This window comes from Candidatus Edwardsbacteria bacterium RifOxyA12_full_54_48 (assembly GCA_001777915.1).
Lineage (GTDB): Bacteria > Edwardsbacteria > AC1 > AC1 > EtOH8 > UBA2226.
On the sequence record MFFN01000002.1, the window covers coordinates 230,685 to 288,355 of the forward strand.

A 57,671-nucleotide genomic window follows, 5' to 3' on the forward strand; every position below is an offset into this window, starting at 1 on the left:
ATCGTATCTCATTTCAGGGTTTTTCGGATATCATCCAGCACCTGCCTGGCCTCCGGGACCATTTCGAAAAATTCATTCAGCCTGCCGCAGGCGTATTCCGGACAGTGGGCGCAGCTCTCCAGTTTTCTGGCCCGGCCGCACTCCCGGATCTTGCAGACGCGGCAATGTCCGAATAAAAGAGTCCCTTCGGAGGTGCACCCGTCGCAGAAGATGTCTTCGGGCTTGATGTCGGCGCCGTAGATCTGGGACCAGGTGGCGGCGGTCTTCTGCCGCAGTTCGGGATCGTCGGCGTGCCGGGCGATGTAGGCCGGACAGGCCGCGCAGTCCAGTCCGCAGAAAGAGATTTTCTTGTTCATATTTTAACTCGTTTATTTTTGCGTGTCACCCTGAGCCCGGCATCGTGCCCGACAAGCCGAATGGGTGGCACTGACATCCCTCAACCCATGTTACCTGGAAGTTCCATCGGGATGACATTGATCTGTCACCCTGAGCATAGCCGCATGCCTAACAAACCGAACGGGTGGCACTGTCATCCTACGCCCAGTCGCACTTTCAAGATTTCCCAGGAGGACAAAATAACAATGTCACCCTGAGCCCGGCATCGTGCCCTACAAGCCGAACGGGTGGCACTGTCATCCCTCAACCTGTGTCGCCTCGTAGTCCCCTCGGGATGACATTGATTTGTCGCCCTGAGCATAGCCGCATGCCTAACAAACCGAACAGGTAACGATATTTTCATCCATTATGATAAGAAATATGATCTTTTATGGATTCCTGCTTCCGCAGGAATGACCCGAAAGGCTAATTAAAAGGATAAACCCTTTGTGCTCTTTGTGCCTTTTGTGGTTAAACTGCATCCTCCTGGATTCCCGCCTGCGCAGGAATGACACAGCAGGCAAATAAAAGTAAAAAAAGTCTCTGTGTTTTCCGTGTCCTCTGCGGTAGTTGAGAAATCATTTCTTAACTGGGCGCACCAGTTTCCCCACCGCGTTGGCCAGGATATTCCCCTGCCGGTCGGTTATCTCCGATCCGGCCTCCACCATCCGGCCCTTGTCGCTGATCACCCGGCCGGCCAGGATCACCGGCTCCCCTATCTTCACCGGCTTCTTGAACCTGACGGTCAGCTCGGCGGTGACCGCCCCGGAGGCCCCGCCTCCGCCCTGGGAGCCGCCGGCGGCATGGGCCAGAGCCTCGTCCAATAGCGTTGAGACTATTCCGCCGTGCAGTATCCCCTGCCAGCCCTGGAATTTTGCCGGCGGCAGGAACTCCGCCCGACACTGCCCGGCCTGGGGATAGGTGAAATTAATTTGCAATCCGTCGGGGTTTTTGCTCCCGCAGGCAAAGCAAAAGTGGTCATCGTTAAGTTTCATGTTATATAATCACTTTTTCAGTTCGCAAGCGACGCCATATAAAATAAATTCATCAAATTTATACCTAAAACTAAAAGAGCTATCCGATAACATCTCAAATACTGTGTCACTTTTATCAAAAAAACTTTTCATATAAGGTTTTTGACCTTTGAACGTAAAATAAACTTTATTGCTATCTCTAGTCCAAACGCCTGGGAATGTGTATTGTTTATCAGTATCATTTGTTTCAGGTTGCCCGAGTAGTTTCATATAAAGGCTAAATTTATTATTGGGATTTACATTCAATTTAATTAACGCAACTCCATTATCGGTGCCACTATATTCTAATATTTTACTAAAGTCAGGGTCTGCCATGCCTATTGTTTTTGAAGCAATAATATCCTTGGTTGAAATATTATATGCTTTAACACTGCCAGACTTTTCCTTCGGCTTGGCACATGAAACAATAATCACAGAAAATATGATTGCGGTTAAATAATACTTTAAGTTTCATGCATCCCCCGGGGGATATCGAACTTCAGCGGTTCGGGGATGAACACCTCGTGAATGCACTTCAAGGCGTAATCGTCGGTCATACCGGCGATGTAATCGCCCACGATCACCGGGGCAGGGGTCTTCTCCTTCCGGTAGATCTGGCTGTACTTGTCCAAATGTCTTCCGAATCGGCGGAACAGCGGGACCGGGTCGTGGTCGTAGCGCTCGTGATCCTCCCCGCATCTATCATAGACGCTGGTCAGCTCCTCGAACAGGGTCCGCAGTATCTTCTCGCTGAACAGCCCGTATTCCTCCAAGGGCGGCGAGGTGTAGATATTCTTCATGTTGAAATCGTACAGGGCCTTCATCAGCTGGTGGTTCTCCTCGGACAGCGAGATGCGTCCGGTGCGCTGGGTCTGGGTGATGATGTCCTTGACCAGGGTGTCGATGATCTCGCCGTTCTTGCGCCCCAGTTTCTGCTTGATGCCGGACGGCACCTGGTCCTCGTCCACCAGCCCGGCCCGGATGGCGTCCTCCAGGTCGCGGCCCAGGTAGGAGACCTTGTCGGCCATCCGGACTATGGCCCCCTCGTATGACGCCGGATAGATCCCCAGTTTCTTGATGCCCTCCAGTTCCACCTTGTCCCAGCGGGGGGAGATCTCCTTTTCGTACTTCTCGCCGCAGTGGCAGATGATCCCGTCCCGCACCCCGTAGGTAAGGTTGAGCCCGGCCCCGTCGTTGGCCAGCTGGTCCACCACCCGCAGGGCGTACAGCTCGTGGTGGAATCCTCCCTGGTCCTTGAGGAGGTCCTGCAGCACCTCCTCCCCCCGGTGCCCGAACGGGGCGTGCCCCAGGTCGTGCCCGAAGGCGATGGCCTGGGCCAGATCCACGTCCAGGCCGAAGGCCCGGCAGATGGCCGAGGCGATGGTGGCCACGTGCAGGGTGTGCTCCATCCGGGTGCAGACATGGTCGTTGTCCGGGGAGAAGAACACCTGGGTCTTGTGTTTCAGCCGCCGGAAGGGCATGGAATGGATGATGGCGGTCTGGTCCCGGAAATACGGGCCCCGGATGTCCTCCTCGCGGGGGCGGACCCTTTCGGTGTAGATCTCGGGTTTAAGCGGGTTCTTCAATGTTTCCATGATGCTCCTGTATCCTTTACTGACGTCAACAGAATAGAGTTTAAAGCTCAAGGCTTAAAGTTGAAAGAATGAAAACAATCGTTCATAAATGGTAATACTTGGCGATGCGATAGTGCGGCAATTGTATGGTTGCCGGGCAGTTCTGTTCTTGCCCCCTCTAATTAAGAGGGAATACAGGGGTGCGTGGAATCCCCGGGACACCCCTCCTTCGTAAGCATCATATTGGTCAACCTCAGGACAAGTTCTGTCTCTCCCCTTTTTAGAGGAGATGGATTCCTGCTTCCGCAGGAATGACAAGGTAGTCAGATAAAAGTAAAAACACTTTGTGTTCTTTGTGTCTTTTGTGGTTCAGTGGTCTTGTCATCCTGAGTACACTTAGAGGCCTTCCAGTTTGTTGGATGACAATGGTCACCCATTCAACCTGTCGGGCGGGAAGCAATCTCAGGGTGACAAATAAGCCAGATTGTTTCGTTTGTATAATCTTCGAGACCACCACGCAATGACTGTGTCAGTCCAAAGTCTAAAGAATAAAAGCCTTTGTGTTTTGGTGTCTTGGTGGTTCAAGACCTGGATTCCTGTCTTCACAGGAATGACACGCTATCCCAGTATTTAGTAAAAGCCTTAGTGTCTTGGTGGTTCAAGACGGTCCCTAGCCCGAGACCGAGTACACCTCCTCGTAGGTGGTCACCCCCTCGATCATCTTGCGCAAGGCCACCTGCTTGAGGTCCATCATGCCGTCGGCGGCGATGGCCCTGTTCAATTTGTTGATGGTGACCGTCCGGGTCAGGGCTGCTTTAACGTTCTCGGTCATCTCCATCACCTCGAAGATGCCGGTGCGCCCCTTGTAGCCGGTGTTGCGGCACTCGCTGCAGCCCTCGCCGTAATACAGCTTGGATACCTTCTCCTCCAGCAGTTTGTTCTCGGGATCGTCCGGGCCCACTTCCCGGATGGCGCGGCAGTGGGGGCAGATCTTGCGCACCAGCCTCTGGGCCACTATCCCCACCACGGTGGAGGCGATCAGGTAGTACGGGATGCCGATGTCCATCAGCCGGATGATGGCCGAGGGCGAATCGTTGGTGTGCAGGGTGGTTAGCACCAGGTGCCCGGTGAGGGCCGACTGGATGGCATGGTCGGCGGTCTCCTTGTCCCGGATCTCGCCCACCATGATGATGTCGGGATCCTGGCGCAGGATATAGGGCAGGATGTTGGCGAACGACACCCCGGCGGTGTGCTGGACCCCTATCTGGTTGAAGTCCTCGATCACCATCTCGATGGGGTCCTCCACCGTGATGATGTTGACGTCCGGCGAGGACAGCGATTTGAGCGAGGAGTACAGGGTGGTGGTCTTGCCGCTCCCGGTGGGCCCGGTCACCAGGATGATGCCGTTGGGCCGGTGGATGAAAGCGTTGTATAATTGATATTCCCGGGGGTAGAATCCCAGCTGGTCCAGGTCCTGCATCAGCACCTCGGGGTCGAAGATCCGGATCACCACCTTCTCGCCGAAGGCCACCGGGATGGTGGAGACCCTCAGCTCCATCTCCTTGCCGCCGTAGCTGGTCTTGATCCGGCCGTCCTGGGGCCGCCGCTTCTCGGCGATGTTCATCCGGGACATGATCTTTATCCGGGACAGGATCGGGGCGTGCAGGGCCCGGGGGATGGTGTAGATGTAGTGCATCACCCCGTCGATCCGCAGGCGGACGTAGGATTTCTCCCGCTTGGGCTCGATGTGGATATCGCTGGCCCGCTGGTCGAAGGCGTAATGCATCAGGTATTCCACCGCGCTGGTGATATGCTGGTCGTTGGCCTCGATCTCGTCCTGGCCCCGCAGCTTGATGTACTGCTCCAGGTTTCCCAGCTCGGTGGAGGTTATCCGCTCGGACTCGGCCGCCTGGACCGAGGCCCTAAAGCCGTAGAACTCCCGGATGATCTTCAGCACGTCGGTCTTGGAGGCCAGCACCAGGCTGACCTTGATGTTCTTGGCGATCCGCAGGCTCTCGATGTGGTCCAGGTTATAGGGATCCACCACCGCCAGGGTCACCAGGGTATTGTTCTCCTCTATGGGCACCACCAGGTGCCGCATGGCATAGGGCTTGGAGATGTGCGAGGTGACCACGTCCAGTTTGAGCTTCAAGGGATCGATCTTTTTATACTCCATGCCTGATTCCTCGGCCACCGCCCGGGTGATGTCGTCCTCGGACAGCAGGCGCCCGCTGCCGTCGGGTATCAGCAGGTTGAACGAGGAGATGATCTCGGCCGGGGTGATGATGTTGGCGGCCTGGTACTGCCTCCGGCTGGCGTTGGTCTCCTGGTATTTCTGGAGCTTGGCCCGCTGGGCGTTGCCCTTGATCTGGACGTCCTTGAACTGGTCCTGGGTGATCTTCCCTTTTTTAAGGAGCACCTCCAACACGTATTCCACGGTGAGATGGGTGGGTTTTTTCATATGATTGAATTATTTGAGTTGCAGTGAGATGGATGAAATATTATCGCAGATAGAGGGGGAAAATGCAAGGGGAGAATAAAATTCCCCCTCCGCATCGGAGGGGGGCAGGCCTGCCCGCTCGTGCCAAAGGCAGACCCGCTCGTGCCATAGGCAGACCAGCCTATATGGATTTACCTGCGGTGGCGGGCTATATGGGTTACATGCTAATGGCGGGGGGGCGGTCAAACAGCCGGGCATACAGGTAGGGGAGGGTTTGAAACCCTCCCCTACGATATTGGGCCAGGCACGGAACATGGATTCCTGCTCCCCGCCTTCGCGAGGACAAGCTTCGCAGGAATGACACGGTAGTCCGGCATGAAGTAAAACCCTTGGTGTCTTTGTGTCTTGGTGGTTAAATAAAAATCCCTCTCCAAATTACTTTAGAAAGGGATTGAACCAAGGCGAATTTATGTCGTCCGGTAATTGGTGTATTGCAGGGCCAGCCCCAGGTCGTCCTCCCGGAACAGGGCGATCACCTTCTGCAGGTCGTCCTTGTCCTTTCCGGAGACCCGCACCTGCTGGTCCTGGATCTGGGCCTGGACCTTGATGCTGCTGGCCTTGATGCGCTTGACCATCTCCTTGGCCTTGTCCATGGGAATGCCCTGCACCAGGTTCAGCTCCTGGCGGATCATGCCCTTGGCGGCGGTATCCACCGGGCCCAGCTCCAGGCATTTTACCGACAGCCCGCGCTTGACCATCTTGCCGTAAAGAATATCCAGCATGCTCTTGCGCTTGAACTCGTCGCTGGCCAGCAGGGTGATCTTCTCGGGGCCCAGGTCGATCTGGCAGTTGGCGCCCTTGAAATCGAACCGCCCGATCATCTCCTTCTGGGCCATCACCACGGCGTTCTTCATCTCCTGGGCGTCGATCTTGGATACGATATCGAATGAACTCTGGCTCATGATTAGTTATCAGTTATTGGTTATTAGTTGTTGGTTGTGGGATATACCGTGAATTATAAACTGTAAACTGTAAACTGTTAACTGTCCGCTATACCCTATTCGCTATACGCTGGTATTTATCAATTGGCGTCGATCAGCTTGGCATTCTTGGGCACCACAAACTGAAAACGGTCGTCCTTGATGCCGGAATTGGTCTTGATCTTTGTAAAGATGTACTCGCTGGAATTGTCGTCAAGGTCCACCACGTCTATCCCGGTGATCTCGTAGGTCTTCTTGTCCACGATCACCTTGACCTCCTTGAACAGCTCCTTGAACTCCGGAATCTCCAGCCAGCATTGGTGATTGCCGTTGGTCTTGCAGCTGTTCTTGACCTTTCCGGTCAGCAATTTGTCCAGGGGGTTCAGCAGCACCAGAAAATCCCTGGTCTCCTCGATATTGGTCCGGATCACCTGCTTGTCCTTTTCCAGGTACAGCCAGAGGCTCCTGCCGTCGCAGACGATCTGCTGGGCCTCCGGCTTCTTGATGTCCATTCGCAGTTTATTGGGGCGCTTCATCTCCACCCTCCCCTCGAAGCGGTGGCAGGTGCCGGTGGCCGAAGAGCAGGAGATCAATTCCAGGTCGGCCTTGAAATCGGTGACGTTCTTGTACCTGGCCCTGACCTGCGCCATGATCGCCTCCGCCTCCTGGGCAAAGGACGTCCCGGAGATCAGCAGCACTAAGGCGGCCCCGAGGACAGCCATTCTTTTCATCAGTCAGCCTCCTGGTCTTTGATTAATACTTCACGGGCCTTGCTTCCATCGAAGGGGCCCACCACGCTTGCGGCCTCCAGCTGATCTATCAGCCTGGCCGCCCGGGAATAGCCCACCTTAAGCCGGCGCTGCAGCAATGATACCGATCCCTGCTGGTGCCTGATCACCAGGGCTTTGGCCTCCTCGAAAAGCTCGTCCTGGCCGTCCTCCCCGGCCGAACCCTCGGGAGGCAGGGCCACCTCCATGCTGTATTCGGCATTATTGTTCTCGGTCTGGCTCTCCGGGGCCGATTGGTCCTGGCCCTCGGTGACCCCGTACCATTGCTTGATGAAGCTGACCACTTTTTCGGTCTCGGCGGTGGAGATGAACGGCCCGTGCAGCCTCTGGGGCTCGGCCTTGCCCGGCGGCATGTAAAGCATATCTCCCCTGCCCAGCAGGGTCTCGGCCCCGTTGGCGTCCAGCACCGTGCGGGAGTCGGTCTTGGAGGCCACCTGGAAAGCGATCCGGGCCGGGAAATTGGCCTTGATAACCCCGGTAATGACATCCACCGATGGCCGCTGGGTGGCCAGGATCAGATGAATGCCCACCGCCCGCGACATCTGGGCCAGCTTGGCGATCCGGCTCTCTATTTCCGAGGCTTCGCGGGAAAGCATCAGATCAGCCAGTTCATCTATAACTATAAGCAGGTAGGACATCTTTTTGTCGGACTTGCGGTTATAATCGCTGATATTTCGGCATCCCTCCTTGGCCAGCACCCGGTAACGGGAATCCATCTCGCTTACCGCCAGGCGGAACACCTGCACCACCTCTTGGGAATCGGTCACCACCCCCTCGATGGTCCGGGATATCGGCTTGTCGCCGGTATTCTCCACCTTGTACTGGAATTGCAGATGGGGTATGCCGCGATAGATGGACAGTTCGATCCGCTTGGGATCGATCATGATGAAGTGCAGGTCCTCCGGGGTGCACAGGTACAGCAGGCTGGTGATAATGGTGTTAAGGCAGACGCTCTTGCCCGACCCGGTGGAACCGGCGATCAGTAAATGAGGCATCTCCGACAGGTCGGCCGAAAAGGATTCTCCGGTGATGGTCTTGCCCAAGGCCATGGTCAGCGGCCCCTCCTGGGTTTTGAAATTGCCGGACAAAAAGAGGTCCTTCAGCATCACTATCTTGCGGTGCATATTGGGTATCTCGATACCCACCACCCCCTTGCCGGGGATGGGGGCCAGGATGCGGATCCGGTGGGCCTGCATGGCCAGGGCCAGGTCGTCGGACAGGTTGGATATCTGGTTGACCTTGACCCCGGGGGCCGGTTTCAACTCGTAGCGGGTGACCACCGGGCCGGTGTAGCGGTCGGTGATCTCGCCCTCGATGCCGAATTCCTTGAGTTTCTCCAGCAGGATCTCGGTCTTGTCCTCCTCCTCGGTCTCGGTCTGGTCCCGGTTCTCCTCCAACAGCGCCAGCAGACGGGCCTGGTAATCGTTGCCCAGCTTGGTGAGCCGGGGTTTGGATTCGGGCTTGGGCCTGGGCTGGGCCTTGGGCTGGGCCGGCCTTACCGGCTGGTCCGGTTCTTCGTCAGACATTTCCGGCTCATCCACCTTTGGCGCCGGTTTCTTTTTAAAGGTCAATTCCTTGGGGGCCTCCTGGGCCTTTTTAAGCCCGTCCTTGACCGGCTTGACCGCGATGTTCAGCCAGTGCTGAAAATTAACCTCGGTGCCCACCAGCAACAGGATCAGGAAAAGGCCGGATATTATCAGCCAGCCTCCCACCGGACCGAAGGTATTGCGGGTCAGATCGGACAAGAAGGTGCCCGCCACCCCCCCCCCGGCTAAATAACCGGTATAGTAGGAAACATGCAGCAGCCCCAGGGTAGCCAGGCACAACAGGGTGAAGGTCAGCAACAGCAGGCTGTTGATTATGGAGCGGCCCAGGGGCTTGTGTCTCAGCCAGATCCACCCCCAGATCAGCAGCAGCGCGGTCAGCAGGAAGCCAGCGTAGCCCAGCAGATGAACTGCGCCATAGGCCAGCATATCACCCAGCGGCCCGCCCCAGTTGGCGCGAGCCCAATCCTGGTGCCATTGGTGGCTGTCGCTCCCGGAAAAAGAAACCAGGCCCACCAGCAGGAACAGGCCCAGGATCATCACCGACAGCCCGAAGATCTCCCGGCTGCGGCTTATTTTAGCCTCTTTTTTTGTCTTGCTATCCGCTTTCATCAAGTGCTTTTCATTATGATTTCATTATCCGGCCGTCCTTGAATACCGGCACGGTTCTGGATATATCCAGCTGGGAGGCATATTTCAGATCCTCCAGGTAGCCCAGGGAGACCAGATACTCGCCGTGCTGGCTCTGCTTGAAGGCCTTCAGCAGGGATTTCCCCTCCTTTTTATAAAGGGAGACGGCCATCCTGGCGCCGTCGGTTAGGATGGCCGCCGGGTTTGCTTCCCAGACCAGCCCGGCCAGCAGCCCAGCGCACAGCATATCCTCCAGGGAGAAGCGCCCCAGTTTTCCCGAGCAGATCAGCAGGATGTCGCTGCCGCCGGAGGTCAGAAATCCGGCCACCGCCCCGGCGTTCAGAAAACCGGCGATGGAAAGCACCGTCGCCGGCTTGGCCCGGGAGATGACCGAGGTGCCGTTGGTGGTGGACATCAGCAGGGTCTTGTTCTTGACCACCGGCTCGGTGAACTCCAGGGGGGAGTTCCCCAGGTCGAAGCCGTTGATCTTGTTGCCATCGCGCTCCCCACACAGGATCACGTTCTCCCGGCCCAGGGTCTCGGCCAGCCGGGTGGCCTCCTCCACGCTGGGGCAGGGAATGATGTCCCGGCATCCGGCATCCAGGGCCGTCACCATGGTGGTGGTGGCCCGGAGCACATCGATCACCGTGGCCGAGCGTCCCGACAGGTTAATATCGTTCAGCTCGGAGGGGGTTAAAATTACGTCTATCTGCACTGTTTTTTATTTCTTGGTGGTTGTCGGATCGAAGGTTTCCCAGCCCCGGGAATCGGTGGACTCTATGCCCCGCAGGCGGAGCTTGAATTCGTCGGGGTTGGTGACGCTCTGGATGGCGGTCTCATAGGTGATCAGGCCGTCCCGGTAATGCTTCATGATCGACTGGTCGAAGGACTGCATGCCGTATTGGGAACTTCCCTCCTGGATCAGCTGGGGGATATCCATGGTCTTGATGGGGTCCAGCAAATAATCCCTGATGGTCTGGTTGTTGATCATCACCTCCACGGCCGGGACCCGCCCCTTGCCGTCGGCCCGGGGCAGCAGCCGGAGAGAGATCACCCCCACCAGGGTGGCCGAAAGCAACACCCTGACATGCTCGTGCTGGTGCGGCGGGAAGAAAGAGATGATGCGGTTGATGGTCTCCGGGGCGTTAAGGGTGTGCAGGGTGCTGAACACCATGTGTCCGGTGTCGGCCGCCTGCAACGCGGTGGCCAGGGTGGTCTTGTCCCGGATCTCCCCGATCAATATCACATCCGGATCCTGCCGCAGCACATGCTTCAGGGCGGCGGCGAAGGTCTTGGTATCGGTGCCTATCTCCCGCTGGCTGATCAGGGATTTCTTGTCCCGGAAGATGAACTCGATGGGGTCCTCCACCGTGATGATGTTGCGGTTCTCGGTCTCGTTGATGAACTCCAGCATCGAGGCCAGGGTGGTGGACTTGCCCGAGCCGGTGGTCCCGGTCACCAGCAGCAGCCCCCGGTTGCTGAGGGCCAGCTCCTTGGTTATCGGCGGCAGCATCAGCTCGTCGACCTTTTTGATGTTGAAGGGAATGGCCCGCATGGCCAGGGCCACCGAGCCCCGCTGCATGTATACATTCACCCGGAAGCGCCCCAGGCCGGCCACCCCCATCGAGAAATCCAGCTCCTTCTCGTCGGCGAACAGCTGCTGCTGGTCCTTGGGCATAAGCTGCAGGGCCACCTGGCGCAGCTCCTCCGGAGACAGGGGGGGCTCCTCCAGGGGGCGCAGGAACCCGTCGATCCTCAGCACCGGCGGCAGGCCGGCCTTGAGATGCAGGTCCGAGGCGTTCTCCTTGACCATCCGCTCCAGGGTTCTTTTAAGATCCATCTTCTATCACACTCTTTCCAAATATTTTCCGGTCCGGGTGTCAATTTTAAGCACATTTCCCTCATTGATGAACAGCGGGACCTGCGCCACCAGGCCCGATTCCAGGGTGGCCGGTTTGGTGACCGATGAGGCGGTGTCGCCCTTGAAGCCGGGATCGGTCTGGACCACCTTCAATTCCACCGACATGGGCACCTCCACCCCGATGACCTCCTCCTTGTTCATCAGCACCTGGACCTCCATGTTCTCCTTGAAGTAAAGCTTGATGTCATGGACCATCTCCTCGGGCAGCTCCATCTGCTCGTAGGACTGGGAATCCATGAAATTATAGGTCGAGCCGTCGTTGTACAGGTACTGCATCTTGCGGCGCTCCAGCCGGACCTCGGTTATCGATTCCCCGGAGCGGTAGGTGCGTTCGATCACCGCGCCGGTCTTGACGTTCTTCAATTTTGTCCGGACAAAAGCTCCGCCCTTTCCGGGCTTGACGTGCTGGAACTCCACCAGGTAGAACAAAACCCCGTCTATATTCAGCGCCATGCCGGTTCTGAAGTCTGCTGTGGATGCCAAAACATGCCTCCTTGATTATCTGCGTTCTATGCTTTGATGGTTATGATTTTTTTGGTCGATCTGCTCAATATCCGGCAGCCCCCCTTGGCCACCACCACCAGGTCCTCGATCCGGACCCCGCCCCAGCCCGGCAGGTAGATGCCCGGCTCTACGGTGACTATGGAGTTCTCGGGCAGGAGGTTCTCGGCTTTCATGCCCACCCCGGGAGCCTCGTGAACCTCCAGTCCCACGCCGTGGCCCAGGCCGTGGCCGTAGTATTTCCCGTAGCCGGCATCATTGATGATTTTGCGGGCGGCCGCATCGGCCTCCCGCCCCCTGGCTCCGGCCCTGACCGCCTTCAGCCCGGCGGACTGAGCTTGGGTGACGATATCGTATATTTTAAGGTGCTTTTCGGTGGGGCGCCCCAGGCACACCGTTCGGGTCATGTCGGAGTGATAGCCCCGGTAGATGGCCCCGAAATCCAGCACGATGAAATCGCCTTTTCGCACCTTGCGGTCGCTGGGCTGGGCATGGGGCAGTGCCCCGTTGGGGCCCGAGCCCACAATGCTGTCGAAAGAGGGGTTGGCGGCCCCCAGCAGCTTGAGGGTGTGGTCCAGCTGGGAGGCGATGGCTTTTTCGGTCAGGCCGGGCTTGATGAACTTCACTATCCCGGCAAAGGCCTGATCGGCTATCTGGGCGGCCCTGGCGATCTTCTGGATCTCAGCGCTGGTCTTCACCTGGCGCAGGCTTTCGGCCATCCCGCTGGCCGCGATGAATTTCTTCCCGGGCGCCAGCTTCTGCAGCTGCAGGAACTGGGCATAGCTCAGATTCTGATCCTCGATGCCGACCTTTTTGGACCTTACAAAGGCCGGCAGACGGATGAGCTCCTCCAGCAGACTGCCGGCTATGATGGTGGTCCTGGCATTTTTGACCTCCTTGGCCGACTGCTCCTTGTATCTGAAGTCGGTCAGAAAATCCGCCCCCTGGGAATTCACCAGCAGCATCCCGGAACTGCCGGAATACCCCGCCAGGTACCTGATGTTAAGCAGGTTGGTGAACAGCATGGCATCCAATTTCTTCAAACGCAGGGCTTTTTTAATGCTATCGATACGGTTGTTGGCCATTGAGCGCAACTCCTAAATATTTCATCAGCGGCGGCGGGCCGCCCGGGGCATTTTAAAATTTGCCGAGACGGGGATATCGCTACTTTTGGATCTGGGACAGCCAGGACTGAAAACTGCTTACGGTGTCATCGGCGTCGCCGGCCTTCTCCGCAGGTTTGGCTTCGGGCGCAGGCTTGGCCGTCTCGGCGGCTGGCGCTTCCTCCTCCGGCTTGGCCGGGGCTGCCCCGGCATCGTTGAACAGGGCCCCGAAATCCATGTCCGGAGCATCCCCGGTCGGTTCCGGAGCTTTCTCCTGAGCCGCCGGAGAGGCGGCCGGTTCGGGCTTTGTCTCCTGGGCGGGAGCCGGCGCTGATGTTTCGGGGATGACCGGCGGGGCCGCAGGTTCTTGCTTTTTATCCGATGAACCGAACAGCTGGGCAAAGGGATCTTCGGCCGGGGCGGCTTCGGGCCTTGGCTTATGTTCTTCGGCCGGCGCAGGCAGTTCAACTTCGGTCGCCGCCGGAGCAGGCTTCTCCGGGGTCTTTCCCGCCGCTTCAATTGGCGCCTCCATGGCCGGGGCATCTTCCGGATAGGCCTTCTCCAAAAGCTCGTCCATCCGGTTCTTGTATTCCTCATTATCCGGCTGGGCGGAGACCAGTTCCTTGTAGATATCTATGGCCTTCTCCAGGAAGCCCTGCTGAACATAGATCTCGGCCAGGGTGCTGGTGGGTCCCTGGGGTTCGGCTTCTGTGGCCTCCGGCTGGGGCTCCTCCGCCGGTCCAGCGGCAGCGGACGGAACTTCTGCTTCAGCCGGCGGGGTTTGGGTCGTTTCCGCCTTGGCCTCTTCCGTAACCGGGGTCGGCTGGTCGGCAATTTCAACTTCCGCAGCCGGCTCCTCGGCCAACACTGACGGCAAAGCGATCTCCTGTGGATCCCTCTCGGCGGCCTTCTCTGCTTCAGCCTGCAGCACCTCGGGCATGGACGGCATCTCCGGGGCAGGGGCTTGGGGCGCCGGCTCAGCCGGGGTAATTATCGGCTGGGCCATGGCGGCTTCAGCTGGCGCGGTTTCGACAATCTCGGCCGCCGGCGGGGTGGCTGACTCCGGCTGGGCCGGCGCAGCCTCAGCCTGCGGCTCGGTCTGCATCAAGCTTTTAAGCTTGGCGGTCTTTTCCGACAACTCGGCATCGGCCGGCTCCAGGTCCAGGACCATCTGGTAATATTTCAGGGCCTCGGGATACATGTTCTGTTTTTCGTAGGTCTCCCCCAGCAGTTTATAGCCCACCAGGTTCTGCATATCGTTCTTGATGGTCAGCTCGAACTCCTCCCGGGCCAGGGCGTACATTCCCTTGGCCAGATAGCAGCGGCCCAGTATCAGGTGGGCGATGGCGTAATTGGGGTGGTTCTCCAGGCCCCTTTTGGCCGTATCTATCGCTTCATCCAGAAGATCCGATTTACGATAGGCATCGGCCAGCTGGGCAAAGACCCTCGATTTGGGGTCAGCCTGCAGTTTTTCGCTGAGCTGTTCGATCTCCGGAGAAAGTTTTATGTTTTCCTGGGCCATATCCTTAACTCCATTAAATTTGCGAATTGATAGGTGGCGTCAACTGGAAGGTATAAAATCTAAGTTATAGTGATATTATATGCTTACCGGCCTGGTTTGTCAACATTTTTCGCCCTATATTGCCGGCCGAAGATCAGCCGGATATGGCTTTGATTGACCTGCCGAAGGGCGCCCGGATGACACCCTTTTCGGTGATGATGGCGCTGACCAGTTTGCCGGGGGTGACATCGAAGGACGGGTTGAAAACAGCCATCTTTCCCGGTGCGGCGCGGCATTGACCGAACCTTCTGACCTCATCCGGGTTTCTCTGCTCGATGGGCATCCGGCTGCCGTCCTTTAACGACCGGTCGAAGGTCGAAAGGGGCGCGGCCACATAGAAGGGAACGCCGTGATAACGGGCGTTGATCGCCAAGCTGTAGGTGCCGATCTTGTTGGCGAAATCCCCGTTGGCGCATATCCGGTCGGCCCCCACTATGGCGCAGTCGATCTTACCGGCCGCCATCAGAGAGGCCGCCATGTTGTCGCAGATCAGAACGGCCGGGATCTTCTGCCGGGCCAGCTCCCAGGCCGTCAGCCGGGCTCCCTGCAGCAGGGGCCGGGTCTCATCGACGTAGACCGATCTTACCCTGCCCATATTGTAGGCGGTGGAGATGATGCCCAGGGCGGTGCCGATGCCCCCGGTGGCCAGGGCCCCGGTGTTGCAGTGGGTGATGATCGTCGAGTTTTTTTTAATCAGCTCCGCCCCGTGTCTGCCGATCAAGCCGCAGGTCGCGGCATCGTCATGGTGGATATCCAGTGCAGCCTGCAGCATCTTCTTCTTAAGCGCTTCGGCCTTGACGCCGGACTTGATCAGTGAATTGAACCGGGCCTCCATCCGGCCCAAAGCCCAGAAAAGATTGACCGCAGTGGGCCGGGTCCTCTGTATCCTCAAATAGCTCTTCCGGAAATCGGCCGAGATATTCCCTGCCCCGGAACGCCAGATGCCCAGCACCAGACCATAGGCCCCGGCAATGCCGATCAATGGAGCGCCCCGGACCGCCAGCCCTTCGATGGCCGCCGCCAGATCCTCCACCTTTTGGCAGACCAGGTATTCGGTCCTCTGCGGAAGCCACCGTTGGTCCAGTAATTTTATCGTGCCGTTCCGCCAGGCGATGACTTTTTGCATCTCAAATTTTCCATTCTCTGTATCATGGCATTCAGTTTGACCAGGGGCAGCCCCATCACATTGAAGTAGCAGCCGTCTATCCTCTCCACCAGCAGCGACCCCAGGCCCTGGATCCCGTAGGCCCCGGCCTTGTCCATCGGTTCGCCGGTGGCAGCGTATCTTTTTATCTCCGGAAGGGACAGCTGGCGGAACTTTACCCTGGTCATCTCATGGCCGGTGAGCTCGATCTGGCTGAGGGGATCGTACAGACAGAGGCCGGTATATACCTGGTGCCACCGGCCGGACAATATTTTGATCATCCGCCGGGCATCTTTTTCATCGACCGGTTTTCCCAGAACATGGTGGCGGTAGGCCACCACCGTATCCGCCGCCAGTATCAGGCGGGAGCCGAATGATGCCCGCCATTTCTTTCCCAGAGACCGGGCCTTTTGTCCGGCCAGGTATTCCGATATCTTTTGGGGGTCCGATAAAACGCAGTTCTCCTCGTCCACCTCGGCCGGTTTGATGATGATATCCGCCCCCAGCCCCTCCAGCAATGCTTTGCGGCGGGGCGAGGCCGAGGCCAGCAGCAAAGGCGGCCAGTTTATGAAGTTTGATATCTTGGCCAAACCGCCCTGGCGCTCACTTTATATTCGAACTGTTTATCAGGCGAATTCCGGTAAAGATGGTAACCGCAGCAGGCGATCATGGCGGCATTGTCGGTGCAAAGCTCGGGATCGGGAATGATCATCTCCTGCCCCTCCTGCCTGCCGAACCAAACCATTTTTTCACGGAGGGCCTGGTTGGAGGCCACTCCGCCCACTACCGCCATGGTATGGCAGTTCGTCAGGAGGGCCGCCCTTCGCAGCTTTTCCACCAGCACCTCGAACACCGCCTCCTGAAAGCCGGCGCAGATGGAGGAGAGTTCCTCATCAGAAACACCACCCTTCTCCCGGCTCTGCAGATGATTGAGCACCGCTGTCTTGAGGCCGGAGAAGGAGAAATCCAGGCTGTCCTGCCCCAGCAGGGCCCGGGGAAATTTCACCGGCTTGGTCTTATTGGCCGCCGCCAGCCGTTCGATCAGCGGTCCGCCGGGATAGCCCAGCCCCATCATCTTGGCGGACTTGTCAAAGGCCTCGCCGGCGGCGTCATCCAGGGTCTGGCCCAGCAGCGATATCTTGTGATCGCGGTCCATGAAAAACAGCGAGGTGTGTCCGCCGGAGACCGCCAGCGCCAGCAGCGGCAGCTTCAGGTCCGGCCGGCTCAAAAAAGCGGAATAGATATGGCCGGCCACGTGATTCACCGGAACCAATGGTTTCCCCAGGCTCAGGGCCAGTCCCTGGGCGTAGCTATATCCCACCAGCAGGGCCCCGGCCAGGCCGGGCTTGTTGGTCACCGCTATCAGGTCGAGCCGGCCGTGGTCAGCCCCGGCTTTGGTCAAAGCTTCCTCCGCCACCTGGGACACCCGGTTCAGATGGTCCCGGGCCGCCAGCTCCGGCACCACCCCGCCGTATTGCTGGTGGATCAGCTGGGAATAGATCACATTGCTTAACACGATCTCCCCGTCCTGCACCAGGCTGGCCGAGGTCTCATCGCAGGAACTCTCGATCCCCAGCACCATCATCGGATGTTGACCTCGAAATCCCGGGGACTGGCGGCGATCAGCACCAGCTTGTCCGGCAGCTCGATGGTGGCCTGCAGCTGGTGCTTGCCCGGCGGAAGGTCCTTCAGGTCAAGCACAATTTTCAGGTCGGATTGTTTTGCGACTTCCAGAACGTTCCGGGGGCCGGACACCACCAGATCTATGGTGCCGGGGGCGAAGCTGACCAGGTAATCTCTGCTCCGGTTGATCACCGATAGCGGTATGTTTTTGAACACCCGCTCCCCGCTCTTCTCAAACCGAAGGAACACATCGATGGATCCGGGGCTGACTGCGAACAGGCAGGAATCCGGCAGCATCAAAGCCGAGCGCACCAATGTCCCCACCGAGAAGCCATCGACTCTTATGGGGGCCGAATAAACGGCATCCAGCATCTCCAGCTGCCGGGCCGGTCCCTTTAACAGAGCCGAAGCCGGTTCATACCGGATGCTGTCGGAGAGCACCAATCCGTCCGCCGGGTCGCCCACCAGGTCGAGCAGGATGTTTACTGCTTTCTCGGTTTGGCGATCCAGATTGATCTCCATTTCTTGGTCCAGGAACTGGACCGCCCGGGCCTTAAGCCGGAAAGGCAGGACCAGGTGATCCGGGGTGAGTTTGACCTTGAATTTTTTGATCTGGCGGTTCTCGGCATCGATCACCACCGCCGGATTTTTGAACTGAAAAGCGACCAGGTCCTTACCCCTGGCTTCGATATCGCAGATCACCGGGGGCAGGCACCGGGCCAGGGAATACCCCGGGGGGATATTTCTGACCTCCACCGGGCAATGGAAGGTAAGTTTATAATATCTTTCGGTGGAGGCGTACAGCCACAGGGTGACAGCCAGCACCAGGGATACTATCCTGATATCCAGGTTTCTGAATATTTTATGTTTATTTCCGGTGATCTTCATTTATTTTGCAAAACCCTTCTCCACCAGATCGCAGATGGCGTGCTCGGCCATCAGCATGGATTCCTGGATCCGGAATGTTTTATCTCCCGCAGCCTTTATGCATACCCGGCAATATTTCCCCAATGCACCGGAATCCGGTCCGGTCAGCCCGATAACGGCCAGCCCCGTTTTCTTAGCGGCTTTGGCCGCTTCGATAACATTGGGCGACCGGCCGCTGGTGGTGATGGCCAGCAGCACGTCCCCTTTTTTGCCCAATGCCTCCACCTGTCGGGAGAAGACGGTGTCGAATCCGTGGTCGTTGGCCTCCGAGGTGATGATGGAGCTGTCGGCGGTCAGGGCCATGGCCGGCAGGGCCTTTCTCTCCCTTAGAAAGCGGACCACCAACTCGGCCGCAATATGCTGGCTGTCGGCGGCGCTGCCCCCGTTCCCGCAGATCAAAAGTTTTCCGCCTTTTTTAAATGCCCCGGCGATTATATCGGCCGCTTTTATTATATCGCCCGCTGAGTTTTCCGCCGTATCGATGAGGGCCTGGGCGCTTTTCAGCATTTCCCGCCGCAATTGAGCCGAGGTGATATTCATATTTTTCATGTATCCTTAAGTATTATTTGATATCCCCGGTTTCCTTGAGATAGTCCCTTAAACCTTCCTCCCAGGGCCTCAATGTTTCCCCGAAGGTCCTTTCCCAGCAAAAATTCCGCAACACAGAATACGAAGGCCGGGTGGTCGGGGTGGGATATTCAGAGGAAGCAATTGGCGACACCGCGGACTTGATCCCGGACATTTCCACCGCCTTCCTGGCAAAATCGTACCAGCTGCAGGCTCCCGAGTTTGACAGGTGGTAGGTGCCGTATTTGTCGCTGGCGATCAGGCGGGCAAGGGCCCGGCACAGGTCCCGGGCATAGGTGGGCGATCCCACCTGGTCATTGACCACCTTTATCGTTCCGGCCTCTTTTGCCTTAGCCAGGATGGTGCTGATGAAATTGCGGCCCTGCTTACCATACAGCCAGGAGGTGCGGACGATGTAGAATTTTTTCAACAGCTCCCTGACGGAATTCTCGCCGTCCAGTTTGGATCTTCCGTAATGCCCCAACGGGCTGGGCTGGTCCCATTCGCAATAGGGTTCGCCTTTTTTGCCGTCGAACACGAAGTCGGTGCTGATGTACAGCATTGGGATATCAAGCTGCCGGGCTGCCAACGCTACATTTCTGGTGCCCCGCCCGTTGACGGCATAGGCGGCATCGGGGTCCTTTTCGCAGCCGTCCACGTTGGTCATGGCGGCGCAGTGCAGAATGATTTCGGGGTCGTACCCGACAAGCCTTTCGATCGCATCCGCGCTGACCAGATCAACCTCCTGGACATCGATGCCGGTCACCTGGTGGCCGCCAGCCAGCTCGCGGCACAGGTCGGCGCCCAGCATCCCTTTGGCCCCGGTGACTAAAATCTTCATTTTTTATTCTTGGCCTTTTGTCCTATGAACTGGTTGACCACCCACAGGTCCTCGATGGACGATCCGGCGTCGCCCCACCAGCCCTTGATGATCTCGTAGGTCATCTGGCCTTTTTTGATGAAGGCGTTGTTGACATCGGTGATCTCCAGCTCGCCCCGGCCCGACGGCTTCAGGGTCTTCAGGATGTCCCACACCTGGGGATCATACATGTAGATGCCGATCACGGCGTAATTGCTCTTGGGGTTCCTGGGTTTCTCCACGATGTTCTTCACCAGCCGGCCCTTGACCTCGGCCACTCCGTATTCCCTGGGGTTGGCCACCGTCTTCAGGAATATCTTGGCACCGGATTCCTGCTTCTGAAAATCGCCCACCGCCTTTTTGATGGATCCGTCCAGGATGTTGTCCCCCAGCATCACCACCACCTTGTCATGGCCCACGAAATGGCGGCACAGCCCCAAAGCCTCGGCGATCCCGCCCTCGCGCTTCTGGTAGGTGTAGTTGATGTGCTTGAGGCCGAACTCCTCGCCGTTCCCCAGCAGGCGCAGGAAATCCCCGGCCGCATTTCCCCCGGTCACCAGCATGATGTCGTTGATCCCGGCCTGCACCAGGGTCTGGATGGGATAATAGATCATGGGACGGTCGTACACCGGCAGCAGGTGCTTATTGGTGATGCTGGTCAGCGGGCGCAGGCGGGTTCCCAACCCGCCGGCCAAAATTACGCCTTTCATATAAATGACCTTTCTATTTTAAATATTCTTTACCACAGAATCACTGAATTTTAGAAAACTAATAAACCATCCTTTTGACTTGCAGAACAGTTTGCGCAAAATTCAACAATAACCCCACTTTGATCCTGGTAGCTTTAAGATAAGAAAGCAATTGCGCCTTATGACATGAATCAAAGGTCGTTACAGCCTTTAGCTCAATAATTACGGCGTTCTCAACGACAACATCCAGTCTATGTACTCCAATTATCTCACCGTCATAACATATTTCTACTTCTTTCCGGCTTTCGGTCTTTAACCCTTGTTTCTTCAATTCCAAAAATAAAGCATTGTGATATATTGATTCCAAAGACCCTGGTCCCAATTTTTTATGAACCTCTATCCCACAAGCTATTATCTCACTTGTAAGCTCTTTAAATTCTAATTCGATTTCAGTGTTTTTCGGTATTTAGTGTTTCCGTGGTTGGTCCTTGTAATGAATGGCTCTGGCAAAACTGCCAATGATATCTTTCTGCATTTTCCCTTCCAGCACGTTCCCTATGACCACTGCCGTGGCCCCGGCCCGGGCCTTTGATCCGGCGGTCTCGGGATCTTTTATACCCCCGCCCACCACCACCGGCAGGCCGGCATACCTGGCCACTCCGCTGATCATCTTCTCCGATACCGGCGACAGGGCGCCGCTGCCGGCGTCCATGTAGATGAGCTTCATGCCCAGAAACTTTGCCGCCAGGGCATGGGCCATGGCGATGTCCGGCTTGTCGTGCGGGATGGGAATGGAATGGCTCATATAGTTGGCCGAGGTCAGACGGCCGGATTCAATCAGCATGTAGCCGGTGGGGACCACCTCCAGCCCGGAGCGTTTGACCATCGGCGCGGCCTTGACCTGCTCCTCGATCAGCAGATTGGCGTTGCGCCCGCTGATAAGGGACAGATACAGCAGGGCATCGGCCTCTTTGGTCACCTGGTAGGCGCTGCCGGGGAAGATCACTATCGGCCGTTTGAAATTCCTTTTCAAGGCCCTGGCAACCAGGCTGATCTGATCAGACAGCAGCAGGCTGGTGCCCAGGAATACGGCGTCCACCCCTTCCTTCTGGAGGACCGCCCCCAGTTTGGCGGCCTGGGCCGGCTTGACCTTGTCGGGATCCACCAGCACCACAAAAGCCGAGCCCTTGGCCTTGGCGGCCTTTAAAAGATATTCGTAGAACATGAAATTTCCCGCATATTTATAATTTTAAGTGTATTAACCGCCCTTCAAATCCCCTCCTTGATCTAAGGAGGGGACTAAGGGGTGGTCAGCGCTCCGGTGGGGCACACTGTAACGCATTTTCCGCAGGAGATGCATTTATTCTGATCGATCTCCAGTCCCCAACCGTGCAGGATAATGGCCAGCGCCGGGCAGACCCCGGAACAAAGGCCGCAATTCCCGCAGAGGCTGTTTTGTATCTTTATCATTTTCACTCTATTAGTTTCTGACGTCATCCTGAATGACGATTCCCAGGCTATGTGAAGATGATCTGCTCGATCTTCCCCATATATTCCTTCAGTTTGCCGTCGTCCCTGCCGCCCACCTGGGCCAGCTGGGGCCGTCCGCCGCCCTTGCCACCGGTGGCCGCGGCGATCTGCTTGGCGATGTCCCCGGCCAGGAACTTTTTGGTTTTGACCAGCTCGTCGCCCACCGCGATGGTGAATCCGAACTTGCCTTGGTCGGTACTGGCCAGGATGATGACCCCGCCCGGCAGTTTGATCCGCAGCTTGTCGGCCATCTCCCGCATGTCTTCCTGGGAAAGACCATCCAGCAATTTGACCAGCAATTGAACCTCTTGAACCTTTTTAACCTCTTGAACCAAGGCTTCTATCATTCCGCCCTGTTGAAGTTTCGCCGCATCTTTCTTTGCCTTCTCCAGTGCTTTCAGCTCCTCCATCTGGGCATTGAGCTTTTTGACGATGTCCTCGCGGTTGGCCTTAAGACGGTCCTGGATCTCGGACACCAACAGCTGGTCCTGTTTGGCTAGGCGGTAGGCGGCCTCGCCGGTCACGGCCTCGATCCGCCGCACCCCGGAGGCGATGGCCTCCTCCCTGACTATCTTAAACAGCCCCAGTTCGCCGCTGTGCTTGACGTGGGTGCCGCCGCACAGTTCCTTGGAGAAATCGCCACAGGAGATCACCCGGACCTCCTCTCCGTATTTCTCCCCGAACAGGGCCATGGCCCCGGTCTTCTGGGCCTCGGCCAGTTTCATGTGCTGGTCGGTCACTGGAATGTTGTCCATTATCTTGCGGTTGACCAGGTGTTCCACCTCGTCCAGCTGCATCGGGTCCAGGGCGGCAAAATTAGTGAAGTCGAAGCGCAGGTGCTCCGGGCTGACCATCGAGCCCTGCTGCTGGACGTGCTTACCCACCACCTGCTGCAGGGCCGCCTGCAGAAGATGGGTGGCGGTGTGATGCCGGGCGGTGCTAAGCCTGGCTGCCTGGTCAACCGCCGCATCGACCGTATCGCCCTGTTTGATCTTGCCCGAGACCACCGCTACATGATGCACCGTGGAGCCGTTGAAGGCCTTGGTGGTTCTCAGGACCTTCAATCTGGATTTTTTGTTTTCGATGACGCCCACATCGCCGGTCTGCCCGCCGCCCTCGGCATAGAAGGGGGTATTCTCCAGGGTGATGTCCACCTGTTCTCCCTTTTCAGCGGACTCCAGTTTGAGTTCCTTGCGATAGATGCCGCTGATCTTGGTCTTTCTCTGAAGGCTATCATATCCCACAAAGATGCAGGAGGGGTAATCCAAGCTCTTCTGAACCGAGAAGGACACCTCGCCCCGGGCCGTCCGGGCCCGCTCCTTCTGCTGTTCCAGGGCTATATTGAAACCGTCCAGATCAAGGGTCAGGCCTTGTTCCGTTGCGATCTCCTGGGCCATATCAATGGGAAAGCCGAAGGTGTCGTAGAGCTTGAACAGTACCTCGCCGGGGATGGCTTTTTTATTGGGCGGGGTGATGGCCGCGGCCGATTCCAGCAGTTTGGTAAGCCCCAGCGCCACGGTGGAGACGAAATTTTCCTCCTCGTTTTTGATGACCATGGCAATGTGCTCGGTCCGTGGTTTAAGGTCGGGATAGGCCTGGCCCATGATCTCTATTACCCCCGGCACCAGATGGTGCAGGAAAGGCTCCGTCAGTCCCAGCAGGCGCCCGTGCCGGGCCGCCCGCCGCAGGATCCGCCGGATGACGTAGCCCCGCCCCTCGTTGGACGGCAGCACTCCGTCCCCGATGGTGAAGGTCAGGGCCCGGATGTGGTCTGCGACCACCCGGAATGAAACATCGGTCTTTTCCTGGCCGTAGGTTATCCCGGATATCTTCTCCACCGCCTTGATGACCGGATAAAAAAGGTCGGTGTCATAGTTGGAATCTTTTTTCTGCAGCACCCGGACGATGCGCTCGAAGCCCATTCCGGTGTCCACGTGCTTGCTGGGCAGTTCGGTCAGCTTTCCATCCGGCCCCCGGTCGTACTGGATGAACACCAGGTTCCAGATCTCCACGAACCGCCCGCAGCCGTCCACGTTGACCCCGCAGACATGGCCGTCCTTCCCGGCCTTGGTACAGGTGCCTTCCCCCATGTCCATGTGGATCTCGGAGCAGGGGCCGCAGGGGCCGGTCTCGCCCATCTCCCAGAAATTGTCCTTCTCGCCGTGGCGGCTTATATGCGAAGGGTCGATATCGGTCAGATCCTTCCAGAAACCAAAAGCCTCTTCGTCGTTGACATAGACCGTGGCATAAAGCTTGTCCTGGGGCAGTTTCCAGACAGCGGTCAGCAGTTCCCAGGCCCAGGCGATGGCCTCCTTCTTGTAATAGTCGCCGAAGGACCAGTTGCCCAGCATCTCGAAGAAGGTGTGATGGGTGTGATCCCGTCCCACCTCCTCCAGGTCGTTGTGCTTGCCGGAGACCCTTAAAACCTTCTGGCTGTTGGCCGCCCGCTTGTAGCCCCGGTCCTCCAGCCCCAGAAATATCTTCTTGAACTGGTTCATCCCGGCGTTGGTGAACAGCAGGGTGGGATCGTCCTGGGGCACCACCGAATCCGACGGCACGATGGTGTGGCCTTTGGATCTGAAGAAATCCAGGAACGATTGGCGTATTTGGTTTGATGATTGCATGATGTTAAGGCTTGATATTTATTTGTTAACCTAATGGTTACCGTATAAGATTAAGCCACTAGTATCACCTTTAGAATGTTGAATTAAAAATGTGATAGATAGGCTATCACGCCGCAATACAAACTGTTTATTTACTTTAAATTCAACAATAAAAGGTAGCTTTGTGCTATAGGGTTGTCCGTTTTTATACCTTTGATTAATTATCTCGTCTTCATAAAATGAATATTTTAAACCAGTATTTATACTATCGTTTTTAAATCTCATTGTCCTTTCATTCACTTCCTTTTCCCCATTACGACCAGGCAAATAGATCATGGGTTTTAAAGTATCTGGTAAGTAAAATTTTATATTTACATGGGATGCTTCTGAAAGGCCTGTATTTATTATATTGAAAGATAATTTCACATTACCAAATGAATCTGTATTTGTGTTTTGTTCTTCAAGAAACAAAGAAGGTTTCTTTAATACTTCTGCTTCAATATTTTTTATGACTTGGGTAGTTTTATCTGAGGACATTAAGCTTTTATATGCTAACCAACAAGACCCTAAAGCTGCTACAGCGGTAATAATTATAAAAGTAAACTCCACTTTCGATTTTAGTGTCGGTTTTGTTTTTAAAATATTATCTGGTTTCTTTTTGGTTATTTTAAAAGTTTTTCTCATACTTTTTCTATTTGCTATTATATTTTCGGCAGCAAAAACAATATGGTAAAAAAGTGACAGATGCTCCCGGCCAGCACGAACAGGTGCCAGATGGCATGATGATATTTCAATTTGTGCCACAGGTAGAAAACCGTCCCCAGCGTGTAAAACAGCCCTCCCACCCCCAGGAACACCAGGCTGGCGGTGTTGAGGTGCGCCAGCAGGGGTTTGGCCACGATCACCACGATCCACCCCATCGCCAGGTACAGCGCCGTGGACAGCACCGCAAAGCGGTTCGCCCAAAAAGCCTTGCCCACTATGCCCGCTGCGGCGATGCCCCACACCACGCCGAACACCAACCAGCCCAGCCGGCCGTGCAGGGTGATCAGCGCGATCGGGGTGTAGGTCCCGGCTATCAGCAGGAAGATGGACGAGTGGTCGAAGACCCGGAACAGCCGCTTGGCCCTGCCGGCGTAAAAGCTGTGATACAGAGTGGAAGACAAATACAGCAGCACCAGGGTGGCGCCGTAAATACTGAAACTGACTATGTGCCAGGCGTTCCCGGACAGGCTGGCCATCACCACCAGCACCGCCAGGGCCGCCAGGGCCAGGCCCAGCCCCACCCCGTGCAGGATGGCGTTGGTGATCTCCTCGCCCGGAGTGTAGCGTTCGACAGAATCAGCGTCGGCGTCCCGCGCTGTAGTCATTAGCTTTAGCCAGCGCCGGAAGGTAGTTTGGATCATTCTGAAATATTTTCCTTCAGCAGTTCCTTCAGCACTTTCGAGACTATCGAGGTTTCGTACCCCCTCCGGGCCAGAAACCCCACCAAGCGGCGCTTGGCGGCAGCGACGTCAAGCTTCCGGTAAAGTTTCAGTTTTCTCCGGGCCAGATCCAGCGCTGCTGGGAACTCATCAGAATTACTTTTATACTCCCTGATGGCCTGGTCCACTATCTCCCGGTCTATCCCCTTGGCAAAAAGCTCCTGCCGCAAACGGACCACGCCGGTGGGCCGAAAGTGCTGTCGGTTCTCGATCCAGTCCCGGGCGAACTTCTCATCGTCCAACAGCCCCAGCGACAGCAAGTCGTCTATCACCAGATCGATATCCCCCGGGGAGACGCCTTTTACCTTAAGCTTGTCCCTGACATCCTTGACCGAGCGTCCGCGCATCTCCAACAGCCGCAGGGCATAGTTCCTGGCTTTATTTATATCCATAGTTTGTTCCCGAAGGCCTTACCTCCCCTGGTCCCCTCCTTGATCAAGGAGGGGATTTTGGGGTGGTCTATCTCAGATAATGTATAATCTATTTCCGCCCCCGCTTCCTGGGCTCTTCCTTCTCCTCTTTCTCCGGTTCCTTATCTTCTGTCTTCTGCCCGGCCGGCGGATTGAGCTTGGCCTTTAGTTCGATCTCTATCTTCTCCAGCAGGTCGGGATTCTGTTTGAGCATGGTCTTGATGTTGTCCCGGCCCTGGCCCAGCCGCTCGCCCTGGTAGGAGAACCAAGCCCCGGCCTTCTCGATGACGTTGTTCTCCACCGCCAGATCCATCAGGTCGCCGACATAGGAGATGCCCTCGCCGAAGATGATCTCGAACTCGGTGGTCCGGAAGGGCGGGGCCATCTTGTTCTTGACCACCTTGACCCGCACCCGGTTGCCGATCATCTGCTCGCCCTGCTTGATGGTCTCTATCCGGCGGATGTCCATCCGCACCGAGGCGTGAAATTTTAAAGCCAGGCCGCCCGGGGTGGTCTCGGGGTTGCCGAACATCACCCCGATCTTCATCCGGATCTGGTTGATGAACACGATGCAGGTCTTGGAGCGGTTGGCCACCGCCGTCAGCTTGCGCAGGGCCTGGGACATCAGCCGGGCCTGCAGGCCCATGTGGGAATCGCCCATGTCGCCCTCGATCTCGGCCTTGGGCACCAGGGCCGCCACCGAGTCGATCACGATCACGTCCATGGCGTTGCTGCGGACCAGGGTCTCGGTGATCTCCAAGGCGTCCTCGCCGGTGTCGGGCTGGGAGATCAGCAGGTTGTCCACGTCCACCCCCAGGGCCCGGGCGTATTTGGAATCCAGGGCATGCTCGGCGTCAATATAAGCGGCGGTGCCGCCCTTCTTCTGGGCCTGGGCCACTATCGACAGGGCCAGGGTGGTCTTGCCCGAAGCCTCGGGACCATAGATCTCCACCACCCTGCCGCGGGGCACCCCGCCCACCCCCAGTGCATAGTCCAGCGAAAGGGAGCCGGTGGGTATCACCTCCACGTTGACCCCGGCATCGCGGCTGCCCCATTTCATGATGGCCCCCTTGCCAAATTGTTTTTCGATCTGCGAAACCGCCAGATCCAAGGCTTTTGCTTTTTCGCCCTCCGCCATTTTCATGCTCCTCTCAAAATAATACGTTGAATATAATTACTAAGTTTATTTTAAACCATTGAACACGGGGCCGGTATTAGCCATATAAAGCACAAAATAATTTTCTTGTGCTGCATCTTTATCAACACATCCCTATAATACAACAACCCTTCAATATTTCTTTCCCATCAATTTTGTGCCATCGGTGCCTTTTGTGGTTGAATGGTTACGCATAGTCTACCGTTCAACTTAAAGGCGTCAAACCCCGGGGTCGACGGGCAGGTTGAATGTTTCAGCCGCCCGCATAGCCACCCCGCCCAGCTTGTCCAGCAGGGGCGTGGCCAGCCCGGCGATGACGGGAGCGAAAAGGATCCCCTCCAGCATCAGCCCCTTTAAGGAGAACAGGAATATCAGAATGCCGCAGAGCATTCCGTACCAATACTGTCCCCAGTGCCGGGCCGGGGTTGAGATCTGGTCGGCTCCCAGCACCCCCAGCGAGAACAGGAACAGGTTGGCCGTCCAGGACAATTGAACTATATCCAGCCCCCCGTAAGCCCGGTATTGCAGATAGAGGAAAGCCAGGGGCATCAGCAGACCGGCCAGCAATATCCTCCATTTGTAAAGCCGGTGGAGGAATAAAAACGAGAACATAATGGTCAGTCCCACCGGCAGCCAGCCGGAGATGAAATACAGCCGGCCGCTGAAAACCGCCCCCCGCCCGGAGAGATTGGCCAGGCTTGCCCCCCCGCCGAAATAATCGCCCCCCGCCAGGACCAGCAGCGCCAGCACCAGGGGGAAGTTCAGGGGATAGGCGTACTCCCGGTCCCTGACGTAGGTTCGCAGCATGCCGCAGACCACCGTCAGCCCGGCCGGAATCATTACATTGATGCCGGCCGGCATCAGCAGGCTGATCAGGATGGCGTCGTTGACGAACCAAAGGTCCGATCTTTTCCGGCGGCCTTTTTTCAAAGCATAGATGTGCCAGACCACCCCCAGGAACAGGGACAACAACAGCTTTGATGCCAGGCCCCAGCCCCAAAGATAGAGGCCGAACCCGGCCAGCGGCAGCAGGGCAATGAAACTGCGAAAGCCCAGCTGCTTCCAGTCAAAGCGGGTGCGGATATGGGGCCACAACGATACGTTGAACATTTACGCAGCGAACCTTAAAGTTAAAATATTAACCACTTTCGATGAGCTTCTTAACCCAGAGCTTAGACCGTTCACGCCTGCGTGCTGAAGCTAACTTTGGCGCGCAAGCACGGGCTTTGCCTCTCTGTCAAGAAAAAGGCTCAAAGTTTGCCCTTCCCCATCGTCTTGCCAACCTTGATCTGATGCAGCAGATGAAGGCGCGACGGGCAGACGAAGCTGCACAGTCCGCACTCCAGGCATTTTTCCAGGCCCAGGGCGGAATATTTGTCCGCCCGGCCCTCGCCCACCGCGGCGTACAGGCAGTGGGGGCTCAGGCCCCGGGGGCAGATGTTGGAGCATTCCCCGCAGTTGATGCACAGGCTGTCCTCCCAGGAAATGTCGTCCTTCATCATGATCACCCCGTCGGTGTCCGGGGTCACCGGCATCTTCGGGCTGTAGTAGCTCTGGCCGGTCATCAGCCCGCCCAGGATCAGCTTGATCTTGCGGTAGCGCGACAGGTCGCGCTTGAATACCTGCTCCAGGGTCATTCCCAGCGGCAGCCGGACATTGGCCGACTGCCCGGAGGTCTGGTCCCAGACGGTGCACAGCTTGGTGATCATCGGCCATCCCTCGATCACCGCCTGCCGGATGTTCCACACCTCCTCCAGACCGTAGACCATGGAGCTCTGGGATCCCGGGAAATTATCCTGCAGCAGGCCGGCATGGCCCTGGGGATATTTGGGCTCCACTATTTCCACCGAAAGGTTCACCGCGCTGGTCAACAGCACCTTCATCCGTTCTATCAGGTCCGGCATGTCGGATGAAATGACCACCCGCCCCCGCACCGAGCGGTGGACCTGCATCATGATCCGCATCCCCTCTATCAGCTTCTCCGGGGCCTCTTTCAGCAGGCGGATGTTGCCGGATACCGGCGGCTCCAGACTCAGGCCGTTGAATATCAGCAGGCCTATATCCGGCGGCTCCTGCAGGTCCCTGATCCCGGCTTCCCATATCCGATGGCCCAGGTCGCCCCTGGTCCTCTCCCAGAATCGGGGAAAGGCCTCCAGCACAACTTTCGGCTGGTGCTGGGCCTGGGACACCTGAAGATAGACGGTCAGCCGGGGGAAATCAAAATTCCTGGGCCGGGCCACCAGGTCGGGAAAGTCCTCGATCCTCTCCACCTGCCCGGCCAGCGGCGCATATACCGGAAGGCCCTTCGAATCATAGCCGATGGCGTCGTAGGCATGGACCCAGTCCCCGGGAAAGACCGAGGCCTTGCCCCCGTGCCACAGGGGGATGGTCAGAAAATCCGGCCGGTCGGGATTTTCTATGGGCTTTTTATAACAGAACATCTTGGCCGGCCAATGCCAGCCGCCGCTGATGGATCTGGCCATTTAATTTGTTGAAATTTATTTTTGTAAGTTGCAATAAAACTAACTCGTTAAGTATAAGACAGTATCCATAAAAAGTCAAATAAAAAAGGCGACTTCCATATGAATGGAAATCACCTTTTTTAGGAAAGCGGTTTAGTACTTCTGGTCCACCTCCCGCTGGGATATCACCTTCATCCCTACGCCGGTGGCGTTCTGTACCACCCGGGCCAGCGTCTGGCTGGAATAGAGCACGTCGATGCTGCCAGTGATAGAGGTTTCCGTCTCGCCCAGCACCACTATGCCCCCCAACACCCAGGTGGTGCCGGTGGACTGGTAATTGCCATCGACGTATATCAATCCCTTGATAGCCAGGTTGGAGGAGGAGTGCAGGTCTCCGCCCCTGATCCACAGTATCCCATCGTGTTCCAGGCCGGAGCCATGCCCGGCGTACATGGTATTGCCATCCAGCCGCACCAGGCCTCTTACTGGGTACATGTCATTGCCCCAGTCCAGATTGGTGCAGGTAGCCGAATCCATGCCCATGATATCCCATATCTTGTAGATCGGCCGGGTGGATTTCTCAACCACATCGGGATTGCCCCAGGCCTTTTGGTTGGCGCCGGTGTTGAAAAACAAGCTGTCGGTCTCGATCCCCGGCACGCATCCCGCCATGGTGCAGCTGTTTCTGGCTACCACAGGATTAAGATACCCATTGGCCGCTAAACCATGCGGTTCGTCGGCCTCCACATGCCAGCCGAATGGCTGTCCGGATACCGGAATAAAGCAGTTGGGCGGGCTCAAATTATACGGAGTATTGGCGGGATGGTCATGGCCGCAGACATCGGCGTTGCCGTTGCCGGTCACCGGGGCCTTGGAGCTTAAACCCGCCCTGGTCCGGGCGGTAAAGCGCGGCACCACCACCTCGGTGACCAGGGTCCGCCGGGCCGACCCCACCTGGCCGGTGGAGATGATCTCCCAAACCGGGTATGCGTCCTGAGGCGTGGGCGAGACCCGGCCCAGGGTTATCATGTCCCGTTTGTAATCATAAAAATAGATCTCACCGGACGCCAGAATGCCATCCCCGTTGGTATCATGGCTCTTGTACCTTATCTGCAGCACGGACGAGCTGTCGCCGAAGTCACCGTAGTTCTCGGAATAGTTCAGGGTGTTAGTGCTGGTCTGGACGGTCTTCCTATAATAATTATTGCCCGATACAGCGGTACCGGGTTGGTTAAGGGTGATATATACCCGACGGTTGGGGTTCAAACTGCCACCGTTGATGTCCTCGACGATCACCGTATCGTTGCCCGAAGCATATGGCAGGGACAGCCGGGCGATGGCCTCGGCCTCCCCGGCCTTGGCCAGGGCCAGGGCCTGGGAGCTGCGCATCCGGTTGGCGGTGATGGTCTTCTCGTTGACGATGTTGTACATCAACCCGCTGGCCATAACCGAGAGCACCAATATCACCATCAGGGCCAGCACCAAGGCGATGCCTTTTTGATTATTAAGATTTTTCATGATATTCACCCCTGTTAATTAGTGTTGAAATATATGATCACCCGTCCATAGCCCACACCGCCATCTTCGAACCTCTCGCCCACTATGATATCGGGTTTGGTGTGAGTCGGCCGCAAGGGAGCGGCATTGACCGTGACCACCTCTCCGGTGTACTGCCCCCCGAACAGGTCGCTGTAGCTACTGGGCAGCTGGCCGGCCGAGCATTGCGCCAGGCGGGTGCCGCCCATAAATTCCTCGATCTTGACCCCGAAGGCGATATCGTTGATGTTGTCGCCGTTGAACTGGCCGGTGGCCAGGGCCAGCACCTCGCCGTAAACGTCCAGGGTCTGGTTCGGAGCGTTTGATGCCCCGAACGTGCCGTTGCCGTTGTTGAACCACAGGTCTATCCGGCCGCGATAATCGTCCTCGGCGCTTCCCAGGACCCTCAACCCGCAGACGATATCCAGCAGTCCTGAATGGCCCGACAGGTAGGCCGCCACGGAATTTATGTAGCCGTCGGTGATGTTGTAGCACCGTTGTAGTTCGAACCTTCGGTTGAATCCCTTGCGCCGAAATATGATCAACTGCCCGCTGTAGCTGGGATAGCTCCCGGTCTTGGTGCCTATTATCAGGTCCTGGTAAAATTTCGGCACGTCGTTTCCTACGCTCCCGGTGCTGTCCACCACGTCGGCCAGATAGATCGAATGGACCTCACCGATATTGACCCCGGTGCCGGCGTGGTACATCACCGTATCCCGGTCGAATATCCCGGTGGTGTCCCCGGTCCGGTTCCTCCAGATCTCAATATGCCCCAGGTTCTCATCATCCTTGGTGCCCACCACGAAATCCACCTCGTTGGAGTTGGTCAGACCGCCGGTGGCCAGCGCCAATACGGTTTCGTTAGCGCTCCCTCCAAAAGTAGAATAGTTTCTTACCGAATACCTGAGAAGGCCCTTCAAAGTATCCTTGTTAACTCCGGATCCGCCGCCATCGTGGGTCAATCCCACCGAGATATTATAACCGCTGGTATTCTTGACCAGCCCGCAGATGACATCATCCGTTATGCTGGGATTGTCCAGATCGCCGGTGGCCAGGGCGGTGATGTCATAGCTGAGGTTATATGATCTGTCATAATTGGCCGGGAACAACGCGTTGGGCGTAGTATCCGGGCTGCCGAAACGGTTATACCACACCAGCAGGTTGGAGATCAGTCCGGCGCTGTTGACCGTGCCCAGCACGATGTCATTGTCGGCGTAGGCCGATTGGGGATTGGCCTTGGCCCCCGGCGGGTTCTTGTATTCCTCGCAGTTGGGGGTGGCCAGCGACAGCACTTTTTCGGTCTGCCCCAGGGCTATGGCCACGAAGCCCGGCACGTCTCCGAACATGACATACCTGGTGCTGTCCTTGGGGACGGACAGGTTGGATATTTTGTTGAAATCAGCGGAGCGCACCCAGCTGGTGGAATCGCCCATGGTCCTGGACAGGGCGCAGGTGGAGACCATGGAATCGGGGTCGATCTCCATGACAGTATAGATCGAGTCTCCCGGCACATAGGCGAAGAACTTTCCGGTGCCGTCGGTCCGGCCGCTGGCCACAATATTGCCGCTGTTGGAATTGAAAACCGCACAGAACACGTTGGGCAATAACGCTTCGGTGGAATCCCGGAGGGTATCCTTGTCGGCATCCTTCCATACGATGATATTGATGGCCCCGGCGGCCGCCTTGGAGTCCCCGAAATTGACGCTCAGGTCGTTCTCGCCGTCCGCCGAGATGGTATCCACCACCGTGTTGGGGGTGGTGGAAAAATAGCCCACCGAATCGGTCTCGGTAATGGTAAATATGCCGCGGGGCAGGGCGAAGCTATAATCACCCAGGGCGTCGGTGGTGGTGCTCAAAGCAATGGTGGTGGAATCAGCCACCGCCGCCTTGCCGCTGGCCGAAACGATCACCCCGGTTATGCCGCGCTCCCCGACGGTGAGTCCGCCAATGGTGTCCAGGGTATCGTTATAGACCTTGCCGCCAATGGCCCCCATGGCCCCGCTGGCTATGGACACATAGCGGAAATCGACATCGGTGATGTCGCTGGTGGTGACGGTCACCCCTGAATCCTGGGGATTCTTCAGCACATAGTAGGTTCCGGAATACTGAAAAAGTTTTTCCGGCATCACCGTATAGGAGCCGGCCTCCACCGCAAAATTATAAGTCCCGTCAGAAACGGAGGTCTGCAGTGCGCCGGTGTTCAAATATACCTTGCCTCCTTGTATGAAGGTGCCGCTGCCGTCCACCACTAGTTTGCCGGTTATGCTATATTTAGCCGTGGTGTTGGGCACGTTGGCCAGGTTGGTGGTGGTGGAGACCGTCACCCGGCGGTACCGGTTGCCATCCACCGGCGACCGGGTCTCGGTGGTGACGGTGATGGTGATCAGTTCAATGCTGGAAATGATGGCGGTGCTGGGATTGGCGAACAGCCGCTCGTTACCGGTCAGCACCGTATCCCCGTTGCTGTCCCCTACCAGCTGCAGGACGCCGGAGGTATTGCGGTACCAGTACTGGAACATGGGGATCACAGAGGTGTCGGTGGCGCTGGCCGGGCCCCGCACCAGGGCGATGTTGAAGTTGCGGGTGGGATAGACATTATTGGTGTTGTCATCCATCTTGCCGTAAGCTTGTCGCAGAAGGACCACATCGTTGGGGTTTATCGTCTTGCGTTCAAAGACGTCGTCCGCCCGGTCGGCCGCGGCAAAGGTTCCGCTGTTGTCGGAATCGAAGGTATAGCGGTAGGTCTCCACCCCGGCGCCGTACTGAATGCCCACGCTGTAATTGGGGCAGGTGGGATTGACATTGGGGTCGTAGGCCCGGGGCTGTTTCTGGCCCAGGCTGTCGGGCCAGGGGTTGAGGTTGCTGTTGAATATGATCTCGAAGGGCGTGGCATAGGCTATCACCGGCTGGTCGCTCTCCATGGGGATGCCGTAGCCGGAGGTCCTGATGTCCCGCACCAGCATCTCCAGGGCCGCCCCGCCCTGCTGCTGGGCCTCGATGATCATGTCGTTCTTGCGCTTGGCCCGGTCGCTGTTGATCATCACCATCACCACTCCGGCCATGATGATGCCCAGGATGGTGATGGCCACCATCAGCTCGGCCAGGGAGAACCCTTTTTTATTCATTATTGCACCTCTATTATAAATGTATTTTCAGGGTTTGTATAAGTAGACCGTGACCCCTACGCTGTCCAGGACCCCGGGAGCGGTGTTCCAGGTGACCCCTATCCGGGCCCTTTTTACCCTCCGCATGGGAAGACTGTCGGTTATTACCCAGGTGCGGGTGAAGACCTCTATGTTCTCGCTGTGGGTGCCGGCTGTCAGGTCGGGATCGGTTTTGGGCAGCCGCTCCATCTCCTCGGCCTTGGCCTGGGCCAAACTGGTGGCCTTGGACATCAGTCTGGCCTGGGTGGTATATCCCAGCCCCCGGGGAAACAGCTGGGCTATCCCCAGCAGGATTATGGCCAATATGGTGATGGACACCATCAGCTCGGTGATGCTCAGTCCTTTTTGGTTCATGATCGTCGTTCCTTTATATATAGAAAATTAAAAGATGCTGCCCGATTGCATGATCAGGATGGTGTCCACCGTCCCGTTGGCGATGCTCACTATCAGCGGGTTGATGGAGCTGTTGTTCACCATCCCCGAGGGGTTGAAGCCGATGGTGAAAGAGGTGCTGTTGAAGCTGACGGAAGTTGGCAGGGTGTTGGTCTTGATGATGGCCTCCCCGGAATCGTAGGCGCCGTTCCTGGGGGTGCTGGTATCGATGAAGATCCGGTACTGCCGGCTGTTGATCACCCCCAACCCGTAATGGATGTCACGGCTCATGGCCATCTGCCGGATAAGGTTGAGATCCCCCACCAGCTGGGCCCTGGCGTCCTTGATCCTTCTGAAGGGCAGGTTGCGCACCAGGCCCGGCACAGTCAGGCCGGCCAGAATGCCGATGACCACGATAACCACCATCAGCTCGATCAGGGTAAAACCATTCCTTTTCATTTTTCTACCTCCACCATATATTTATAAGCAATATTAATGCCATTCCCGCTGTCAGCCATTTAACCTGTTGCATGACAAGATAATGCAGATCAGGTAGTTTTTTAGACAACCTGCCATCCCCCGGAAATATTGTTACCCTGAGGTAACAGTCTTGCCCGGCCGGTAACAATCCTAGGCCTTGTCCAGGCCGTAATCCTTAATCTTTTTCAGCATCACCCGGTAGCTTATCTGCAGCCGGCGGGCGGCCTGGCTTTTATTGCCGCCGGTCTGGGCCAGCACCTTTTCGATCAGTTCGGCCTCGGCCCTGGCCGCCGCCCTGGCCGAAACCGACATTAAACCGGCGCTTCCATCGTTTGTTTCGATTTCGTCATCGGCCGGCAGCACGATGTTCAGGTCCTCCAGGCTTATTCTCCGGCCCCGGGCCACCAGCAGGGCCCTCTCGATGGCGTTCTCCAGTTCCCTGACGTTGCCCGGCCAGCGGTATTTCTTTAAGGCGGCCAGAGCCCCGCTATCGATGTCTTCGATCTTCTTTTTGTTTTTAAGGTTGTATTTTTTCAGAAAATGGTAGGCCAATGGCTCGATATCATCAGGACGCCGGGCCAGCGGCGCCAGGTTGATGGGAAAAACATTCAGCCGGTAGAACAGGTCCTGCCTGAATTTCCCATCGGCCACCATCCTGGCCAGGTCCTGGTTGCTGGCGGCTATCAGCCGGAGGTCGATCTTCATGCTTTTGGCGCCGCCCACCGGCGTGATCTCCTTCTCCTGGATGGCCCGCAGGATCTTGGGCTGCAGGCCCAGGGGGAGTTCCCCGATCTCGTCCAGAAAGAAACTGCCGCCCTCGGCCACTCTCAGCAGGCCGGGCTTATCGCGTCCGGCCCCGGTAAAGGCGCCCTTGACATAGCCGAACAGCTCAGATTCTAAAAGATTTTCCGGCAGGGCCGCGCAGTTGATGGTGATAAAAGGTTTCCCCGATCGGGGGCTCAGGCGGTGAACCTCCCTGGCGATCAGCTCCTTTCCGGTGCCGCTGTCCCCGGTTATCATCACCGTGCTGTCGGCCGGCGCCACTTTGGCCGCCAGGTTCAATGCTTCCTGCATGGCCGCCGAGGCAAAGACGATATCCGGCGATTTCGGCCGATCGCTTATTTGGTCCCGATAACTGAAATACTGGCCGTAATCGGAGATCAACCTCTCCAGTTTTTCCAATTGCAGACCGACGGTTTTGTTGGAGGAATTCTCCAACGATTGTTTTATCTCCTGCAGGCCCGGTTGTATCTTGGCCAGAAGGTTCTGGGAGGCGCTTTCCAACAGGGCCGACTTCTCGGAAATATCCTCCAATTCCTCCATCCTCTGGACATCGGTAATGTCCGTCACCACCAGGTTCTTCCCCATCTTTTGTCCGCTGGAATTTTTCAGCTCGCTGATCTCCACCTGAATGGTTCTGGCCCGGCCGGCGGGGCTTTCCAGTTCCTTGATCATCAGCCGGGCGCCCCGGCCGATGGATTCCAGTTCCTGGCAGCTGAATATTTCGGAGCAGGATTCAATAGCCGCGATACCGAAGATGTCCCGGGCCGCAGGATTGCAGGCCAGCATTTTCCCGGCATTGTCAATGCTGATGATGCCCTTGTCCACGCTGGCCAATATCTGCCGGCTGAACTGTTCCAGGTCGTCGGCCCGTTCCCGCTCCTGGACATACAGCTCGTTCAGGTCCCGCCCCTTCCGCCTCAGTTCAGAGATCATCCCCTGATAGCTATCCATCACCAGCTCCACATCGGAGCCGGAAGGGATCTGCCCCCCGGAGTTATCCCGGGCCAGCCGGGCCATGCTCCGGAAGGGATTGAATATCAGCCGCAGATACAGAAACAGTCCTATCAATACGGCCGGAAAGATCACGGCCGACCAGATATTTTGCATCCGGGCGCCGGATTCCAGCGAAGGCAGCAAACCGGCCGGGGCCAGCATGATCAGGATGTTTCCCGCCAGGCCCTCCCTGAGGGAATAGTTGACAAATCCGTAGTCCTGGCTGGGGTGGTAGGCCATTCTGCCGGGGGTCAATTTCCCCCAACTGGCCGCCGGTTCGGTGTCGGTCACGGCCGGGAAAAGGTAGGCTTCCAATAAATACCGGTTGCTGGCCGCCACCCACCGGCCGTTGCTGTCGGCCAGGCCGATGGCGCTGACGCCGGAGATGCTGGCCAGGGCCGACCACTTGGCCTCGATGCTGTCCCCTGAAATATCCGGGTTTCCCCGATAGCTTTCCGCTGCCAGCCGGGCGGTGGCCGCCAAATGCCCCTCCATCTGCCGGCGGTATTGTCTGACCGAGTGGTTGAGCATTAAAATCGAAGCCAGGTTCACCACCGCCAAGATCATTACCAGCAGAAAACCGGCCAGGCGGGTCTCCCTCTCGTATTTTAACCATTTGCGCTTCATAGCATAACAGAATATCACAACCCATAGCGGCTGTCAATAAAAAAATGGGATGCCCTGAAGGCATCCCATTTATAAACCGGTTATTTTTATTTCTTGTCGCAGCCGTCGCAATCATCTTTGACCATGGCCCTCTTCATCATCCCCGGTTTGATGGATTTCATCTTCTTCTGCTGTTCGGCGGTCAGCACTTTGTTCATGGCCAGGCGATGCTCGATGCGGGCGTTATAGATCTTCTCCTGCAGTTTGGAGACCTCGGCCGCCTTTTTTCTGATGGCCCCCTCGTTTCCCACTTCGTCAAACAGATCCTGCAGCTCTATTTTGGCGATCTTCAGGTCGGCGTTCATTTTGATGGTCTCTTTGCGTTGAGCGGTGGCCATGTCGTCGATCTTTTTTGCCTGGGCTTCGGTCAAACCGATCTCCTTGGCGATCACGGGATTCTCCCACCATTGCCCCCGGCCCATCCCCCGGCCTTCATTCATCATACCATGCCCATCCCTTTCGATGCGCTTCTCGATCCGGATGTTCTTCTCCCCGCCGCCGGGGCACTGGGCCATGGCGCTGGCCGCCAGCATCAGGGCCGGCACCATCAACAGGATTACTTTTTTCATTGGTTCTCCTTTGGTTTTATGGTTATTGTTTTCTGCTGTTGTTTGCTGATTGGACCGCACCGGCGGTCCAAAGGTTTAATCTTTCTCCGGGAGTTGGCGCTTGGGTGGGGTTTATTGCTGCCTCACCCGGCGGTATCTTTTCTCCTTGACCTGGATCACCATCTGGCGGATCTCCTCGTCAAAGTTCTGGTCGAAGATCCTCCACATGGCCCGCTGCTGAACGGTAAGCATGGCATCCAGCTCCTGGTGGACCTTCTCCATGTTCTTTATGGTCTCCTTCTGGAGCTTGTCAAGGGAATCCAGCTTGACTTTCAGCTCTTGATCCTTGGCTTTCCTGATCATCAGGTCTTCAAGCTGGGCCACCAGCGCCCGGTGTTTCCGGCGCACCTCCCGCTGATCCTCCTCCATCTGTTTGAGTTTGGGGAAGAACTTGGATATCTGCTGGTTGGAAAGCTTCAGCATTTCGGTCATCCGGGTCACCCTCACCGCCTCCAGCATCCTGCGTTCCCGATGCTCGGGCGGCGGCGGGCATTCCGGGGGGCACAGGCTGTCGTACTCCTGGAGCATGACCGTCATCCTGGTCTGGCCCATGGCCGGCAGGGATGTAAACAGCAGGAACAGCATCAACATTGTTTTTATCATTTTCAGCTCCTTGTATTCTGCAGTTCCGAAAGGATATACTCCATTTCGGTTTCGGACAGTTCATCCAGCAGCTGGGCGGCATTATCCGTCCCGTAGAGATAGGTCCCCTTCTGCAGGGTGGAAAGATATTTCTCGTGGGAGTTGTTCTGAGAGACCGGGATATCCTCGGCCACCGCTTCCAAGGCTTCATCTATATTTGACCAGCCGTAATTCTCCGAAGCCCAGTGGGCCGCCGTCAAAGAGATCCTGTTGTCGGACGATATCCGGGAACTGATCATTGCTATTCCGAACGCCAGGGCGGCAGCCATAACAAAGGATGTTACCGGCATGGGGGCAAGGACGGCACTCCACCAAGGCTTGGCCGGTTTCAGGGCGGTCTGCTGGATCACGGCCGGCAGGTTGATAAAGAACTGCGGATCGGGCATCTCCACCTGCCACTTGTCCAGAACTGCGGACAATTCCAGATCGGTTGGTATTTTATTTATTTGTTCCATAATTTCCTCTCACTAAGCCACCAAGGCGCAAAGGTTATTTCAGGTTTCCGTTTATCACCCGGACTATTCCGTTTTTCATCAATGCCTCGCCGAAATTTAAAAGGTATCCCAACTTTTTCCCGGTTAACCGCAAATAGGTCAACACTTGCTTCTTATGGGCGTTGTTTAACATTTCAACATATTTTAATTCTATGATGACTTTGTCGTTTATTACCATGTCGGCACAAAACCCTTCATCAAACTTAAGGCCGTTGTATTCTATCGGTACTATAACCTGTCGTTTGACCGTTAAGTTTTGTTGCTCAAGTTCGTAGGCCAATATGACTTCATATACCGTTTCCAACAATCCCGGCCCCAGCTTTTTATGCAACTTTACTGCCGTATCAACAATGATTTGCCCAATCTCATTTTCAGAAAAGTCCCTTGGTGTCTCTGTGCCTTTGTGAGATGATCTCAATTGGTCATTCATTTCCGTACTCCACAAAATCTTTCAGCTTACCCTTCAGCTTCTGGACCGCCTGAAAATAATTGGCCTTGACGCTTCCCAGGGACCGGTCGGTGATCCTGGCGATCTCATCGTGCTTGTATCCCTGGTAGTGATGCATCACGAAAACCGATCTTTGCTTGTAAGGCAGTGCATCCACCGCCTCGGAAATCTTTCTTTGTAAAAGAACGTCACGGGACCTGCTGTCGGCTATCTCTCCGGTCACTTCAAAAGAAAGGGGCTGATTGAGGTTCTTCTTGCGCCAGGTGGAGCCGGTGTTGATGGCTATCCGGTAGAGCCAGGTTCTGATGTCGCTCTCCCCCCTGAACGATCCAATGCCCTTTAAGGCCTTGATGAACACCTCCTGGGTGAGGTCCTTGGCATCCTCGATGTTGCCGGTAAGACGGTAGCATAGCCGATAGATGCCCTGCTGATGAGCCCGAATGATCTCATTGAAAGAGCTGGTATTTCCGGCTTTAACTTCTTGTATGGCATTCATTAAGGATTCAGGCATGGTTGATATTCAATAGATTAGACTTGTGCTTATACGGTATGGTTTAAAACAAAAAAGCCCCGCCTTGGCGGGGCTTAAACCTTTTGTTCTACTTGAGATCGTATTTGATCCCGGCCTTGATGACGATGTTGCCGAATGACTCTTCATCCATTATCGACTCGTACTGGGCCAGGACGTTCAGGGCCATCTTCTCGTTCATCGGCATTTCGAAACCGGCGCCGAAGGAGATGCCTATCTCTGTGGAACTGACGGACTCGTCAACTTCGTAAGTCCCCAGCCATCCCATATCAATTGTGCCTTTAACGTTGGCTTTCAACATGTGGAAACCAAACTCACCCAACCCGTAGGGCTTCATCTTACCCTCGCCGAAATAATATTTGGCCCCGGCCTTGATCGGCATGTCGGTAAAGCTGGTCTCCAGGCCCAATATCTCCTCCTTGGCGCCCCACATCACATAACCGACTGTTCCGGTGATGGCCAGTTTTTCGTTCATCCCATATTGGAAGGTCGGGCAGATGCCGAAGCCCATGGATAGAAGATCACCCATATCGCCGGTGGGCATGAACAGACCCACATCGCCCCCGATGGACATTGCGCCCTTCTGGGCGAATGACAGGGAACCCAAGGCAACCAGGGCCACCAGAACCAGAGCCATTTTCTTCATGACGGAACTCCTTAATGTTGTTTGGTTGTTATTGTTCGGTTGTTGATTTCAATGGCAATATATTATCGCAACCGGACTAAAAAGTCAAGTATTATATATAGATTGAAATCAATCAATTTTTCCTCTCACCAGGTCACCAAGACACTATGCGATTTCGTTTATTGGGTCGCTTCGCCTCGCCGGCCATATGTTTTGTCTTCCTATCTATGACGCACCCGCCACCTCATTGCGAAATGCCGGTTAAGCCCCAGGTCTGCTGCACCAGCCGGCCCGGGGTATCCGCCAGCGGTATTGATCTGTTCGTTTAATTTTCATGACGGCAACGGTAAAAATAAAAATGGCTATTCCCAAAGGGAATAGCCATAAAGCTCTAACGCAATTTCTTCTTGTGCCGGTTGGCTCTCAGTCGTTTTTTGCGCTTATGGGTCGCTATCTTGTGTTTCTTCTTTTTCTTACCGCAAGGCATTTAAATTGCAAACCTCCTTCTGATTTATCATATTTAATTATTTTTTACTTCTTGGAAACCTGGGCCTTCAGCTCGTTGGAAGGCTGGAATATGGGGACCAACCTGGCAGGTATCTGGACCGTCTCGGTGGGGCGCCTGGGATTGCGGGCCAGCCGGGGTTTGCGCTCCTTGACCTTGAAACGTCCGAATCCCCTGATCTCGATGTTCTTGCCCTCGCTCAATGTCAGGGTGATGACGTCCAGAAAGGAATCGACCACGATCTTGGCATCCCGCTGGGTAACCCCGGTTTTATCGCAAACCAACTTCACCAGATCAGCCTTAGTCATTTGTGAACCCTCCTTAGTTACAACTGGAACAATTATGAGATGAACATCCGCCGCATCCTCCGGATTTTCCGGCCGAAACGAAACCCCTCTCGGTTTTGCAGCCGAAGGTGGAAAACATCTTTTCTGTCTGGGCGCTGCCGCAATCCGGGCAGGCGGGTCTGCTTTCCGAGAGGCGCATCAGCTGTTCAAATTTATGATTACACCTGCTGCATTCAAACTCAAAGATTGGCATAGCATTATGATACAATTTCGGAGCGGTGTTTGTCAATAGGAATTTTAAAATATTTTTTGCAGGAAAATAGCCAGCTCCTGGTCGCTGATCTCGAAGGGCATCTTATCGTGCCGGATCTGCAGCAATTCCCCCGCCAGGGGAAGTCCGCGGCTGCGGGGCCGGGCGGTGATCAGGCTGGGCACCTTGAGCATATAGGCTATGGAAAAGACGTCGTTCTTGGAGCCGATAAAGCCCCGGGCCTGCGACAGGGCCTCGGCCGTTTCGGCCGATGATGGCGAGTTCATCACCGTCTGCCCTTTCAGGACCTGCTGGGGCATTTTACCATCGGGGTTTATCACGATCAGTTTGAGCAGGGGATCTTTAGCCAGGGTCCTTAAAATCTTTTCAAAGTTGCTCCTCCTCCAATGGCTTCCGTCCAGGGCCAGCACCGCCTGGCCTTTTTTCAGGCCCTCCTCCTTGAGCCTTTCCCGGAACTCCCTTTTACCCTCCAGCCCCACCAGCTTGGGCCAGGCTGGATGATGCCCCGACACCTGGGCCCCCAAGGGTTTTATTATGTCCAGACTGCGGACCACCTCGTCAGCCGAAAGGGTCCCGGCTTTGATGATGAAATTTTTAAGGGGATAATCCCGTCCGGTCTCCTGGCCGCACCGCACCGTTATCCCGGAGCGGAAGAAAAGGTATGACAACTGCTCACTGGGGCGGTAGTTCAGGTCCAGCAGCAGGTCGAACCGGCGCTGGCGGAATATCTTCTTCAGCCGGCGGAATTCCCTGGAGGCCAGGCCGTCGATCAGCCGGGGGCGGAAATCTATCACCTCGTCCACCTCGTTGTCAAAATGCCACAGCCCGCGCTTGTCCTCGTCGATCAGCAGAGCGATCAGACTGTCCCGGTAATGCTTGCGCAGGGCCCGGATGGCCGGAACGGCGCACAGCAGTTCGCCGTCGTCCTGGGCCGGAAAGCACAGGATCCTGCCGGGCTTTTTAAGAACCCCGGTGAAATCCACCGGCTTTTGGCGGCCGTAGCGCCGGGACAGGCTTATGGCCAGGGCGGTGAACAGAGTCAATTCATCTGCCTTTCCGGATCTTCGGCCCGAAGGCTATTTGGGCCACGCTTTCGATGTTACTGACAAAATGGAATTTCAGATTCTTCCGCACATGATCCGGCACCTCCTCCAGGTCCTTCCGGTTCTGCTCCGGCATGATGATCTCCCTGATGCCGGCTCTTTTGGCGGCGATCACCTTCTCCTTGATGCCGCCCACCGGCATCACCTTTCCTCTCAGGGTGATCTCGCCGGTCATGGCCAGGTTGGCCTTCACCGGCCGGTCGGTCAGCAGGGAGATCAGGGCGGTGGCCATGGTCACCCCGGCCGAGGGCCCGTCCTTGGGGATGGCTCCGGACGGCACGTGGATGTGGATATCGAATTTTTCAAAAAAACGGGGATCTATCTTATAGATCTTGGATTTGGACCGAATGTAGGACAGGGCGGCTTGGGCGGATTCCTTCATCACCTCACCCAGGGAGCCGGTCAGGCTGAGGCCCTTCTTGCCAAGCATCTTGGTGGCTTCGATAAAAAGTATCTCCCCTCCCACCGGGGTCCAGGCCAGCCCGGTGGCCATGCCCACCTCCCCGGTCCGCTCGGCCACCTCGGGGAACACCTTCTGGGGTCCCAGATATTTGTGCAGGCTCTGGGGGGTGACGGTCTTTTTGGTTTTATCTCCGGAGGCCACGTCTTTGGCCACTTTGCGGCAGATGGTGGCGATCTCCCGCTCCAGGTTTCTGACCCCGGCCTCGCGGGTGTACTGGGAGATTATCTGGCTGATGGATTGATCGCTGAATTTGATGTGACCCTCGGTCAGGCCGTTCTCCTTGATCTGCCTGGGAACCAGATATTTCAGGGCGATGTGCAGTTTCTCCTCCTCGATGTAGCCCGGCAATTCCAGCACCTCCATCCGGTCCTTGAGAGCCGAGGGTATGGGATCCATCACATTGGCGGTGGTGATGAACATCACCTTGGAAAGATCGAACGGCACATCCAGGTAATGGTCGGCAAAGGAGAAATTCTGTTCGGGGTCCAGCACCTCCAACAGGGCGGCTGACGGGTCGCCCCGGAAATCCAACCCTATCTTGTCCACCTCGTCCAGCATGAACACCGGATTGTTGGTCTCGGTGTGCTTCAGCCCCTGGATTATGCGGCCCGGCATCGAGCCGATATAGGTGCGGCGGAAGCCCCGGATCTCGGCCTCGTCCCGGATCCCCCCCAGCGAGATGCGGTAGAATTTGCGGCCCAGGGCCCGGGCGATGGATCGGCCCAAGGAGGTCTTGCCCACCCCCGGAGGGCCCACGAAGCACAGGATGGGGCCCTTGGCGTCCCCCTTTAGCTTGCGGACCGCCAGATATTCGATGATCCGGTCCTTGACCTTCTCCAGGTCGTAATGATCCTCGTCCAGTATCTTACGGGCGGCCGCCACGTCCAGGCTGTCGGTGGTGGAGACGCTCCAGGGAAGCTTCACCAGCCAGTCGATATAGGTGCGGGACACGGTGTACTCGGCGGCGTGTGGTGGCATCCGGGCCAGCCGGTCCAGCTCCTCCTGGGCCGCCTTCAGGGCCTCGGGGCTTAAGTTCGCCTTCTCCACTTTCTTGCGCAGATTTCCCACCTCCAGCGAATGCTCGTCGCCCTCGCCCAGTTCCCGCTGAATGGCCTTCATCTGCTCCCGCAAAAAATAATCGCGCTGGTCCTTGTCCATCTCGGTCTTGACCTGGTTCCGGATCTTGTCCCCCAGTTCCAGGATGGAGAGCTCCTTGGACAGCAGCGGGATCAGCTTCTGCAGCCGATCCTTGGGATCGATGGTCTCCAGTATCTGCTGGCGCTCGGCGATGGTCAGGTTGAGGTTGGAGGCGATCAGGTCGGCCATCTTGCCGCTGTCCTCGATGTTCAGGGAGACCGCCTGCAGTTCGTCCGGCAGGTAGGGCGCCAGGGAGATGATCTTCTGGAACAGGGACACCACGTTCCGCATCAGGGCCTCGGCCTCGATGCTCTTGCGGCCCTTCTCCTTGAGCACCTCCACCTTGGCCATGAGGTAGGGCTCACTCTGGACGAATTTGGTTATCTTGATCCGGTTAAGCCCCTGCACCAGTATCCGGATGCTGCCATCCGGGAACCGGAGCATCTTGATTATCAGGGCCGCGGTGCCGACCGGGTAGATCTCGTCCTCCTTGGGCTCGTCGGTATCCTGCCTCAGCTGGGTGCACAGGCCGATGATCTTGTTTCCCAGCAGGGCCTCGTCGGTGAGCTTGATCATCTTCTCGTTGGAGATGACCAGTGGGACTATCAGATAGGGAAAGATCACCTGCCCCTTGAGCGGCAGGATGGGAAGCTCTCCCGGTATTTTTATTTCTTTGGATTCTTCGGGCATTCAATACCTATTCAATGGTTGGGTTGTGGTTTGGGATCCTTCCCCTGACGAATGGCGGACGATCGTCCCCCGGGGCTCATTCAATCGTTATCTCCACGGTCCTGGCTTTTTCCTTGGAGATCCTGATATCCAGCATCCCGTCCTTGTAGACCGAGCTCTTGACCTTGTCGCTGACCGTCTCCGGCAGGTGAATTATCTTCTCGAACCAGCCTTGGGTTATCTCTATCTTGTGGTAGAAGCGTTTCTGGTCCTGCCCGGCATTGTCCATCCGGGAGCCCCTGATGGCTATCGCCCCGGGGACGAAGGTGATATTGATGTCATCCTTGGAGATGCCGGCCAGATCCAGCTTGATGACCAGTTCCTGGTCGGTCTCGTATACATCGCAGTTGGGATGCCACAGGGTCTCCTCCTCCACCAGATAAAAGGGCTGGGTCTGGTCGGTCATGTCGTTCAGCAGCCCGCTCAGGTCCCGGCGGTACACCCGCATTACTTTTACCGGTTGATTTGGCATAATTCTCTCCTTCCTCGATTCCTTAGGGAATGAAAAGCTTGAAATAATCCCGGTCGGTTGCGGAGATCTGGCCTATCTTGTTGCGGACATCCTCCGCCAGGCCCAGCTTTTCCGCCTGCCGGGCCAGCATCAGGATGTGGCGCCTGGTATTGGTGTTCAGATGGTCCATCTGCTGGATCCTGGCATCGTTGACGCCCTGCAGTATGCTGTCGAAGGCCTGGTTGATCTCGCTGCTCTCCAGCTCCGCCAACAGCAGAAATATCCCATCCAGCCCTTTTTCGCGTTTCAGCCGGGCGAAGGTCTGGGCCATCTTTTGTCCGATCCTTTCCGGAAGGAGATCCGGGATGTCGAAATTGACATCCTTGATCGCCGGGATCCGGCTGATGTTTTCCAGGGCCCTGGCATGCGACAGCTCCTCATCGGACATGTCGGCAAAGAATTGCCGGAGTTCCAGGTCCTCAAAGCTTATGGAACACCACAGGTATACCTCGGACATCTTCAGTTCCAAGGTTTTAAATTTTTCCAGGGCCTCGGCCAGTATCATTTTTCACCACTTAAAAATTTACCGTCTGCCGCCCGGGGGCCGCCTAAACTTTGGGGCCGACCGTGATCTTGATGATGCGGCGCAGCTGCTTCAATTTTATATTGTCCGCCTTGTTCAGATCCCGCATTATTATGGAGATGATCCTTTCGCGGTCGCTGATCTTGGCCGGCACCCCTTTTTTATTGGCTTCAACTTCCGAATTTGCCGGAAAGAGGTCGCGAACCGTGACATTCAGGGCGGAGGCCACCTTCTCCAGGGTCTTGATGGTGGGATTCACCCGGGCCTGTTCGATAAAGCCGATATAGCGGTAATCGAACCCAGCCTTCTCCCCCAGCTTCTGCTGGGAGATGCCCTTGGCCTTGCGGATCCGGCGGGCATTGGCCCCTATCAATTTAATGAGAGCGTCCATTTTTTTCTCCTTTAAAATTCAAACCGGTTAAAATTACTTCATTGCCTCCTGGCGGGAAAACTCGCGTTCCAGGGCGAATTCGGCGATGGGCGGCTCTTTTGCCCCGCTCTTTATGAAGTCGGCCGCCTTTCGCCCGATGGCCGGACCCAGCATGAAGCCATGCCCGCACATTCCGGCGATGACATAGAAGCCATCCAGGGGCGAGCGGTCCAGGATGGGGTTGCCGTCAGGGGTGTTCTCATAGCTTCCCGACCATTGGCGGATGACCTTGACCGGGCCCAGGGCGGGAATCAGCTTGAGCATCCTTTTGGGCATCTCCGACAAAAATTCATAGCTGGAATCGGTGGAATGTCCCGGAACGTTGGGAACCGGCGAGTAGCAGCCGATGAACTGCCCGTTGTGCCGGAACTGCTGGAAATAGCCGCCATCGGCCCGGTAATCCACCAGCATGGGGATGTTCAGATATTCCACCCCTTCGGTTATCAGGGCCTCATGCCGCTCCGGCTCCACCGGCACATCTATTCCGGCCATTTGACCGATCTCCCTGGACCAGGGCCCGGCGGCGTTGATGACGATATCGGCATGGTATTCGGTCCCCTGGGCGGTTTTGACCCCCTTGACCCGGCCTCCGCCCTGCATTATGGCGGTCACCTCGGTGAAAGTGTTTACCAGCCCGCCGCATGATCTGATCTTTTCAGCGTAGCCATTGACCACCGCAAAGGGGTAGGCCTGTCCGTCGGACGGGCAGTAGGAGCCGCCCAGCAGGCCGTCGATGTTCAGTCCCGGGGCAACCTGCCCGGCCTGGTAGGCATCCACCCAGCGGACATCCTTCAGGCCGAAACTCTGTTGAACGGCGATATTAGCCAGAAAAGCTTCTTTCTTCTCCGGGCTGTGGGCCAGGAACAGATACCCGCCGGGATGCCAATGGACATCCATCCCCAGTTCCTCTTTCATGCTGCTGAAATGTCTTACGCTCTCCTGCATCAGCTTGATGGACCCCTGGGAGGTGAACTGCTGGCGGATGCCGCCTATGCAGCGTCCGGTGGATCCGGCGCACAGGAAGCCCTTCTCGATCAGCCGGACCCCATATCCTGCCCGGGCCAGGTAGTACCCGGTGGCCGCTCCGACGATACCGCCACCGATGATTATGATGTCGGCGCTCTTGGGCATTTTTATGAATCCGCCAGAATTTTCAGCGAGATGGGCTGCAGCGGCGAGCGCTGGGTAACGGCCTTTTGATCCTCCGGGGTCTGCCCCAGCTGGCGGGCCAGGATCTGATTTACCAGCCGGCGGCAGGTCCGCCCCTGGCAATGGCCCATGCCGGCCCTGGTCAGCCGTTTGACCTCGTCGGCTGTGGTCGCGCCTTTTTCAATCGCTTCCATGACCTGGGACTCGGTGATATCCTCGCAGCGGCAGATTATTTTGTCGTTGTTGTCCACCATAACAGCGATCTCAACCTCTTTAACTTAGGAATCTTAAACCCGCTCAGGCAAGTTTTATTTTATCAAATTTATCCAATCGGTCAGCAGGAACTGCACCCTACCGATCAGCAATGATACCCGGGCCATGACGGTGTTGCCAAAACTGGCCCCGAAGCCGATCATGATGAACCAGATGCCGATGTTGGCCGATACTTTGAGGGCCCCCTTCTGCTCCCGGGAGAAGAAAAAATAACTCAAGGTGGTCAATACCCCAATAAAAGTGATCAGTCCCCAAACCAGACTCCAGCCCCCCAGTTTAAGGTTGGTGGCATCGGCGATAGCGCTCTGCATCTGCTTGAGGACATCGGCCTGGATGGTGGGGGCCAATGCCATTCCACTCCCGGTCCCCAGCAGCACCGCCAGGGGGATCAGGATCAGCCAGCCGGTTTTGGCGCTGAACCGGAAGAAGAACATCATTCCCAGAAGGCCGGGGATGATGAACCAGAAATTGTGCTGATGGAAAATCGGCACGTAGAGGTTGGGAACGATGGCGTTGTTCCAGTAAATGGCCACGCCGTATCCGGCCGAGATCCCCACGAAAAGGTGCTCGGCAAAACGGTAGAAGGGATTCTCCTTGTATAAAAAGGAGAAGATACACAGGGTCAGTATGGCCGCGATCCATACCCAGAGATTGTTTGAAAATGTCATTTGGCTCTCCTTACTTCTTGCTCTGGTTGTGCCGGGTCACCAGGTAGCCGATATTGCCCAGGATGATGAACAGCATCAACAGCAGGTGGACGATGGAAACGGCGTTCATCCCCTTGGTGGCCACCGGAGCGGCGCTGGAATAGCCGTTCTTCTGGTTCAGGTATTCATACTCGCTGGCCCCCTTCATGCCGTTAAGCAGTCCCACCAGCTGGCCGGCCTGCAGGAAGGGATAGTAGTCGGCGGTGCTGACCGCGGTGCAGCCGGCGCCCACGTTGGCATGATAGCGGGTATGGGCATAGAGAATCCAGCTCTGGGTGACGGCACTGCCGGCAATGGAGACCACCAGGGGCACATCGGCATAGTTGCGGACGCCGGCCATCATCGGCAGGCTGTCCAGCGGGGTGCCGTAGAAATCGGTGGGAAAGGCCTGGCGGAAGTTTTCTCCGATGGACATCATCACGATGGAATAGCCCGGCTTGAAGCCCAGGAAAACGTAATCCCGGCCGTTCTGGGCCCCGTACTCCGGGGCGATCTTCTGCAGGGCCGTTTCCGAAAGAGCAGCGCCGTTGGGGTCCAGGGTCAGGATGGCTATCCGGATCTTCTTGGCAAAACAGTGACGGATGACCGCCTCCAGCATGGGCTGCAGCTCGGGCATCATGGAGGGGCTGTAATCGGCCGCTATCAATATCGGCTGGTTCTGGGGAGGTATCTTATCTATGAAGTCGTACAGTTTGATGGTATATTTCCCCGGCAGAGTGGGCAGTTTCATGGGTATCACCAGGGGAAAGATCACCGCCAGGGCCACCAGCAGGAAGATGTACCGGCGGTTTATCTTGGTCAGGTTCTCTAATATCTTCATTTGCCGCCTCCTCCCAGCCAGCTGCGCTCAATGCCCAGGATTATCTTCAGCGAGGTAGCCGTCATCCCCAGGCCGATCCCGAAAAGGATCCCCCGCTTGGCTGCCATGTTGGGGACCATCATGATCCATTCGGCGATGTCCGGTATCTTGGACCAGATCATGGAGCCGAAGGGGATCACTCCCAGCATCACTATAAAGCCTGAGATCAGCAGCAGGGCCGCCTCCTGGGAACGGGCCCGGAAGGCCCGGTAGGCGGCCGAGGCCATATAGAAAGCCAGAATGGCGAACATGGCCGAATCCATGGGGGCCTGGACATAGAGGAACAGGGTGTGGTACAGCTCGCCCAGCGACTCCAGTCCCTTTACCCTCCCGAAGATGCCCAGCAGGGCCATCACCACCAGGGCCATCAGGGTCACGATGCTGTTCCACCAATGCGGCTTGCGCCTTCTGACCTTAAGCAGGTGATGGTTGAACAGGCTGCCGACGGCCAGCACAATGGCAAAGGCGCTGATGACCAGGGTCCACTGCAGGGTGGTCTGGTAGATGTTGGTTGATATCTGGCTGGGGATGAAGAATTGGAAGAAGAAGAATATCCCCAGGGTCAGTACGATTATCAAAGGTATCTGTCTTTTCATTTTTTCTCCTTAACCTACCTTAAGCATTTGCAGGATGATTTCCCTGATCCCGGGGGCGACCAGCGATACGGCCAGGCCGATTATCAGCAGCAGCACAATGACGGCCTTGCTCCAATCCTGGCCCTTGAGGGTGCCCAGCAGCATCGGCTCCTTGGACAGGTAGGCCGAGGCGGCATACAACTCCTCTCCGATCAGGGTGTAATCGCAGGCGGTGATGAAGAACGGCAGCTGGTGAATGGCGTCTGTGCCGGCTATCTGGATGGCCCCGGTCTCGGCCCCGGTCTCGGCCAGGATCAGGGATTCCGCCCAGAACATGCCCATGAAAAAATTGGTGGCCGGTTTTTCCCGGGCCATGATGCCGTCCACCCCCGAGGCGAAGCCCATCTGGCTGTCGGTCAGGTAGAACACCGAATCGTGGTTATAGGCGTCGGGGCGGCCGATCTCGTTGTAGGCCTCCTTGACGATCTCCTGGGCCACGGTGAACACCACCGGATCGCGGTTGGGCACCAGCAGCGGGGTGTCGTATTCGGCGGTCTTCTTGGCCACCTGTCCCAGGATGTTCAGGGCGGCGATGGTGGCCACATCCGAGATGCTAGAAAGACCCGGAACGTAAAGAATGGGGCGGCCCATCTCGGTGGCCCGTCCCACCGCCTCCTCCACCGCCGCCAGCCCGGCGATGCGGCGGATGAACAGGCTCTGGCCGCTCTTGGCCCGGCCGATGAATATCACCACGATAAGGGTGAATAGGATGCAGCCGATCAGAGCGTTGATGCGCATGGTGTTGAACCACTGCTCCGCAGACCTGGCCGAGACAGACACCAGGCTGTAGGCCTGGCTCTCCCGGCCCACCGCCTTGACCTGGTAGAAATAATCCTTCCCGTTGTCCGGGACATCCTGGTCGTCAAAACTGGTGAAACCGTAGGGCACATAACCCACTTTGATAAATTCCCCCTCCGGTGTTTCCGACCGCAGGACCTCATAGCCCTCGATCATTTTTTTGACCTCGTCCGGCGACGCCTGCCAGCTAACAGTGATGGCATGTCCGGCATCATTGGGGGTATCGGCAGCCTTGATGTCGGACGGCGGGGCAATGGCCGGCACGGTAACTGTCGGTTCGGCCGGTGCCGCTGGAGCTGCGCAAACCACAGCTGCCCAGAACATCACCAACAGCAGGCCGGTGATTTTAAGCCTCATCAATCTTCTCCGTTTAATAGTTTTAGCTGATTTTAAACAATTATATCCTTTATATCCTTCGAACATTTAAAACTGCTCTTGGCCCGGCTTATTTTATCAGATGTATCCAATCGGTGAACAGGAACTGCATCCGGGCGATCAGCAGGGATACCCGGGCCATCACGGTATAGCCGAAGGTGGCCCCGAAGCCGATCATCACGAACCAGATGCCGACGTTGGCGGTCACCTTGATCGGTCCCTTATGCTCCCGGGAGAAGTAGAAATAGGTGATGGTGCTGATCACCCCCGCCATCACCAGCAGGCCCACCATCAGGCCCTTCTGGGGGTCCCAGATGTTGCTTAGCATGGAGGTGTTGATCATGGTGCCCTGGATCTGTTTTAAAACGTCGGCCTCAAAGGTGACCGGGATGGACATCCCGTTCCAGAAGCCCAGGCTGACCGCGATGGGTATCAGGATCAGGTGGTTAAGTTTGGGAATGAACCTGAAAAAGTACATCATCCCGATGGCCATGGGGATCAGGGTTATCCAACGATGGTTGGCCAAGGGGGTGACGATGTAGGGCAGGGTGTAATTGTTCCAGTACAGAACGATGAAATAGCCCACCGAAAGGCCGGTGAAAAGGTGTTCGGCGAATCTGAAGGCCGGGTTATCCTTGTAAAGATAGGAGAAAATGGCCAGGCTTAAAAGGGCCGCTATCCATATCCAGATATTTGTGCTCATCTTTATATCCTTAGTTTTGAAAGTTCTGAAAATGACGGGGTTATTTTTTCTGCTCGATCTTTTTGGAGATGAAATATCCGATATTCCCCAGGATGATCAGCAGGATGATCAGCAGGTGCGAATAGGCAATGGCCCCCATGGCCTTGCTGGCTACATCCGGTTTGTGGTAATACCCCGCATCAACGATCATTTGTTCGTATTCCGCCCCGCCCTTCATGCCGCCCAGCTGTCCGATAAACTGCTTGGTCTGCAGGAAGGGATAATTATCCGGAGCCATCACCGCGGTCTGCCCGGCCCCGATCTTAACGCCGAATTTAGTACCGGCAAAAATCATCCAGCTTACCGGATAGGTGGAGCCGGCCAGGGACAGCACCATGGCGATGTCATCGTAGTTGTGAATGTTTTTCATCATGGGAAGGCTGTCGTAGGGTGTCTGGTAATAATCCAGCGGCAGGGCCTTTTTGACATTGACCCCCATCTGCAGCATGATGATGGTGCCCCCGGGCCTGAAACCAAAATAGCAGTAATCCTGGCCCAATTTTTTATCGTACTCCCTGGCCACCTGGGTAATGATCCCTTCGCCTATGGCGTCGCCCTGAGGAGCCAGGGACATCCCCACAACCTTTACCCCCCGGGCAAAACAATGCCGCAGCACCGCCCGGGCCATGGGATCCAGCTCGGCGGCCACCTGGGGATCGTAATCGAAGGATACCAGCAAGGAACGCCCATTGGGTTCGATTTGATCTACATAATCATAAATACCCTTGGTGGCGGAATCAACATAGAACCGGGGTTTTATGTTGAACAGCAGCGGCACCAAAATAGACAACAGCAGCAGGGCGAATACGATCCGGCGATCAAGCTTTCCGAACTTGGCTAAAAACTTAAGCATATCAGTGCCCCCCCATCCAGTTGCGTTCAATTCCCAGAATGATCTTCAGGGAGGTGGCGGTGATGCCCAGCCCGATGCCGAAGGTGATGCCCCGTTTGGCGGCCATATTGGGGATCAGCATCAGCCATTCCGAAAACTTGGGCAGGCCGCTCCAGATGGCGGCCCCCTGCGGGATCAGGCCCAGCATCACGATGAAAGCCGAGATCAGCAGCATGGTGGCCTCGGTGGATTTGGCCCGGAAGGCCCGGTAGCTGGCCGAGGCCATGTAAAAGGCCAGGATGGCGAACATGGTGGCCTGCATGGGGGCCAGGGCGTAATTGAACACCTTCATGTAAAAACTGCCCTCCCGGGTGCCGCTGAACACCGCCGCCAGGATCATGAACAACGCCGCTCCCAGATAGACCAGGCTGTAGCCCCAGCCCTTGGTCTTGCGGGAGATCTTCAGGATATGGTGGCGCACCAAGCTGTCCACCGCGATCACCGAGGCGAAGACAAAAAGGATCAGATCCCATTCGATCATGGTATTGAAGGCTATCTGCGACGGCCGGCTGGGGATGAAGAACTGGATGATGAAGGCCACTCCCAACACGAAGACTATGCCCAGGGGAATATTTTTTTTCATATTCATTTACCTTTAGTGAATTCTGAATAGGTTGTAGATAAGATCGGAACGAAAGATCAGGGCCGTCAGGGTGCCCAGCAGGACGAACAGGATGATCACCAGTTTGCAGGCATCCTGCCCCTTCAGGCTTCCCACCAGCAGCGGTTCCTTGGATAGGTAGGCCGAGGCGGCGTACAGCTCCTCGCCGATCAGGGTGTAATCGCAGGCGGTGATGAAGAACGGCAGCTGGGAGATCTGGTCGGTCCCGGCTATCTGGATGGCCCCGGTGGCGGCGCCCGATTCGGCCAGCACCAGGGATTCGGCCGCATAGTAACCCATGAAGAAGTTGGTGGCCGGCTTCTCGCGGACCATTATCCCGGCCAGGGCCGCGGCGTATCCCATCTGGTCCTGGGTGATGAAGTATACCGAGTCCTCCTTGAACAGATCCGGGCGGCCCGCGCTCTTGTAGCCCTCCTTGACCATCTCCCGGGCCACCGCATGAACCACCGGGTCGGCGGTGGGAACGGTCAGCGGGGTATCATACTCGGCGGTCTTCTTGGCCACCTGCCCCAGGATGTTCAGGGAAGCCACGGTGGATATGGAATCTATCCATCCGATGCCGTTGCAGTAAAGTATCGGCCGCCCCATCTCGGTGGCCCGGCCTATGGCCTCCTCCACCGCATCCAGGCCGGCAATACGCCGGATGAACAGCTTGCCCTTGCGGGCCCAGTAGATATACAAAAGGGTGATGGCGATGAAAAGAAAGGTGCCGAACAGGGTGTTCAGCTTGCCGGTGTTGAACCAGCTCTGGGTGGTGGCTATCGGCCCGGCTGTAGCGCTTACCGCACTGTCCCCGTTTTCGTTGATGGCCACCACCTTATAATAATAATCCCGACCGATGAGCTCGACGGAATTGTCCTCGTGCTCAACGGCCCCCTTGGGGACCCAGGCGATCATCCGGAAGGAATCGTTTGGCAGCATGGACCGCTCGATATTGTAGCCCATGAACCCCGGCTCATTTTCCGAGGGGGATGATTGCCATTCCATGATGACGATGGAACCGTCATCATTGGGAGCGTCAGTCAGCTTGACATCGATCGGCGGCTCCAGCCCCAAAGCCAGAACGGGCAGCAGCAGGCAGGCCATCAGTACCATTTTCAGTTTGCCCATAATGTCCCTTTTATATTTGTGGGTTTATATTAATATTTTTTACTAAATCTGCCACAAAGGCACTAAGACACTAAGTATATTACAAAATTAGCCGTTTAATCCCATTTTTGATAATGGGTACGTTGACATTAATAAGGAATTCAAGGCGTTTTCCGGTCATCTTTAGATGACTGAGCAACTGTGCTTCCCAGACGGGATTTACTTGATCAACAGCCTTCAGCTCGCAGACAACTAGATCATCCACTAGTACATCAAGCCGCAATCCTTCTTCAAATATTATTCCGTCATATTTTACCGGGATATCTATTTGCCGTTTTGATTGAAAACCCATTTTAGACAATTCATGGCAAAAGCATACTTCATAAACCTTTTCCAGCAATCCTGATCCTAATTTCCTGTGGACCTGATATGCAGCATCCACGATACCCTTCGCTATTTTCTCTTCAGATACTGAAAGAGGTTTAAACCCCATGATTCTCTTTGTGCCTTGGTGTCTTTGTGGTTAAAGAAATCAAGATAGCAGTTTAAAGAACCTTACATCCTTTTCCTTGCCCTTGGGGATGGTCAGGGTCACCAGCGGGGTCTTCCCCTGGGCCTTGGTATTCAACACTTTGATAACTTTGGCCTGGCAGCATTCCTTTCCTGCCCGGTCCAGGGCAGCGACCAGATCCCCCTTCTCCGGCAGGGGCAGGAACTCGTAGGGCATGGTGACGGCGCTTTCGGCATCCGAATATGCCGCGTCGATCACGAAGATGGCCAGGCCCGGGCAGCGGGAGACGCAGACGGTACAGCCGTTGCATTTGTTATGATCTGCCTGTGGCAGGGCGTTGATATTATCGCCCACCGATATGGCGTTGCGGGGGCAGCTGGTCTCGCAGGGGTTGCAGGGGATCTCCTGGAAGCATTCCAGCACCGCCACCGGGCCTTTCTTCAGCCGTTCCTCGGAAGGCCAAGCGGTCTGGATGTCCGAGGCGTCGGCCAGGCCGGTCGTTTTCAGTTTATCGGATATCATTAAAGTTTCCAGCATTCAAACAGTTTAAGCCGTTTTGGTTCTGGGCCCACTTAAGTTTACTGTTTTCATTTATCTTTTATAAGCGGCATCAGATTTTCAAGATCAACTTTATCTTGTAACCGGTTGGCAGCGCGTTTGGCACTGATCAAGTCCTTAAGACCAATAAAATAGGTATTGGTTTTGCCGAATTTACTTTTCTTTCTGTTGGGCCATGCCTTTTTAAAAGTCAATCCTGCAATGTCGGTAAGAATATCAATCCGGACCGGTTCAACCCCTATCTGGAAAATTGTGCCTTTTATCGCCAGATCGTTTATACTGATTTTATTTAGCGGGGCGCCGAAATCGGACAAACATTTATATACCTTACCTGCATTTTCAGCCGTCGGTTCTATCCATATATCCATGTCTTTGGTATACCGGGGTTGAGCATAATAGGAAACAGCAAAGGCTCCAATCAAAAGATATTTGACCTTACCGGTGTTGAAAATGCGTAATAGATCTTCGTAATCTTGGTATATCTCCATTCCGCCCTTTCAATAAATAATATATTTTCAACATATCCCACATAGCTTTCAGGCGTCCGGTTGAACCAACCCTTTGCCAAAAAGAACGATCAAATTCCCGGTTTGACGGACCCAAACGCTCTAGTTTGGTCATAACCACTGGCTTCCTGCCCCTGGTTTTTATTGTTTCTCTTCCCATTATGAACCCATCGTTATTCCGTAGTTAAACATATTGCCGGCTAAATCATCCCCCGAAAGGCCTATCCGGTTGGTTTTTGTTCATCGGATATCATAAACGTTTCAAACCTTTTGTCGCTGTTGGCGGCACCCCGCCAGCGGTGGTGGCAAACATTTCAAACAGTTTTGATCCTGCACTCTTTCAGTTTGCACTTCCCTTCCCGGGCCTTCTGTCCGAACGGCCCGGCCCTCAATCCGGCCAGCCGGCAGGCGGTGTCGTCAATCCGGCATTGCAGTTCCTTTGAGTCGCCCTTCAGGTATTTTACCGCCCCCAGCCCCGCCAGTTCGCCCTCCAGCATGGCGGTGGATGCCTCTTCGATCCCGCTGACATCGCCGGCGGTGAATATCCCCGGGACGGTGGTCATCATCAGATCGTCGTGCCAGGCCACCTGGCCCCCCAGTTCCGGAATGTAGTTCAGCTGACAGCCGGCCTGCCATAAAAGTTCGGTCAAGGGGGAAAGCCCCACCGCCAGGCAGATGGTGTCCACCTCCAGGGTCTGCTGGGTGTCCCCTAGGGTCTGCCATTTATCGTCAATTCTGGATATGACCGCCCCGCTGACCATATCCCCTCCCA

At 56.3% G+C, this 57,671-nt stretch carries 61 protein-coding genes (2 of these 61 cut by a window edge); all 61 read right to left on the reverse strand.

Features of this window, described 5'->3' with window-relative positions; translation table 11 throughout:
- On the reverse strand, positions 1-12 hold the 5' portion of the coding sequence (locus A2273_06900; GenBank protein OGF08658.1) for a hypothetical protein. Its footprint begins 519 nt before the window's first position; only the first 12 of its 531 coding nucleotides appear in the window; it begins with the start codon at positions 10-12; its stop codon lies beyond the left edge, outside the window.
- The gene (locus A2273_06905; GenBank protein OGF08659.1) at positions 9-356 is read right to left on the reverse strand and encodes a hypothetical protein; all 348 of its coding nucleotides are present in this window, start codon (positions 354-356) and stop codon (positions 9-11) included. The genes A2273_06900 and A2273_06905 overlap by 4 nt, the downstream gene beginning before the upstream one ends.
- Before the next feature lie 597 nt (positions 357-953).
- The gene (locus tag A2273_06910) at positions 954-1,370 is read right to left on the reverse strand and encodes a hypothetical protein (GenBank protein OGF08660.1); all 417 of its coding nucleotides are present in this window, start codon (positions 1,368-1,370) and stop codon (positions 954-956) included.
- Between the two features lie 9 nt (positions 1,371-1,379).
- Positions 1,380-1,724, reverse strand: coding sequence for a hypothetical protein (locus A2273_06915; protein ID OGF08661.1), 345 nt, complete (start codon positions 1,722-1,724; stop codon positions 1,380-1,382).
- 128 nt (positions 1,725-1,852) lie between these two features.
- Positions 1,853-2,983 (reverse strand): hypothetical protein, encoded by a 1,131-nt coding sequence (locus tag A2273_06920; protein ID OGF08662.1) that lies wholly within the window; start codon positions 2,981-2,983, stop codon positions 1,853-1,855.
- Between the two features lie 649 nt (positions 2,984-3,632).
- The gene (locus A2273_06925; protein OGF08663.1) at positions 3,633-5,423 is read right to left on the reverse strand and encodes a type II secretion system protein E; all 1,791 of its coding nucleotides are present in this window, start codon (positions 5,421-5,423) and stop codon (positions 3,633-3,635) included.
- Between the two features lie 446 nt (positions 5,424-5,869).
- Positions 5,870-6,364: a YajQ family cyclic di-GMP-binding protein gene (locus A2273_06930; GenBank protein ID OGF08664.1), complete on the reverse strand. Its 495-nt coding sequence runs from the start codon at positions 6,362-6,364 to the stop codon at positions 5,870-5,872.
- Positions 6,365-6,483: 119 nt separating this feature from the next.
- On the reverse strand, positions 6,484-7,113 hold the full coding sequence (locus A2273_06935; GenBank protein OGF08665.1) for an outer membrane lipoprotein carrier protein LolA: 630 nt from the start codon (positions 7,111-7,113) through the stop codon (positions 6,484-6,486).
- The gene (locus A2273_06940) at positions 7,113-9,290 is read right to left on the reverse strand and encodes a hypothetical protein (GenBank protein OGF08751.1); all 2,178 of its coding nucleotides are present in this window, start codon (positions 9,288-9,290) and stop codon (positions 7,113-7,115) included. Before A2273_06940 ends, A2273_06935 begins: the two co-directional genes overlap by 1 nt.
- Positions 9,291-9,339: 49 nt before the next feature.
- Complete coding sequence (locus A2273_06945; protein ID OGF08666.1) at positions 9,340-10,059, reverse strand: hypothetical protein; 720 nt, start codon at positions 10,057-10,059, stop codon at positions 9,340-9,342.
- A gap of 6 nt (positions 10,060-10,065) precedes the next feature.
- A complete protein-coding gene (locus A2273_06950) occupies positions 10,066-11,184 on the reverse strand; it encodes a type IV pili twitching motility protein PilT (protein OGF08667.1) in 1,119 nt (372 codons plus the stop codon).
- A 6-nt stretch (positions 11,185-11,190) separates the two neighbouring features.
- Complete coding sequence (locus tag A2273_06955; GenBank protein OGF08668.1) at positions 11,191-11,748, reverse strand: elongation factor P; 558 nt, start codon at positions 11,746-11,748, stop codon at positions 11,191-11,193.
- Between the two features lie 26 nt (positions 11,749-11,774).
- The gene (locus tag A2273_06960) at positions 11,775-12,851 is read right to left on the reverse strand and encodes a hypothetical protein (GenBank protein ID OGF08669.1); all 1,077 of its coding nucleotides are present in this window, start codon (positions 12,849-12,851) and stop codon (positions 11,775-11,777) included.
- Positions 12,852-12,930: 79 nt separating this feature from the next.
- Complete coding sequence (locus A2273_06965) at positions 12,931-14,391, reverse strand: hypothetical protein (GenBank protein ID OGF08670.1); 1,461 nt, start codon at positions 14,389-14,391, stop codon at positions 12,931-12,933.
- 133 nt (positions 14,392-14,524) lie between these two features.
- Entirely contained in the window at positions 14,525-15,556 is a 1,032-nt protein-coding gene (locus A2273_06970) for an S-methyl-5-thioribose-1-phosphate isomerase (protein ID OGF08671.1), read from the reverse strand.
- On the reverse strand, positions 15,520-16,143 hold the full coding sequence (locus tag A2273_06975) for a septum formation protein Maf (protein ID OGF08752.1): 624 nt from the start codon (positions 16,141-16,143) through the stop codon (positions 15,520-15,522). The genes A2273_06970 and A2273_06975 overlap by 37 nt, the downstream gene beginning before the upstream one ends.
- Positions 16,140-17,159: a tRNA (adenosine(37)-N6)-threonylcarbamoyltransferase complex transferase subunit TsaD gene (locus A2273_06980; protein ID OGF08672.1), complete on the reverse strand. Its 1,020-nt coding sequence runs from the start codon at positions 17,157-17,159 to the stop codon at positions 16,140-16,142. The genes A2273_06975 and A2273_06980 overlap by 4 nt, the downstream gene beginning before the upstream one ends.
- Positions 17,156-18,085 (reverse strand): hypothetical protein, encoded by a 930-nt coding sequence (locus A2273_06985; protein OGF08673.1) that lies wholly within the window; start codon positions 18,083-18,085, stop codon positions 17,156-17,158. The genes A2273_06980 and A2273_06985 overlap by 4 nt, the downstream gene beginning before the upstream one ends.
- Complete coding sequence (locus tag A2273_06990) at positions 18,086-18,631, reverse strand: hypothetical protein (GenBank protein OGF08753.1); 546 nt, start codon at positions 18,629-18,631, stop codon at positions 18,086-18,088.
- A 55-nt stretch (positions 18,632-18,686) separates the two neighbouring features.
- Entirely contained in the window at positions 18,687-19,532 is an 846-nt protein-coding gene (locus A2273_06995; protein OGF08674.1) for a dTDP-4-dehydrorhamnose reductase, read from the reverse strand.
- Positions 19,529-20,260 carry a spore coat protein gene (locus tag A2273_07000; GenBank protein ID OGF08675.1) on the reverse strand — a complete coding sequence of 244 codons (732 nt, stop codon included), beginning with the start codon at positions 20,258-20,260 and terminating at the stop codon, positions 19,529-19,531. The genes A2273_06995 and A2273_07000 overlap by 4 nt, the downstream gene beginning before the upstream one ends.
- A 58-nt stretch (positions 20,261-20,318) precedes the next feature.
- On the reverse strand, positions 20,319-20,687 hold the full coding sequence (locus A2273_07005; GenBank protein OGF08676.1) for a hypothetical protein: 369 nt from the start codon (positions 20,685-20,687) through the stop codon (positions 20,319-20,321).
- A gap of 18 nt (positions 20,688-20,705) precedes the next feature.
- Positions 20,706-21,464, reverse strand: coding sequence for a hypothetical protein (locus A2273_07010; GenBank protein ID OGF08677.1), 759 nt, complete (start codon positions 21,462-21,464; stop codon positions 20,706-20,708).
- 292 nt (positions 21,465-21,756) lie between these two features.
- Positions 21,757-24,393 carry an alanine--tRNA ligase gene (locus A2273_07015; protein ID OGF08678.1) on the reverse strand — a complete coding sequence of 879 codons (2,637 nt, stop codon included), beginning with the start codon at positions 24,391-24,393 and terminating at the stop codon, positions 21,757-21,759.
- A 30-nt stretch (positions 24,394-24,423) separates the two neighbouring features.
- Positions 24,424-25,056 carry a hypothetical protein gene (locus tag A2273_07020; protein ID OGF08679.1) on the reverse strand — a complete coding sequence of 211 codons (633 nt, stop codon included), beginning with the start codon at positions 25,054-25,056 and terminating at the stop codon, positions 24,424-24,426.
- A gap of 17 nt (positions 25,057-25,073) precedes the next feature.
- Positions 25,074-25,742, reverse strand: coding sequence for a hemolysin D (locus A2273_07025; GenBank protein ID OGF08680.1), 669 nt, complete (start codon positions 25,740-25,742; stop codon positions 25,074-25,076).
- A 32-nt stretch (positions 25,743-25,774) separates the two neighbouring features.
- Positions 25,775-26,248, reverse strand: a complete 474-nt coding sequence (locus A2273_07030) for a hypothetical protein (GenBank protein OGF08681.1) — start codon at positions 26,246-26,248, stop codon at positions 25,775-25,777.
- Positions 26,249-26,336: 88 nt separating this feature from the next.
- On the reverse strand, positions 26,337-27,404 hold the full coding sequence (locus A2273_07035) for a recombinase RecA (GenBank protein OGF08682.1): 1,068 nt from the start codon (positions 27,402-27,404) through the stop codon (positions 26,337-26,339).
- 237 nt (positions 27,405-27,641) lie between these two features.
- The gene (locus A2273_07040) at positions 27,642-28,532 is read right to left on the reverse strand and encodes a hypothetical protein (protein OGF08683.1); all 891 of its coding nucleotides are present in this window, start codon (positions 28,530-28,532) and stop codon (positions 27,642-27,644) included.
- Positions 28,533-28,672: 140 nt separating this feature from the next.
- Positions 28,673-29,905 carry a hypothetical protein gene (locus A2273_07045; GenBank protein OGF08684.1) on the reverse strand — a complete coding sequence of 411 codons (1,233 nt, stop codon included), beginning with the start codon at positions 29,903-29,905 and terminating at the stop codon, positions 28,673-28,675.
- 132 nt (positions 29,906-30,037) lie between these two features.
- On the reverse strand, positions 30,038-31,402 hold the full coding sequence (locus tag A2273_07050; GenBank protein ID OGF08685.1) for a hypothetical protein: 1,365 nt from the start codon (positions 31,400-31,402) through the stop codon (positions 30,038-30,040).
- A gap of 14 nt (positions 31,403-31,416) precedes the next feature.
- Entirely contained in the window at positions 31,417-34,545 is a 3,129-nt protein-coding gene (locus A2273_07055) for a hypothetical protein (protein ID OGF08686.1), read from the reverse strand.
- A gap of 27 nt (positions 34,546-34,572) precedes the next feature.
- On the reverse strand, positions 34,573-34,938 hold the full coding sequence (locus A2273_07060; protein ID OGF08687.1) for a hypothetical protein: 366 nt from the start codon (positions 34,936-34,938) through the stop codon (positions 34,573-34,575).
- 27 nt (positions 34,939-34,965) lie between these two features.
- Positions 34,966-35,415 (reverse strand): hypothetical protein, encoded by a 450-nt coding sequence (locus A2273_07065; GenBank protein OGF08688.1) that lies wholly within the window; start codon positions 35,413-35,415, stop codon positions 34,966-34,968.
- Positions 35,416-35,586: 171 nt separating this feature from the next.
- A complete protein-coding gene (locus tag A2273_07070) occupies positions 35,587-37,839 on the reverse strand; it encodes a hypothetical protein (protein ID OGF08689.1) in 2,253 nt (750 codons plus the stop codon).
- Between the two features lie 86 nt (positions 37,840-37,925).
- A complete protein-coding gene (locus tag A2273_07075; protein OGF08690.1) occupies positions 37,926-38,447 on the reverse strand; it encodes a hypothetical protein in 522 nt (173 codons plus the stop codon).
- 111 nt (positions 38,448-38,558) lie between these two features.
- Complete coding sequence (locus A2273_07080; GenBank protein ID OGF08691.1) at positions 38,559-39,089, reverse strand: hypothetical protein; 531 nt, start codon at positions 39,087-39,089, stop codon at positions 38,559-38,561.
- Between the two features lie 2 nt (positions 39,090-39,091).
- Positions 39,092-39,583: a hypothetical protein gene (locus A2273_07085; GenBank protein ID OGF08692.1), complete on the reverse strand. Its 492-nt coding sequence runs from the start codon at positions 39,581-39,583 to the stop codon at positions 39,092-39,094.
- A gap of 34 nt (positions 39,584-39,617) precedes the next feature.
- The gene (locus A2273_07090; protein OGF08693.1) at positions 39,618-40,052 is read right to left on the reverse strand and encodes a GxxExxY protein; all 435 of its coding nucleotides are present in this window, start codon (positions 40,050-40,052) and stop codon (positions 39,618-39,620) included.
- Positions 40,045-40,566, reverse strand: coding sequence for a hypothetical protein (locus A2273_07095; protein OGF08694.1), 522 nt, complete (start codon positions 40,564-40,566; stop codon positions 40,045-40,047). Before A2273_07095 ends, A2273_07090 begins: the two co-directional genes overlap by 8 nt.
- A gap of 103 nt (positions 40,567-40,669) precedes the next feature.
- Positions 40,670-41,245 (reverse strand): hypothetical protein, encoded by a 576-nt coding sequence (locus A2273_07100; protein ID OGF08695.1) that lies wholly within the window; start codon positions 41,243-41,245, stop codon positions 40,670-40,672.
- Positions 41,246-41,755: 510 nt separating this feature from the next.
- Positions 41,756-42,037, reverse strand: a complete 282-nt coding sequence (locus tag A2273_07105) for a hypothetical protein (GenBank protein ID OGF08696.1) — start codon at positions 42,035-42,037, stop codon at positions 41,756-41,758.
- 276 nt (positions 42,038-42,313) lie between these two features.
- Positions 42,314-43,330 carry a hypothetical protein gene (locus A2273_07110; protein ID OGF08697.1) on the reverse strand — a complete coding sequence of 339 codons (1,017 nt, stop codon included), beginning with the start codon at positions 43,328-43,330 and terminating at the stop codon, positions 42,314-42,316.
- Position 43,331: 1 nt separating this feature from the next.
- Positions 43,332-45,680 (reverse strand): endopeptidase La, encoded by a 2,349-nt coding sequence (locus tag A2273_07115; protein OGF08698.1) that lies wholly within the window; start codon positions 45,678-45,680, stop codon positions 43,332-43,334.
- A gap of 76 nt (positions 45,681-45,756) precedes the next feature.
- A complete protein-coding gene (locus A2273_07120; protein ID OGF08699.1) occupies positions 45,757-46,167 on the reverse strand; it encodes a hypothetical protein in 411 nt (136 codons plus the stop codon).
- 46 nt (positions 46,168-46,213) lie between these two features.
- The gene (locus A2273_07125; GenBank protein OGF08700.1) at positions 46,214-46,735 is read right to left on the reverse strand and encodes a hypothetical protein; all 522 of its coding nucleotides are present in this window, start codon (positions 46,733-46,735) and stop codon (positions 46,214-46,216) included.
- 43 nt (positions 46,736-46,778) lie between these two features.
- The gene (locus A2273_07130) at positions 46,779-47,144 is read right to left on the reverse strand and encodes a hypothetical protein (GenBank protein OGF08701.1); all 366 of its coding nucleotides are present in this window, start codon (positions 47,142-47,144) and stop codon (positions 46,779-46,781) included.
- 33 nt (positions 47,145-47,177) lie between these two features.
- Positions 47,178-48,314 (reverse strand): hypothetical protein, encoded by a 1,137-nt coding sequence (locus tag A2273_07135; protein OGF08702.1) that lies wholly within the window; start codon positions 48,312-48,314, stop codon positions 47,178-47,180.
- A gap of 2 nt (positions 48,315-48,316) precedes the next feature.
- On the reverse strand, positions 48,317-48,586 hold the full coding sequence (locus A2273_07140) for a (2Fe-2S)-binding protein (GenBank protein OGF08703.1): 270 nt from the start codon (positions 48,584-48,586) through the stop codon (positions 48,317-48,319).
- Positions 48,587-48,640: 54 nt separating this feature from the next.
- Positions 48,641-49,273: a hypothetical protein gene (locus A2273_07145; GenBank protein ID OGF08704.1), complete on the reverse strand. Its 633-nt coding sequence runs from the start codon at positions 49,271-49,273 to the stop codon at positions 48,641-48,643.
- Between the two features lie 10 nt (positions 49,274-49,283).
- Positions 49,284-50,132: a hypothetical protein gene (locus A2273_07150; GenBank protein OGF08705.1), complete on the reverse strand. Its 849-nt coding sequence runs from the start codon at positions 50,130-50,132 to the stop codon at positions 49,284-49,286.
- The gene (locus A2273_07155; GenBank protein OGF08706.1) at positions 50,129-50,767 is read right to left on the reverse strand and encodes a hypothetical protein; all 639 of its coding nucleotides are present in this window, start codon (positions 50,765-50,767) and stop codon (positions 50,129-50,131) included. Before A2273_07155 ends, A2273_07150 begins: the two co-directional genes overlap by 4 nt.
- Before the next feature lie 9 nt (positions 50,768-50,776).
- Positions 50,777-51,544, reverse strand: coding sequence for a hypothetical protein (locus A2273_07160; protein ID OGF08754.1), 768 nt, complete (start codon positions 51,542-51,544; stop codon positions 50,777-50,779).
- Between the two features lie 505 nt (positions 51,545-52,049).
- Positions 52,050-52,682, reverse strand: coding sequence for a hypothetical protein (locus A2273_07165; GenBank protein ID OGF08707.1), 633 nt, complete (start codon positions 52,680-52,682; stop codon positions 52,050-52,052).
- A gap of 40 nt (positions 52,683-52,722) precedes the next feature.
- A complete protein-coding gene (locus A2273_07170) occupies positions 52,723-53,574 on the reverse strand; it encodes a hypothetical protein (protein OGF08708.1) in 852 nt (283 codons plus the stop codon).
- A gap of 1 nt (position 53,575) precedes the next feature.
- A complete protein-coding gene (locus tag A2273_07175) occupies positions 53,576-54,196 on the reverse strand; it encodes a hypothetical protein (protein ID OGF08709.1) in 621 nt (206 codons plus the stop codon).
- Positions 54,197-54,208: 12 nt separating this feature from the next.
- Positions 54,209-54,961, reverse strand: coding sequence for a hypothetical protein (locus A2273_07180; GenBank protein ID OGF08755.1), 753 nt, complete (start codon positions 54,959-54,961; stop codon positions 54,209-54,211).
- Between the two features lie 463 nt (positions 54,962-55,424).
- Positions 55,425-55,817, reverse strand: a complete 393-nt coding sequence (locus tag A2273_07185) for a GxxExxY protein (GenBank protein ID OGF08710.1) — start codon at positions 55,815-55,817, stop codon at positions 55,425-55,427.
- A gap of 39 nt (positions 55,818-55,856) precedes the next feature.
- The gene (locus A2273_07190; protein OGF08756.1) at positions 55,857-56,342 is read right to left on the reverse strand and encodes a 4Fe-4S ferredoxin; all 486 of its coding nucleotides are present in this window, start codon (positions 56,340-56,342) and stop codon (positions 55,857-55,859) included.
- An 80-nt stretch (positions 56,343-56,422) separates the two neighbouring features.
- Positions 56,423-56,881 carry a hypothetical protein gene (locus A2273_07195; GenBank protein OGF08711.1) on the reverse strand — a complete coding sequence of 153 codons (459 nt, stop codon included), beginning with the start codon at positions 56,879-56,881 and terminating at the stop codon, positions 56,423-56,425.
- Between the two features lie 332 nt (positions 56,882-57,213).
- On the reverse strand, positions 57,214-57,671 hold the 3' end of the coding sequence (locus A2273_07200; GenBank protein OGF08712.1) for a pyridine nucleotide-disulfide oxidoreductase. The gene runs 634 nt beyond the window's last position; 458 of the gene's 1,092 nt are visible here — the last part of the coding sequence; its start codon lies beyond the right edge, outside the window; its stop codon occupies positions 57,214-57,216.

Excerpts from the sequence above, each read along its gene's own strand:
- A2273_06925 (OGF08663.1), bottom strand. The coding sequence starts at position 5,423 with ATGAAAAAACCCACCCATCTCACCGTGGAATACGTGTTGGAGGTGCTC.
- A2273_07100 (OGF08695.1), bottom strand. The coding sequence starts at position 41,245 with ATGAAGAAAATGGCTCTGGTTCTGGTGGCCCTGGTTGCCTTGGGTTCC.
- A2273_07170 (OGF08708.1), bottom strand. The coding sequence starts at position 53,574 with ATGCTTAAGTTTTTAGCCAAGTTCGGAAAGCTTGATCGCCGGATCGTA.
- A2273_07020 (OGF08679.1), bottom strand. The coding sequence starts at position 25,056 with ATGAGAAAAACTTTTAAAATAACCAAAAAGAAACCAGATAATATTTTA.
- A2273_07135 (OGF08702.1), bottom strand. The coding sequence starts at position 48,314 with ATGCCCAAGAGCGCCGACATCATAATCATCGGTGGCGGTATCGTCGGA.
- A2273_06930 (OGF08664.1), bottom strand. The coding sequence starts at position 6,364 with ATGAGCCAGAGTTCATTCGATATCGTATCCAAGATCGACGCCCAGGAG.
- A2273_07185 (OGF08710.1), bottom strand. The coding sequence starts at position 55,817 with ATGGGGTTTAAACCTCTTTCAGTATCTGAAGAGAAAATAGCGAAGGGT.
- A2273_07090 (OGF08693.1), bottom strand. The coding sequence starts at position 40,052 with ATGAATGACCAATTGAGATCATCTCACAAAGGCACAGAGACACCAAGG.
- A2273_06990 (OGF08753.1), bottom strand. The coding sequence starts at position 18,631 with ATGCTGAAAAGCGCCCAGGCCCTCATCGATACGGCGGAAAACTCAGCG.
- A2273_07065 (OGF08688.1), bottom strand. The coding sequence starts at position 35,415 with ATGAAAAGGAATGGTTTTACCCTGATCGAGCTGATGGTGGTTATCGTG.
- A2273_07060 (OGF08687.1), bottom strand. The coding sequence starts at position 34,938 with ATGAACCAAAAAGGACTGAGCATCACCGAGCTGATGGTGTCCATCACC.
- A2273_07140 (OGF08703.1), bottom strand. The coding sequence starts at position 48,586 with ATGGTGGACAACAACGACAAAATAATCTGCCGCTGCGAGGATATCACC.
- A2273_06905 (OGF08659.1), bottom strand. The coding sequence starts at position 356 with ATGAACAAGAAAATCTCTTTCTGCGGACTGGACTGCGCGGCCTGTCCG.
- A2273_07055 (OGF08686.1), bottom strand. The coding sequence starts at position 34,545 with ATGAATAAAAAAGGGTTCTCCCTGGCCGAGCTGATGGTGGCCATCACC.
- A2273_07155 (OGF08706.1), bottom strand. The coding sequence starts at position 50,767 with ATGAAAAGACAGATACCTTTGATAATCGTACTGACCCTGGGGATATTC.
- A2273_07125 (OGF08700.1), bottom strand. The coding sequence starts at position 46,735 with ATGATACTGGCCGAGGCCCTGGAAAAATTTAAAACCTTGGAACTGAAG.
- A2273_06965 (OGF08670.1), bottom strand. The coding sequence starts at position 14,391 with ATGGCCCAGGAAAACATAAAACTTTCTCCGGAGATCGAACAGCTCAGC.
- A2273_07040 (OGF08683.1), bottom strand. The coding sequence starts at position 28,532 with ATGTTCAACGTATCGTTGTGGCCCCATATCCGCACCCGCTTTGACTGG.
- A2273_07075 (OGF08690.1), bottom strand. The coding sequence starts at position 38,447 with ATGAAAAAAGTAATCCTGTTGATGGTGCCGGCCCTGATGCTGGCGGCC.
- A2273_07145 (OGF08704.1), bottom strand. The coding sequence starts at position 49,273 with ATGACATTTTCAAACAATCTCTGGGTATGGATCGCGGCCATACTGACC.
- A2273_06970 (OGF08671.1), bottom strand. The coding sequence starts at position 15,556 with ATGCAAAAAGTCATCGCCTGGCGGAACGGCACGATAAAATTACTGGAC.
- A2273_06980 (OGF08672.1), bottom strand. The coding sequence starts at position 17,159 with ATGATGGTGCTGGGGATCGAGAGTTCCTGCGATGAGACCTCGGCCAGC.
- A2273_06995 (OGF08674.1), bottom strand. The coding sequence starts at position 19,532 with ATGAAGATTTTAGTCACCGGGGCCAAAGGGATGCTGGGCGCCGACCTG.
- A2273_07095 (OGF08694.1), bottom strand. The coding sequence starts at position 40,566 with ATGAATGCCATACAAGAAGTTAAAGCCGGAAATACCAGCTCTTTCAAT.
- A2273_07195 (OGF08711.1), bottom strand. The coding sequence starts at position 56,881 with ATGGAGATATACCAAGATTACGAAGATCTATTACGCATTTTCAACACC.
- A2273_07105 (OGF08696.1), bottom strand. The coding sequence starts at position 42,037 with ATGACTAAGGCTGATCTGGTGAAGTTGGTTTGCGATAAAACCGGGGTT.
- A2273_07015 (OGF08678.1), bottom strand. The coding sequence starts at position 24,393 with ATGCAATCATCAAACCAAATACGCCAATCGTTCCTGGATTTCTTCAGA.
- A2273_06960 (OGF08669.1), bottom strand. The coding sequence starts at position 12,851 with ATGGCCAACAACCGTATCGATAGCATTAAAAAAGCCCTGCGTTTGAAG.
- A2273_07115 (OGF08698.1), bottom strand. The coding sequence starts at position 45,680 with ATGCCCGAAGAATCCAAAGAAATAAAAATACCGGGAGAGCTTCCCATC.
- A2273_07045 (OGF08684.1), bottom strand. The coding sequence starts at position 29,905 with ATGGCCAGATCCATCAGCGGCGGCTGGCATTGGCCGGCCAAGATGTTC.
- A2273_07035 (OGF08682.1), bottom strand. The coding sequence starts at position 27,404 with ATGGCGGAGGGCGAAAAAGCAAAAGCCTTGGATCTGGCGGTTTCGCAG.
- A2273_06935 (OGF08665.1), bottom strand. The coding sequence starts at position 7,113 with ATGAAAAGAATGGCTGTCCTCGGGGCCGCCTTAGTGCTGCTGATCTCC.
- A2273_07085 (OGF08692.1), bottom strand. The coding sequence starts at position 39,583 with ATGGAACAAATAAATAAAATACCAACCGATCTGGAATTGTCCGCAGTT.
- A2273_06985 (OGF08673.1), bottom strand. The coding sequence starts at position 18,085 with ATGAAGATCACCGGAAATAAACATAAAATATTCAGAAACCTGGATATC.
- A2273_06910 (OGF08660.1), bottom strand. The coding sequence starts at position 1,370 with ATGAAACTTAACGATGACCACTTTTGCTTTGCCTGCGGGAGCAAAAAC.
- A2273_07130 (OGF08701.1), bottom strand. The coding sequence starts at position 47,144 with ATGGACGCTCTCATTAAATTGATAGGGGCCAATGCCCGCCGGATCCGC.
- A2273_07120 (OGF08699.1), bottom strand. The coding sequence starts at position 46,167 with ATGCGGGTGTACCGCCGGGACCTGAGCGGGCTGCTGAACGACATGACC.
- A2273_07070 (OGF08689.1), bottom strand. The coding sequence starts at position 37,839 with ATGAAGCGCAAATGGTTAAAATACGAGAGGGAGACCCGCCTGGCCGGT.
- A2273_07050 (OGF08685.1), bottom strand. The coding sequence starts at position 31,402 with ATGAAAAATCTTAATAATCAAAAAGGCATCGCCTTGGTGCTGGCCCTG.
- A2273_07010 (OGF08677.1), bottom strand. The coding sequence starts at position 21,464 with ATGTTCTACGAATATCTTTTAAAGGCCGCCAAGGCCAAGGGCTCGGCT.
- A2273_07165 (OGF08707.1), bottom strand. The coding sequence starts at position 52,682 with ATGAGCACAAATATCTGGATATGGATAGCGGCCCTTTTAAGCCTGGCC.
- A2273_07080 (OGF08691.1), bottom strand. The coding sequence starts at position 39,089 with ATGATAAAAACAATGTTGATGCTGTTCCTGCTGTTTACATCCCTGCCG.
- A2273_06915 (OGF08661.1), bottom strand. The coding sequence starts at position 1,724 with ATGGCAGACCCTGACTTTAGTAAAATATTAGAATATAGTGGCACCGAT.
- A2273_07000 (OGF08675.1), bottom strand. The coding sequence starts at position 20,260 with ATGAAAGGCGTAATTTTGGCCGGCGGGTTGGGAACCCGCCTGCGCCCG.
- A2273_07025 (OGF08680.1), bottom strand. The coding sequence starts at position 25,742 with ATGACTACAGCGCGGGACGCCGACGCTGATTCTGTCGAACGCTACACT.
- A2273_07030 (OGF08681.1), bottom strand. The coding sequence starts at position 26,248 with ATGGATATAAATAAAGCCAGGAACTATGCCCTGCGGCTGTTGGAGATG.
- A2273_07175 (OGF08709.1), bottom strand. The coding sequence starts at position 54,196 with ATGAAAAAAAATATTCCCCTGGGCATAGTCTTCGTGTTGGGAGTGGCC.
- A2273_06950 (OGF08667.1), bottom strand. The coding sequence starts at position 11,184 with ATGGATCTTAAAAGAACCCTGGAGCGGATGGTCAAGGAGAACGCCTCG.
- A2273_07160 (OGF08754.1), bottom strand. The coding sequence starts at position 51,544 with ATGCGCATCAACGCTCTGATCGGCTGCATCCTATTCACCCTTATCGTG.
- A2273_06920 (OGF08662.1), bottom strand. The coding sequence starts at position 2,983 with ATGGAAACATTGAAGAACCCGCTTAAACCCGAGATCTACACCGAAAGG.
- A2273_07150 (OGF08705.1), bottom strand. The coding sequence starts at position 50,132 with ATGAAGATATTAGAGAACCTGACCAAGATAAACCGCCGGTACATCTTC.